This is a genomic window from Krasilnikovia sp. MM14-A1259 (assembly GCF_047159535.1).
Taxonomy (GTDB): domain Bacteria; phylum Actinomycetota; class Actinomycetes; order Mycobacteriales; family Micromonosporaceae; genus Actinoplanes.
The window spans coordinates 6,214,147-6,270,741 of sequence record NZ_BAAGAJ010000002.1 but is presented as its reverse complement, the minus strand read 5'-3'; the positions used below and the strand labels follow the sequence as shown (position 1 = coordinate 6,270,741).

The following is a 56,595-nucleotide window of genomic DNA, read 5'->3' as shown; positions in this document are numbered from 1 at the left end:
CGCGCGGTGCGATCATGCGTACATCCTTTGAGCCGCAATGGTCATCAGGCCGTCTAGCTGCGGCTTGTTGTGGACGTGTCCAGGTCGCGGCTCGATGCTCGCTAGTTTGCCGCTGATGGCCGCGGACCGTGGGGCCGATGCCTCGGGCGGTTGCGCCTGATCCGCGAAGATCGCAAACCATGCGGATGATGCGGATGCGGTGCGATTGATCTCTAGGCTGCACGGATGCGCACGCACACTCGACTCTGGTTGGCTCCCGCGATCGGTGCCGGGTTCGGCGCCGTCACCGCGGTGGTCGACAACATTCCCGGGATGCAGGGCGTGGTCGGCCAAGCGCATAGCGAGGACGGCGCGGTCACCTGGACGGCCGTCTACTTCAGCAAACACCTCGACACCGGCTGGTCGTGGGCCGCGTTGGGTTTCCTTCTGGGCTTGCTGTCGAGTGCTGGAGCCCGCCCAGCCCGGGCGGCAGCTCTGGGGGCGGTCGCGAGCGTGGTGGGGCTCGTCTTCGCCACCGTGGGGTTCTATGGGATGGAGCCGCTAGTCGGTACCAGTCATGACCGATTCTTCATCACGTACTGGTTGATGGGATCAGTGGTTTGCGGCTTCCGCTTGGCGTTCTCGGTGCCACGGCACGCCGTAGCAGTGTGCTCGGTTTGATCGCGGCCTTGACGATCCCCGTCGGCGCGGCGACGCAGATGGTGGTCTTCCCGTTGTGGCAGGGATTGCGGGGCGAGAGTTCCGCGGATGCCTGGGCGCAGGCGACGGTGTGGGTGGGCGCCATCGCGGGTGCAGTGCTCGTGGTCGTTCGATACGGCCGCCTGTTGCTGGCTCGAGGCCATCCAGCTCGCTACTCCGAGTTGTCCTCAGACCTTGTGACGCAGGGCCGCGCGGCCGGCGCAGAGCACGATCCCGCTCCGGTCGGGGTGGCGCCGACGACAACACCCGGATAACACGATCGTGGCCGGTCAGAAGCCCGCCGCGAGCGATGCATCGGCTACGTCAAGGACTGGTGCAGGAGTAGCGGGTGCCGGGTGCCGGGTGCCGGGTGCACCGAAGATTGGCCCTGTTTGGGTGCCTGTCGCTGGGCAGAATGCCGCCCCCTGTCGGGGCGTATCAATATCTATAGATCACGCAAGGATCACGCAAACGTCCACAAGGGACATGAAAAAGGCTCTGATCCGGCATAAAATGCCTGATCAGAGCCTTGATCAAATGTGCGCCGCGTAGGACTTGAACCTACAACCCGCGGATTAAGAGTCCGCTGCTCTGCCAGTTGAGCTAGCGGCGCTCGCTGACAACGTCGGAAACGATAGCACGGGCCGGAACCCCCACTCCAACGGGTATCCCCACATGATCGGCCCGGCCACGTCATCCACAACCGGCCCACACATCTTGCATGGATCAGGCAAGATGTCCGCGCAAGGTCGAGAACGGGGATGACATGGGTGGCAGGCGGCACTCGCTGGTGGCGGTCGGGGTCGTGGCGGTGTTCGCCCTGACCGCATGCACGGGCGGCGCGGAGGCCGCCCGCGACCCGAAGGCGTCGAGCGCGCCCCCGGCACCCGCGCCGAAGGACGTGGCGGCGACGACCCCGCTCGCGCTCACGGTCACCCCAGAGACCGGCAAGAAGGACCTTCCGGTCAGCACGGAGATCGGGCTCAAGCTCGCCGGCGGCACGGTCAAGACCGTCACGCTGCGCGACGCGAAGGGCGGCTCCGTCGCGGGCGAGCTGCGCGCGGACGGTTCGGCCTGGGTGCCCGCCAAGCCTCTCAAGCACAAGCAGCAGTACGCGGCGACCGTCACCGCCGCGGGCCCGGACGGCGCCACGACGACCGCGACGACCTCGTTCACCACGATGGCCGAGCCCGCCCGCCGCACGGGTACGGGACTGTACTTGTTCGACGACCACACCTACGGGGTGGCGATGCCGGTGGTGGCCGAGTTCAGCCCCGGCATCAAGAAGAAGGATCGGGCCACCGTACAGAAGCGGATGTTCGTGCGGACCGACCCGCCGCAGCCCGGCACCTGGTCGTGGACGTCGAGCGGCACCCAGGCCTACTACCGTGCGCCGAAGTACTGGCAGCCGGGCACCCGGCTCGACGTACGCATCGCGGTGGGTGGCCTGCCGACCGGCGGCGGACGATACGGCGACCAGGACCGCTCCGCGACCTCGAAGATCGGTCGCAGCTTCGTCATGAAGGTGGAGAACAAGACGAAGAAGATGACGGTGCTACAGGACGACAAGGTGGTCCGGACCATGCCGGTGAGCCTGGGCAAGCCGAGCACCCCGTCGTCGAGCGGCACGATGGTCGTGATGGACAAGCACACGTCGACGGTGTTCGACACGACGGACACCGACGGCGCGAACGGCTACAAGATGACCATCGACTACGCACAGCGACTGACCTGGAGCGGTCAGTACATTCACTCGGCCCCCTGGTCGGTCGGTGCCCAAGGTCACCGCAACGTTTCGCACGGCTGTGTCAACGTCTCTCCGTCGAACGCCCGGTGGCTGTTCGACCACACCCTGATCGGAGATCCGATCACTGTGCACGGCACGGGCGACAAGCTGGTCCAGGGCAACGGCTGGACCGCATGGGATCTGAGCTGGGAAAACTTCGCCAAGGGCAGTGCGCTCCCGGTTCCTTCGAATCTGGGGTGACCTGAACGGCTCCCGGTTGGGCACACATGTGCCACCGCGCGGCCGAATGGGAGTTCGGGGCAGGTTTGCACGGCTGTCCCGTTCGTCGCGGCACGAAACCGGGATTGGTGGCCTGGCATTCATGAGAGAGGATGGGCCCCGGACGACATCACGGTGGGGAGATCATGGGAACGAGTGGAGTTCGGTCGACGGGCTTGGATACAGCCCGCCCGGCCGCCCGCGCCGGCAGACGGCCGTGGCGGGTTGCAGCGGCCGCGTTGACGGCCGGCCTCGTCCTGCTGAGCGCAGGATGCAGCGACGACAAGTCGCCGTCCTGGCAGGGCGGCTCTCAGGGAGGCGGCGGCAACGCCCCGTCTCCGGCTCCGACCCAGAGCACCGTAGCAGTGACCTCGCCCGCGCCGGACGCCAAGGACGTCGAGGCGGTGGCGGACATCAAGTACACCAGCGAGGACCCGCAGAACACCAGCGTCGAGGTCAAGGCTGGCGACGGCAGCGTGATCAAGGGTGAGCTGGACAAGGACGCGAAGGTCTTCCACCCGGAGAAGGCGCTGAGCTACGGCACCACGTACACCGTGACCGTGACCGGCACCGCCAAAGAGGGCAAGGGCGGCACGACGTCGTCCACGTTCACGACGATGGCGAAGCCCTCGAAGCAGGTGCGGGTCTCCAGCTTCCTCGGCGACGGCCAGGTGGTCGGGGTGGGCATGCCGCTGATCGTGCGCTTCGGCCGGTCCGTACCGGAGAAGTACCGCGACGACGTCGAGAAGCGGATGACGGTCACGTCGAAGCCCGAGCAGGAGGGCACCTGGAGCTGGATCAGCCCCACCGAGATCCACTACCGGCCCAAGACGTACTGGAAGCCGTACAGCGAAGTCTCCTACCAGGTCCAGCTCACGGGCGTACCCATGGGTGACGGCTGGTATGGCCGCTCCGATATGGGCGTCAACGTGAAGATCGGCCGGGGGTTCGTGATGACGGTCGAGAACAAGACGAAGCAGATGACGGTCCGCCAGGACGGCAAGGTCATCAACACCATCCCGGTGAGCCTGGGCAAGCCGAGCACCCCGTCGTCGAGCGGCACGATGGTCGTCATGGAGAAGAAGGAACACACCGTCTTCGACACGATGGAGGAGCTCGGCCCGGAGAAGGGCTACCGCACCGACATCGACTTCGCGCAGCGGATCACGTGGAGCGGGCAGTTCATCCACGCGGCGAAGTGGTCCGAGGGCGTCCAGGGCAAGACCAACGTGTCGCACGGCTGTGTCAACGTCAGCGAGAAGATGGCCAAGTGGCTCTTCGACCGCACGATGATGGGCGACCCGGTCACGGTCAGCGGCACCGGCAGCCCGCTGAAGAACGGCAACGGCTGGACCGACTGGAACATGAGCTGGTCGCAGTACAAGCAGGGCAGTGCGTTGTCCTGACCCCTGACAGCATCGCGGGCCCCGGTCGTCACACGGCCGGGGCCCGCGCCGTTCCGGCCGGCCCACCCCGACGGCACCTACGCTGAGCTGATGCCGCGGTCACTCATCGCTGTCGTGCTCCTGGTTGCGCTGGCCGGATGCTCGGGTGGGCCCGCCACCCCGCCGGCCCCCACGACCGCATCACCCAGCGCCGGCACCGTCGCGGATGACCCGCCCGGAACGGTGACCTGCGGAAAGCTGACCCGGGCGATCGCGGATGGGACGCTCATGCAGCCGGGAGTCGTCGACGACATCGTCGCGGCCAGCGCGACCGCGGACGCCCCGGTCGCGGATGCGGCACGACGGCTGGGTGAGGCGTACGAGGCGGCCGTGGCGGTGCACGGGACCGACCGGGAGCCGGACGCGGTGGCTGCCGTCAGCGCGGCGGCCTCGGAGATGTCCAAGGTGTGCGAGGACTCAGGTCTGGAGACCGTCGGCTGAACCGGCGACCGCGCCCGCGTGCAGCCCAGGCCCGGACCGGCGCGCTGAAAATGAAAAGGCCCGGACCAGTGGCCCGACAAAGAACAGGCCCAGTCGGTGACCGGGCCTGTTCTGCCAATTACTGGCCATCTGGGGTGATCGAGGGGCTCGAACCCGCGACATCCGGTACCACAACCAAGGTCATTAGCAGTCAGGCGTCGGGCTCATCTGCATTTCGCCAGGTCAGCGACGTTACTCGGCACCCGATAACCACGCCTGACCTCCCCTGACCGCAGCTCCCGCTCCCCCGGCGCTCCCATCCTCGCTCCCAATGAGCAGGTCTCGTGCGTGGTTTTGTTCGCGAGTTTGGGCACCAGATGTCGCTGACTTTCGGCACCACCGAGATCTCACCTATTTTGATGTTCGCGAGTTTGGGCACCACCCCAAGCGGGACCCGCTCACGTGTCGTCGGCCGGGAACACCGTTCACGCACCGTGACGGGTGTCTGAAACAGGGCACGCCTTGTCTGCGGCTAGATGAGGATGCGTCCGGAGAGTTGCTGTCTGGGCGGCGCTGGCCGCTCATCGGCGGCGAAACACGTGACAGTCGAATAGACGCTCTCAGCAGTAGGACTGACTCACACGACCACCGCCGCATGCCTGCCGATTCCGTATACCCTGCTGGGAGACATTGATGGCTGAGAGGAACCATCTGTGAAGCTCTGGTTGGCCGCCGCTTTACTGGCTGCCATCGGTCTGCATATGGTGGCACGCCCCGCTGCTGTCGCCCGGCAGTCTAGGTGGAAGTTCCGCAACAGCGAGGGGCTCGAGCCGAGTCGGGTCTACGTGTGGCTGATCCGGCTCTGCGGAGTGGCGTTCGTCGCCGGGGCGATCGGCCTGGTGCTCGAGTCACGGGGCTGATCCCGGACGACCACCCTCGTCCAACTCGTGTGGGTGGCCGGAGCTCCCTGGATTGTGGAGAAATCTTTCCAGGCCGCGGAGGGCCAGGCCGGTCTCGACCAACACCACGTTCCTAACCTCGAGCCTCTCCGGAAGGCTCACCTTGCAGCTCGTCATCGCCTACGTGGCGATGACGATAACGACCATGGCCAGCTTCATTGCAAGCATGGTCGGCGCACTCTCACCGGCAGGTCCGCGCACCCACGGCTCAGAGGGGCTTCATGAGCGCCTGCACGCAGCGTGAGCGGGCTCCTGAGAGACCGTCGCCGCCACCGGGCGGTCAAGATCCGCGAGTGGTGCCGGTTCTCACGAACATTACGGCGAGCGGTGCTGGCAAAGTGGTGCCGAAAGTCGCGAACACTTGGTGCCCAAACTCGCGAACGAAGCCACGTGCGGGTGGCGGCGCAACGGCATCTATCTGACACACTCGCTGCTCAGTGACGAACACCCGGACACGCTGGCGACGATTGCCACGTTACGGGCATGGAAAGGCGAGGCCGAGCGGCTAAACCGAATCATGCTGACGTCCCTGCGGTGTAGTACTGGGGCACGCCCCAACGCCACACGACCCGCCAGCACCAGTCCTTTGATCTTGGGGGGACTGTGGATCCTCGCCTCCGGAGGGCGAGATCGTCACCGAAGTCCCATGCCCGTTGATCAGGTGTGGAGCGGAATCCTGGCCTAGCTGTCGGACGAGTTCGGTAAGCATCCGGTACAGGCGGTCCCGTCGCTGGCTGCAGGCCAAGGTCGGCGCACCGCTTGCCCGGCGCAGCCACGTCTGCACATCGGAGAATCCGTACCGAGCCGATCGTGGGTGCCGTGCAGTGGTTAGCGGCTCAGTCCCGCCTGCTGGGGTCGATGAACGCCGATCCAGGTCTCGACGTCCCCGGCCAGCCAGACTTTGCCCTGTTCCAGGTCGGCGACGGGCTTTGGAGGTCCGCACGACTGGTGATCTGATAAGGCCGCTGTCGGCTAACTCCGCCGAGCCTGACCCGGATTTCGTGGGCACCCATGAGGTGCAGTCGCGCGCCCACCATGCGGTATGACTATAGTCATGGGCCTATCCTCAGCCAAGGGTCACGTCTCGCTGGACGGCAATCCGGGTAGCCCCAAACCCCTGGACCGCCTGAGCGCCTGTCTCTGCAGGTTCCGCAGGTGGAGCACGGCTAGGTGATAGAGGTCGCGGCTGTCGTGCGGTGTTGCGTCACAGTTTAGTCATCCCCATCGGGTTAACGGCCGTACGGGCGATTGAGAGCCGAGCACCCGTACGGTCTTGGTATATGGGTGGCATCTTGAGTGGGTGTGCCGACAAAGGTCGAAGCCGTTGCACCTCCCGCGGCGCCCACCAGTCGCCGGGCGCCCTACTTCGGATCCTCCGGCTCTGAAGGGCTTTAGAACTTCTCCGCCTCTTTGAGCATGCCCTTCTGGTTAACGGCCCGCGGGCGGTTGACAACGGAGCACCCCGAACGGACTTTGTGGTGTCGGCGGAATCGCGCCGGCTATCGACTGGCCCGAGCTGTTGCGGCTGCTCGGCCAGGAATTCCGGGCGCGTCCGGCCGTGTTCCCGATGAGCCAGGAACCGTTACGATTCGGTCATTCTGATGTGCTGATCATGGCCGGTGCAGGCACCCGGCCAATTGCATCAATTCGGGCGCCATCGCTATTTGCCAATGTATCGGGTAACCGCGGCCGGTTGCCGGTCCTGTATGGTCGTCGCTCATCAAGTTCGGGACTCATCATGGGGGATGGAATGCAACTGACGAGACGCCTTGCACTTGTCTTCGCGGCGGCGGTCGCGGCAACTCCTTTGGCGGTACTGACCGGCGGTGTGGCGGCAGAAGCGGGGGCCACACCCGGTGCCACCGGCCTCGCGGCGGCTAAGTTCTCCAAATGCGTGGAAACGCAGGGAGCCTCGCGTGCACATAATGCCCAGGTACAGATCTTCAAATGCAGCTACAAAATCCACCAAAAGTGGGTCTTCGTGAAGCTTAGTGACGGAACGTACCACATCATCAACGACAAGAGCGACCTGTGCATGAACGTGAAGGGTGGCTCCAAGGCCAACAGTGCCAAGGTCGTTCAGTTCCCCTGCCAGGGCGTTGCGACCAGCGACCGTTGGCGAATGGTCAAGGGCCACTTCTACGAGAACGGGGTCAAGCACGAACGCGGCGACTTCCAGCTCGTCAACGTCGGTAGCGGGAAGTGCCTGAACGTTCAGGGCGGCTCGGGCCGTGACGGTACAGATCTGATTCAGTTCACGTGCAGCAAGATCCCCGATGTCGGTTACCCGAAGGACACGAACGACATGTTCGCCTTCTCGACCGGCCAAGGGCCCGTCCTGGCCTGACGGACGTCCGCAGCAGCGCCGACGGCCAGCACTCCCGGCCGACTTCAGCACCACACGGAAAGGGCTGCCGCGTGCGCGGCAGCCCTTTCCGTGCCAGGCGGACGGCCGCCCTACCCGGAACCGCCGGGGTCGTAAAACGCAGCGGTGGCGGGTCGCAGGGCCCTCTCACCTATCTACGGAGCCCGCCGATGGTGCGCGGCATGGCGAGCCAGTCCTGGGCCGCCTGACGGCATTCCCGCACCGCGATGACCTCACTCTCGTCGCCGTAGTCGACGGGCCGGCCGTCCACGATGCCCGACAGGTCGGCCCAGACCCGGTAGAGCTCACCGGCACCAGGAAGGTCATCGCGGTACGGCGGCTCGGTCAGCGCACCCATCAGCTCGCCCACCACGGCGATCGGGTTCTCGGCCGGGTCGAGGACCCGCCGCATGTAGCTCGCGGTCATCGTGACACTGGCGTTCACCGGCAGGCGATGGAGCGAGATCGTCGGGCTGTCGCCGACGTGCATCCGGGACGATGCAATCGACGTCCACTGGAAGCTGTACGAACTCAACGGGCGCTTCTACCGCGGTCGCCCCAAGGACGGATCCATGCGCACGGTGGTCGTCCCGCCGTTCCTGCCGGAGCTGCTGGCGACACACCTGTCATCGGGTTCACCGGTGCGCTGCAACTGCTCGGCTCGCACGGATGACGAGGCCATCGCTTGGTGCACGGGCGTCTCGTACGCGTTCCTGGGCTCGCGAGCCGGGCATTTTCGTAGATCCAACTACAGCGACCGGGCGTTCCGGCCGGCCGCCGACGGGTGGTATCCGCAGCGCTCCCCCGCCCGGCCGAGCATGCCGGTGCTGGTGGACCTGCAGCAGTCCTGGCCGGGACGGCCGTTGCCGTCGTGGCCGGCGGCGCGACCCGGCCAGCCGTACGTTCCGCCCCAGGGTCGTGGCCGTCCGAAGGTCTCGGACCAGCACCGGCTGGCCTGCTGGACGCCCATCCTGACCGGGCTCACGCCGCACGGGTTGCGCCACGGATACCAGACATGGATGGACGAGGCCGGCTATGTTCTGCAGTCGCACCAGATGGGGCATGAGGTGCCGGGGATGCGGGGGCGTCTACAGTCACGTGACGTCACGGATGCTCGACGATCTGCGAGCCGTGCTGCAGGAGCTGTGGGTGGGCGCGCTGCGGGAGCGGCGGCGCTGGCGCCCCGGTCGTCGGTGGGCCTGCTGGATGCCGCGCTGGCCCCGTTCAGAGGTGCCGAATCGGGCTCCGTCCGGAGCGCTGCTCCCAAATGGCTCCCAAAATCGGGCACCTGATGGCAGAAGGGCCGGGCCGGTTTCCCGGCGCGGCCCTTCTGACCTGCTATTTCTCTGGGGTGATCGACGGGGCTCGAACCCGCGACATCCGGGACCACAACCCGGTGCTCTACCAGCTGAGCTACGACCACCATGCCGCCGCGCAGCGGTGTTCACCGCGGCACGCGCCGGACAATCATAGCCACACGCGCCGCCCGCCCGTCGAGCGGGTTCCCCGTACGCGCGGGCGGGTTGTCCGGACGGGCTACAGCTCGGCCGCGATCGCCCGGGCGGCTTCCACGTCCGGCCCGGGCTGAGGTACGAAGACCGTCCGGCGGTAGTACTCGAGCTCGCGGATGCTCTCCCGGATGTCGGCGAGCGCCCGGTGGGCGAGCCCCTTGGCGGGCTGGCCGAAGTACACCCGCGGATACCAGCGCCGGCACAACTCCTTGATCGACGAGACGTCGATCATCCGATAGTGCAGGTAGGAGTCGAGCGTCGGCATGTCGCGGGCCAGGAAGCCCCGGTCCGTCGCGATCGAGTTGCCGCACAGGGGCGCGGTCCGCGGGGACCGCACGAACTCCCGCACGTACGTCAGAACGGCGTCCTCCGCCTCTGCCATGGTGATCGCGGAGCGACGGACTTCCTCGGTGAGGCCGGACTTCGCATGCATGTCCCGCACGACCTCGGGCATGGCGTCGAGGGCCGCGTCGTCGGCGTGGATGACCAGGTCGACGCCGTCGCCGAGGACGTTGAGATCGGGGTCGGTGACCAGCGCGGCCACCTCGATCAACGCGTCCTTGCCGAGGTCGAGACCCGTCATTTCACAATCGATCCACACCAGAAGATCCGCCACGCGGACAGCCTACGCGTCGGCCGGTCGACGCGCTGCGCCGTCGGCCATACCAGCCGGTCAGGGACGTTAAGTCTGTTATGCACAATTTATGGCCAGATCTTCCCGGCAGCCCCGAGTCAGGGCTAAACTGTGCTTAACGGACGAAACCCCCTTCGGTTACTCCGTTCCCCCGGTAAAGGGCCCTCCACGTCGGCAGCGCGGAGGGCCCTTTCGCGTAGGTGACCCGAACGGCGTAGGGCCGCCCGACGAGGCGGCCCTACGTTTCTTGCTCGACTACTCGCTACGAGGTTTTGCAACTCCCCGGCCGGTGGGCTTGGTGGGGGGCTGCTCGTCGGCAGCGGTGTCCCGCTTGCGCCGGGCGGGCGTTCCGGCCAGGAGCTTCGCTGCCTCCTCCTGATAGTTCGACAATTGCGACTGCTTGGCGGCCTTCTCCGTGGCGGCAACCGCAGGCCTGGCGGCCTTCTCCGTGGCGGCAACCGCGGGCTTGGCCGCGCCGGCTGCCTTCGCCTCCACGGCGCCGGGAGCTGCCGAGGCCGCGACGGGAGCGGTCGGGTTGGTCGCGCCGGACCGCTGTCCGCTCACCGGTTTCGGCGGAGCGGACGCCTCCTTGACCGGCGCCGTTGACACGCCGGCCGCACCACCGACCGCAGTGCCCGTGTTGGCACGCGACCCCGCGGCAGCGTGGGCGGATCGGGAACTGCCGTCCTTCACACCGGTGTCCGACGACACCGCAGCGGATCGACCGGCAAGGCCTTGCGGCGGTGTCGTCGGTTGCTCCGCGGTCCGGGCGCCACCCGAGGCAGGCCGGGGGGGCGCGGCCTTCGACATCGTCCGGGATGGGCGATCGGACGGCGGCACGGGCGCCGCGGTACCGGCCGCCTCCGGGGAAGCCTTGACACCGGAGCCGCTCGGGACAGCACTACCCGGGCTCGGGGCACCCGACACCGGCGCCACCTGGCTCGGTACGGACATCGCGGAGTCCGTTCCGGGCTTTGCTGCGGCGGCCGGATTCTTCGAGGTCGGGCGCTGGGTGGCCGCGGCACCGGCGGAAGTGCCGGTCGGGGCGGCGCCGGTCGCCTTGGGCCCGAGGCCACCGATCTTCGGCCGCGCCGTCGCCTTCTTCTGCTCCGCCCGCGCAGCACCGGCGTCGTCCGCGGCCGCGCGCGCGGTGCCCGACGTGCCGCCGCCGCGCACCTTCGCACCATCCACCTTGGCGGCAGTAGCCGTGCTCGGGGCCGGCCGAACCTCAGCGGGCGTCGTGGACCCGGCCGCACCGGTCATGGTCGGTGACGGCTTGGCGCGGTCCGCCGCTGCGCTCGTAACCGATCCGGGCTTTGCGCCATCCGCGACACCGGTGACGCTGACGCCCGCTGCCCGAACGTCGGCACCCCCCGCACCGGGTTGGCTTGGACTGCCCGGGCGGATGGTCGGCGCAGCCGTCGCGGAACCGGCCGCGGGCGGGCCCGAGGTCGCAGGCTTGGGTTCCTTGCCGCGGGGCGTGGCTGCCCCATCGTCTTTGGCGGGTACGGCGGACGGCCCCTTCTGGTCGCGAACGCCGGGGACCGCCGGGAGTCCTGCGACGGCGGGGACTGCGGCGGCCGGCTTCGCGGCGGAGGGCCCGTCAGCAACCTTGCGCTGGCCGTCCGAAGCGGACTCGGAACCGGCATCGGCACCCGCCGGACGCAGTCCATCAGCCGCCACAGCCGGACGGGCCTCGGCACCCACCGGTCGCTGAGCCTCAGCCGCCACAGCCGGACGGACCTCGGCACCCACCGGACGCTGACCCTCAGCCGCCGCGGCCAGGCGGGGCGTGCGCTCGCTGTTCGGCGCGGTGGCCGGACGGGTCGCAGCGCCGGGGGCCTGTGGTTCGGCGCGGTTCGAGCCGGTTCGGGTCAGGCCGGTGGCTGCCCAGTCCGTGGCCCGGGCGCCGGTGACATATCCCCGGGCTCCCGGAGCGTCCTTGGCCACGACCTGTGGGGCGGGCTTGGACGACGGCGCCTTCGAGTCCGCTGCGGACGAGTCTGCTCCGGGCGTAGCCGCGTCGGCTGGGGTGGTACTCGACGCGTCGGCACCGCGTGATGCTGCCGCGGCCAGCGCCGCCGCGGCGCGCGCCTCGGTCTCCTTGGCGCGGGCGGCCGCTGTTTCGGCCACCCAGGCGCCGACCGCGGACGCTTCGAAAGCGGGGGCGCCGTCCGCGGGCGTACCCCGGCGGCGGATGGATCGGTATCCGGGCCGGCCGAACGCCGGCTCGGGCGTGGCGGTTCCGGGGCCGGACGCCGCGCTGCCGATCAGGCCGATCGGCTGGCCGGGCGCGGGCGACTTGCGCTGCGGTCCGGTTTCGCCGTCACCGGCCGCGCGGGCACGCTGCGGCGAGGACCCTGCTGGGGCACCGGCGCCGGGGCCGGAACCGGTCGACTGCGCGGGAGACCCGGGCTGGCCGGCCGTCGAGACCGGCGGGGCGTCCGCGCGTCCGGCCACGCCGTCCGCGGAGACGGCATCCGAATGCCCCGCATCCGCAGGGACGGCATCCGCGGGCACGGCATCCACGGGCACGGCATCCACGGGGACGGCATCCACGGGGACGGCATCCACGGGGACGGCATCCACGGGGACGGCATCGGAAGGCCCGGCCGCGGCACCGGGCCGGGACCTCTGCAACGGACGCAGCGGCGGCCAGCTCAGCTGCGGCAGTGAACGGCCGCTCTTGGCCAGGGCGTCGGCGAGCGTACGGGGGCGGGTGGCCGCGGCGTGCCGGCCGCCACCGGAACGCGGCAAGGGCAGCGGGAGGCCGATCCTCTTCATCAGCTCGGGCATCTGGCTGGGTTCGACCACGTACACGAGGTCGCGTCGGCGTACCGGCCAGGCGAGCAGGATCATGCCGCCCAGGACCAGCATGCTGCCGAACACGAACAGCGCCCATGTGGTGGTGTTCAGCCAGCCGGGGCGTACCTCGGCGGTGGTCTGCAGGTGCAGGTCGGCCTGTGCTGCGCGGCTCATGATGACCAGGCTGTACGGGCCACCGCGCAGGTCGTGTTCGGCCCAGTCGAGGGACCCGCCGGCGGCTTTGGTCCAGATCGCCAGTTCGCCGGGGCGTTTGGTCGGCGCGCGCCGCCCGGTGACCTGCTGGATGCCGACGGGCAGGGCGCCGGTGGCGAGGTCGATCGACCGTACGGTGGCGTGCGGCACGCCGTCGAGGTACGCGGCGGCCTTGCGGGCGGGGGCGATGCCGATGAAGGCCGGGCCGTCGGCGGCCGCGGCAGTCAGCCGTAGGCGTGTCCCACCCGAACGGGTGAAGGGGGCGTCGCGGCGCAGCAGTGCGTCGAGGTCGTCGACGACCACGGCGTACCCGGGCGTCGTCATCTGCTGGATGTTGCCGCTGAACGCGCCGCCCGCGTCGCGGTGCTGCATCACGGTCCACAGCACTGCTCCCCCGAGCAGGGCCGGTAGCCCGATGGTCAACATCAGCATGCCGAGGATCGTGCGGATCACCCGCATCAGCTTGTCCCCCTTTCCGGTCATACTCCGCAGACCATACAGACCGAAACGGCCGGAAAAAGGGCAAACAGGTACTTAGGTCCCGGGATGCATGACAACGGCCCGGCCGGGCCCCTTCAGGGACATCACCAGCCGGGCCGTTGCGGGGACGAGCTAGGAGATCTTGGCGGTCATGGTCACCGTGGACTGGTCGATGTCGCTGGTCCGTACCGTGAACTTGAACGTCCAGTCCCCGGCCGCGGGCAGTCCGACGTCGCCGATCGCGTGGAAGTCCGTGATCCGCAGCAGCGGCACGTCGATCGGCTCGATGCCCTTGGCGGGCAGGGCGGCGGTGGCCGTCCACTCCACCACCGGCAGCGGCTTGTTGTCCGGCGTGTACGCGTACAGGTGCAGGGAGTTGTTGCCGACCGTCGCGGGGAAGATGTCCACCTGCAACGACATCGACGAGTTCCGCAGCGTCTGGCTCACCGTGGTGTTCTTCGTCGCGGCGATCTCGGCCGCCTCGGCCGTGCGCGGCGGGGCGATCTGCACCAGCGCCGCGGTGACCGCCAGCACCACCGCGGACACGCCCAGCTCCACACCGACCAGCCGGCGCAGCGGACGCGGGCTCTCCGCCACGCCGCCCTTGCGCACCACGTTGCGGGCCACCGCCGCCACCGCGATCACCACCGCGGCCAGGCCGGCCTTGACCAGGATGAGCCGCCCGTACGTGCTGTTCACCAGGCCGTCCAGCGAGGCCACCTCGATCAGGGCTTGAACCACGCCGGCCAGCAGCAGCGCGCTCACCGCGGTGGCCGCCCACCGTGACCAGATCGGCAGGATCGCGGTCAGCTCCCGCGCGTCCGCCTGGGGCAGCAGGAACACCAGCAACATGAACAGCCCGCCCAGCCACACCGCCATGGCCGCGAGATGGATCGCGTCCAGCACCACGGAAACCCCGGCGACCGGGGAGGCGGTCGGGTGCCCGCTCAGCGGCCACGTGGCCAGCGCTGCCACCCCGAGCGCCCCGAGCAGGGCAAGGTCCGCCTTGGACTCGCCGCCGCCGGTCCGCAGCAGGGGCCGCAGCAGCACCGTGGCCGCGCAGATCACCCCGAGGCGCACCAGCATGACCGCGCCGAACGTGCTGCCCAGCACGTCGCGCACGTCACCGAACCCGAAGTCGAACAAGGACCCGCCGGTCGCGTACGGCGCCTGCAGCCACAGGGCCAGCACGGTGCTGCCCAGCACCAGGCCGATCCCGGTGTACACCACCCGGGCCGGGCCGCGGCGCGACAGCCGGTGCGGCCACAGCAGCGCCAGCACCAGCACCGGGCCGATCAGCAGCACCAGGCCCGCGTACCCGAGGTATTTGCCGACCGAGATCAGCGTGCGCACCACCGGGTCGCTCGCCGCGGCGTCACCCGCCCCGGTCGGCGGTGTCGACGTCTCGCCGACCGAATAGCTGATGCTGCCGCCGATCGGATGGCTGTCGGCGGAGATGACCCGGAAGCTCACCACGTACGTCCCGCGGCCACCGCCGGACCGCAGCGGGACCGTCACCGTGGCCCCGGCTGCCTGCGGGTCGCCGGAGTCGGCGCGCTTGCCGTCCGGGCCGAGGACCTGGATGCGGCCCTCGACCGGTTGGACCGACTCGCTGAACGTCAGCGTGACCCGGTTGGGTGCGTCCGGCACGATCGTGCCGTTCTGCGGGTCGCTGGCCACCAGCACGGCGTGCGCGCTGGCCGGGGCGGCCGGGCCCAACAGCACGGCGAGCAGCCCGAACAGCAGGCCCGCAGCGGCCGTGAACGCCCGGCGCCGGCGGAAACGGTCCTGGATCATGAGCGTCGCTGCCGGTGCGGCGGGAACGGCTGAGTCATGATCGACCGCCCGGAGTCAAGGGCGAGAGTGCGCGGGTCATGACGGCCATGCTCCCCGATGGGGGCACGCCGGGCCCACCCGGTCGTCGTTCCGCACTCTGCCACGGGCGGATAGTCGTCGGCACGGCCCGGATGGTTCCGGACGGCACCGACATTTTCCGCCGCGTACCATTGCCGCTCGTGACGCCCCCCGACGACGCCACCGCTCTCGCCCTCGCCGCCCGCGCCGGAGATCCCGCGGCCCAGGCCGCGTTCGTCCGTGCCACCCAGGCGGAGGTGTGGCGCTTCGCGGCCGCCCTGGTCGACCCGGGGGCCGCCGACGACCTGACGCAGGAGACCTACCTGCGGGCATTCCGGGCGCTGCCCGCGTTCGAGGCGCGTTCCACCGCGCGTACGTGGCTGCTCGGGATCGCCCGGCGCACCTGCGCCGACCACCTGCGCGCGGTCGTGCGCCGGCGGCGGCTGGACGCGCGGCTCGCCGCGCAGGCCTGGACCGAGACCCCGCACCCGGACCCGGCGCTGCGCCTGGGCACGGCCGACCTGCTGCGCGCGCTGAGCGAGGAGCGCCGGACCGCGTTCGTGCTCACCCAGGTCCTCGGCCTTTCGTACGCGGAGGCCGCGGACGTCGAGGGTGTGCCGGTCGGCACGATCCGGTCCCGGGTCGCCCGGGCCCGCGAGGAACTGGTGACCGCGGTCACCGCCGCCCGGGCCAGCTGAGAGGACCAACGGCCCTGGCCGGGACCGGGTTCCCGGCGGTTTGCTCGTGCGCGGCGGGTGATCGGGACTGCCAGCCGATTCACAGCGGTTCGGGGGAACCGCGCGACCCGCCGCCACCGACCAATGAGGCGTGAACATGGACACGGGGGACACGAGCCCACCCGCCCGTACCGAAGCCGTCTGGCTGTGGATCTCCACGGTGGCCCGGTTCGGGCTCGCCCTGGTCTGGCTGGTCGCGGGCGCCACCAAGGTCGGTGACCTGGCCGGATCCGGGCGCGCGGTCAACGCGTACCGGCTGATGCCGTACGACGCGGCCAAGGTGGTCGGGGCGGCGCAGCCGTTCCTGGAGATCGCCCTCGGGTTGCTGCTGCTGATCGGGCTGGCGGTACGGCTCACCGCGGGCATCTCCGCGGTCCTGCTGGTGGTGTTCATCGCCGGGATCGTCTCGGCGTGGGCGCGTGGGCTGGCCATCGACTGCGGCTGCTTCAGCCGCGGCGGTGACCTGGCCGCCGGCATCGACCCCAGCTATCTCTGGGAGATCCTGCGCGACCTGGGCTTCCTGGTCCTGGCCGGGATCCTGCTGTGGCGGCCACGCACCCGATTCTCACTGGACGGCTACCTCCTCGGCGAACTGCCTGCCGGGGAGGACACGAGCACCCTGGACGACTCCGGGATGGGGGAACGATGAGCAAGGCGGGCAAGGACCGGAACAAGGCCAAGCGGATCGTCGAACAGCAGAAGGCCCGCGAGCGGCGCCGCAAGGTGACGCTGTGGACCAGCGTCGCCGTGGTCTTCCTCCTGGTCGCCGCCGGCCTGGTCGGGTGGGCGGTCTCCTCGAACCAGCAGAGCGCCGACGCGGGCAAGCTGGTCGTCCCCGGCGTCGCGGTCGACCACGGCACCGCGTTCCCGGTCGGCTCCGGGCCGGTCGTGGTCGACCTGTACGAGGACTTCATGTGCCCGGTCTGCCGCGCGTTCGAGTCCCAGTCGAGCGCCGCGCTGCGCGAGCTCGCCGCGAAGAACGAGATCACCCTGCGGTACCACCCGGTCGCGATCCTGGACCGCGCCTCGCAGGGCACCCAGTACTCCAGCCGCTCGGCCGGGGCGGCGGCCGCGGCAGCCCAGGGCGGCAAGTTCGTCGAGTACCACGACGTGCTGTACGCGAACCAGCCCGCCGAGGACACTCCCGGGCTGACCGACGACAAGCTGATCGAGCTGGGCCGCACGGTCGGGCTCACCGACGCGACGTTCACCGACGCGGTGAAGAAGAAGACGTACGTGCCGTGGGCGGGCAAGGCCACGGACACGTTCTCCGCCCGCGGGTACAGCGGCACGCCCACGGTCGTCGTCGCGGGCAAGCAGGTGACCGGCCCGAACAACGGGATGCCCAGCACCGCCGACGTGACCAAGGCGATCGAGGCAGCCAAGGGGTGAGACGGCTCACCCTGATCCTCGCGGTGGCCGGTGCGCTCGTCGTACCGGCCACGCCTGCGTTCGCGCACGGCGGGGACGCGCCCGACGCCACCGCGTACCGGGTGGCGGTGACCGCGGTGAGCCCGCCGCAGCCGGGACTCACGGTGCGGGCCGTCGAGGCGGGGGCGCGGCTGGAACTGGTCAACCACACCGGGCACCCGGTCGAGGTGCTCGGGTACTCCGGGGAGCCGTACCTGGAGGTGCGCCCGGACGGGGCGTACGAGAATCTGGCCTCCCCCACCACGTACCTGAACCGCACCCTGGCCGGGGACACGCCGGTGCCCGCGGGCGCCGACCCGGCCGCGGCTCCGCGGTGGAGCCGGATCTCCGCCGGGCCGAGCGTGCGCTGGCACGACCGGCGTACCCGATGGCTCGGCGACGGCCTGCCGCCCGCGGCGGCGGCCGACCCGGCGCACACCCACCGCCTCAGCGACTGGACCGTGCCGCTGCGCGCCGCGACCAGCACCTTCGAGGTGCGCGGCACCCTCGACTGGGTGCCCCCGCCGCGGGCCTGGGCATGGTGGCTGGGCGCCGCGCTGCTGGCGGTCGCGGTAGCGGCCGCGGGCCGGTGGCACCGCCGGGCCGCCGGGGCGCTCGCTGTGCTCGCGGGCACGATCGTCGTCGGGTACGCGGTGAGCCGGGCGCTCGCCGGCACTCCCGGCGTCCTGCCGGCCGTGGTGGCGGCCGCCCTCGCCGTCCTGGCGGGCGTCGTGGCCGTGACCCGCGCATCCCAGCGTCCACCGGGCGCCGCGTTTCCGCTGGCGGTCGGCGGGGCGGTGCTGGCCGTGTTCGCGGGGCTGGCCGAGGTGGGGGTCTGGCGGCAGGCGGTCGTCGATGCCCCGGGCCCCGCGTGGTGCGCCCGCGCCGCCGTGCTCGTGGCGCTCGGGGCGGGGCTGGGCACGGCCGTGACCGGTGTCGCGGGTCTGCGTCGCAGATCCGAGGCCCCCGATATGGTCGACGCATGACTGAGACCGCCCGCCTGGCGCCCGGTGACCCCGCGCCCGAGTTCACGCTGCCCACGGACACCGGCGACAACCTCTCCCTCAAGGACCTCCGCGGCCGCCGCGTCGTGCTGTACGCGTACCCCGCCGCGATGACCCCCGGCTGCACCACACAGGCGTGTGACTTCCGCGACTCGCTCGCATCGCTGCAGGCGCACGGCTACGAGGTCGTCGGCATCTCCCCGGACGGCCCGGGCAAGCTCGCCAAGTTCCGCGAGCGGGACGCCATCACGTTCCCGCTGGTCGGCGATGAGGACAAGAGCGTGCTGACCGCGTACGGCGCGTACGGTGAGAAGCAGTTGTACGGCAAAACGGTCACCGGGGTCATCCGCTCCACCTTCGTCATCGACGAGCAGGGCCGCATCGAACGGGCGCTGTACAACGTGAAGGCGACCGGCCACGTGGCGAAACTGCGGCGCGACCTGGGCATCGACTGACCACGATTCCTGTGAATTCCGCGGATTCCTGGCTCGGCGGTCGATAAAACGGTCAGCCAAATGCCGTCCGTCGGCGGCGGTCGCCGGGGTCCCCCTCGGTGGCCTCCGCCCCTGGTCAGGAGACCGCCCATGTCCGCTGCCGCCGAGCCGGGGCCCGCGAAGTCGCGGGGCGCCAAGTCGCGCAAGCCGCACGTCGCCAAGCGTCGTGCGCCGAAGCCGCGCCGCATGATCTTGACTGGCCTGCTGCGCAACCTCAGGGTGCGCCACAAGCTGTTCCTGAGCTTCGGGCTGCTCTGCCTGCTCGTCGTCGCGGTCGGTTTCATGGGCCTGTTCCAGCTGCGCAACGCCACCGCGCGGATGGAACAGATGTATTCCGCGCACCTGCAGGCCATCGAGCACCTGGGCGAGGTCCGGGCCGACATGCAGCAGGCGACGTCGCGGACCGGCGACCTGATCCTGCGTTCGCCGCTCGCCGACGTCAGCAACGTCCAGATGGCGATCCAGCGGCTCGACTCGGACATCGACGGCACCTGGAAGCTGTACGTCGTCAACAAGACCCCGGGCACCGAGAAGGACAAGGCCGCGTTCTCGTCCACGCTGCAGCAGTACCGCGACGTGCGGGACAAGCAGCTCGTGCCCGCGGCGCAGGCCAACAACTTCCAGCAGTACCTGACCGCCAAGAACAACTTCATCGACCCGCTGACCGCCAAGATCACGGTGTCGCTGGACAACCTGGCCAAGGTCGAGGACGCCGCGGCCCAGAAGCAGATGGCCGCCGCCCGCGACAGCGCCCAGCTGGCCCAGGTGGTCACGATCGTGCTCATCGTCGTCGCCGTACTGGTCACCATCGTGCTGGCGCTGACCCTGAGCCACGCCGTCGCCACCCCGCTCGGCCAGACCGTCACCGTGCTCGAAGGGCTCGCTGACGGGCGCCTCGACCAGCGACTCGGCTACACCGGACGGGACGAGTTCGGTGTGATGGGCCGGGCCGTGGACACCGCCCTGGAGCGGCTCACCGCCGCCCTGCGCGGCATCAACGAGAACGCGATCACGCTGGCCTCGTCCGCCGAGGAACTGACCGCCGTGGCCGGGCAGATGAACTCGTCGGCGGCGCACTCCGCCGACCGGGCGCACGCCGTGACGGCCGCCTCGGAGGAGATCACCGTCAACATCACCACGATCTCCGCGGGCGCCGAGGAGATCGGCAGCTCGATCCACGAGATCGCCCGCAGCACCTCCAGCGCGGCGGACGTGGCCACCGAGGCCGTACGGATCTCCACCGAGGCCGGGGCGATCCTGCAGCAGCTCGGCACGTCGTCCGCGGAGATCGTCTCCGTCATCAAGATCATCACGGGCATCGCGGAGCAGACGAACCTGCTCGCCCTCAACGCCACCATCGAAGCCGCCCGCGCCGGAGAGGCCGGCAAGGGCTTCGCCGTGGTGGCCGGGGAGGTCAAGGAACTCGCCCAGGAGACCGCCCGGGCCACCGAGGACATCCGCGCCCGGGTGGACGCCATCCAGAGCGACTCCTCCGCCGCGGTCAACGCGATCTCCGGCATCGGCAGCGTGATCGAGCAGATCAACGCAACCCAGTCCGCGATCGCCGCGGCGGTCGAGGAGCAGACCGCCACCACCAACGAGATGACGCGCAACGTCAGCGAGGTGGCCACCGGCTCCCACGAGATCTCCACCAACGTGGCCGCGGTCGCCCATGCGGCGGCCGAGACCACCAGCGCCGCGGCGAACACCGCCGCCGCGGCCGACGAGCTGGCGCGTGTGGCTCACGACCTGCAGCAGAGCTTGGCGCTGTTCCGGTACTGAGCCCCGGCTGGGGCTCCCCCCGGCCCGCCGACCCACGGCGGCCGTCATGCGGTTCCGACCCGCGTGGCGGCCGCCGTGCCGTACCCGGAAGTGTCGTACCCGGTCGATACGTTCCGGCCATGCCGTACGTGAGGTACACCCGGGACACGTTGGCGGCCGCCGTGGCGGCCTCGACATCCATGGCCGGCGTCCTGCGCCACCTGGGCATCCCGCCGAACGGCGGCGCCCATGCGCACGTGCGTCGGCGCATCGACCACTTCGGCATCGACAGGTCCCACTTCCTCGGGCAGGCCCACCGGCGTGGCCTGCCCAGTCCGTCACGGCGCCGTCCCGACGAGATCCTCGTGCTGCGCCCGGCGACAGCACGCAGGGCCGCGCCGTCGTCACTGACCGGGCGCTGCTCGCACAGGGACGCCCGCATCGCTGCGCGGGCTGCGGGATCGGCGACCGCTGGGCCGGGCGGCGGCTCACGCTGCACGTCGACCACGTGGACGGGCGCTTCTGGGACTGCCGGGCCGACAACCTGCGGTTTCTGTGCCCGAACTGCCACAGCCAGACCTCGACGTACGCCGGTCGCAACCGCCGCGGCGCCTACGCCCCACTGGTCCGCGTCGACGAACGCGGCGAGCCGGTACACGACCCGGCGCTGCCGCAGCGTCCGTCGGCGGACGCGGTCCTCGACCGCCTCGAACGGGCCGAGGTCACCGTGGCCGATGCGGCCCGGCTGCTCGCCTGTCACCGCAATCGCATCTATCGGCTGCGCCGACGACGGCTGGAGCGCGGATCGCTTGTCCCGGTCGTACCGCGTGGCCGACGTCAGGTGGTCGATCCCTCGATCGTCATCGCGTTCGCGCTGGCCCACCCGATGCTGGGTCCGCGGGCGCTGGCCGCGTGCCTGGCCGGCCGGCCAGCCGATCCGGTGGTGGTGTCACACGGGACGGTGTCGAACATCCTCACCGCGGTCGGTCTCAACACCCGTGCGGCCCGGGTTGCGGCGGCCTCGGTGCGATCCGAGCCGTAGCGGCACCGACTACACTGCTCACGACGATCGCCCCCGTGGCGACCGGCGGGAGTGGCGGAATAGGTAGACGCCCGGGTTTTAGGTACCCGTGCCTTAACAGGCGTGGGGGTTCGAGTCCCCCCTTCCGCACCATCACGCAGCGGCGCGCCCGTCAGCCGATTCCTTGTCAGCCGCATGACGGCGCGGCGGGCGCTGCCGCCAGCACCACCGGCGGGCCCTGCACGAGTCCGTCCGCGTTCCGGTCCGACCGGGGCGACACCGGCACGGACGACGCCGGCGTGGACGCCGAAGCCGAGGCCGACGGCGCGACGGGCGCCGACGACGCCCCCGGCTTCGACGTTGCCGGTTCGGCCTTCTTCGCCGGCGCGCCCGAGCCCTTGGCCGCAACGGCCTTGCCGGTGAACCGTACGGGGGTTGCCTGACGGCGCGTGGGCAGCAGCTTGACCCCGGTGGCGGTCGCGACGTGCCCGTAGCTGTCGGTCATCCGGATGGTGAACGGCCCGTTCCCGGTGTTCCTGTCGATGATCCAGTAGTTGTACGAGGCGTGCGTGGCGGTCATCCAGTCCCGGCCGGGTCCCTTGGCCTGGACGGAGACGATCGGGTTGGCGTGGTTGTCGATGAGGATCGCCCACCAGTACGGCGACGACCCTTCGGCGAACGTGATGCTCAGTGGCCCGGGGGCGGGCGCGTTCGGCACCGCGCGGTAGGTGATGGGCACGACGCCGGCGGACTCGTTCGCGATGCGCTTGAACGCGGTGCGGCTCAGGTCGAGGTGGCCGACCGCGCATTCCGGGCAGGAGTCGAACACTTTGACCTGGACGGTGCCCTTGGGGCCGGTGACGTCGAGGTAGCTGCCGCACGAGGTGGCGCCGGCGTACTGGGTGCGGCCGAGTGCGACGTACAGGTCGTCGGCGGGTGGGGCGAAGTTGCAGTTGCCGGTGCCGCCGGACAGGTCGTAGAAGGTCGCCTTGCCCTTCTGGGTGCTGGTGGCGGGCGGGGCGGCGCATGCGGCCCCGCCGTCGTGGAGCAGCAGCGCGACGCCGATGACGCCCGCGAGCAGGACGGCGCCGCCGGTGGCCAGCCAGCGGGGGGTCAACAGGCGATGAGCGGTCACGCTGAGGCATCCTGCGGTGCCGCCGGGCCACGGGCAACGGTTCTAAGAGAGAACTAAGGGAGCGGTCGGTGCAGGTCACCTGGATGAGTCGGCGCTCACCTCTGGTGTTTGAAAGATTTCATGCATACGCTGCGGGAGTGAATGACGGAGCTGTCAGGACGGCTGAGCGTGTGCTCGACCTGTTCCAGGGCGCGCGGCTGACGCCGACGCAGCGCCGCATCGCGCACAGCCTCGTCCAGCACGCCCCGTCGGCGGCGTACCTGTCAGCGGCCGAGGTGGCCGAGCTGGCCGGGGTGAGCCAGCCGTCCGTGACCCGCTTCGCGATGGCGCTGGGCTACAGCGGGTATCCGGCGCTGCGCCGGGAGCTGCGGGCGCTGGCCGGGCCTCGCCCCGCCGACGGCGGGCAGCAGCCCGGGGACAACCCCATGCAGCGGGCGGTCCGCGCGGAGGCTCAGCACCTGGGCCGGCTCGTCGAGCAATTGGACAATCTGGACGCGGTGCAGGAGGCAGCCAAGCTGCTGGTGGCCAGCCGGCCGCTGCCCGTGCTGGGGCTGCGGGCGGCGGCGCCGCTGGCGGCGTACTTCGGGTATTTCGCCGCGAAGGTCCACCCGGACGTGCGTGTACTGGACACCGGCGGCACCCACCTGCTGGACCGGCTCGACCAGGCCCGGGCGGCGGGCGGGGCGGCGCTGCTGGCGATCGTGCTGCCCCGATATCCCCGCGAGACCCTGGACACGCTGCGCGAGGCCCGGGCGGCGGGACTGACGGTCATCGCGGTCACCGACTCGGCGGTCAGCCCGGCCGCCGAGTGCGCGGACGTGGTGCTGCCCGCGGCGGTCGGCACCCACCTGGTCTTCGACCTGCACACCGGGCCGATGGCGATGGCAATGGTTCTGCTGCAGGCGATGTGCGACGCGGCGCCCGACGGCGTGCAGCACCGCCTGGAGCAGTTCGAGGCAACGGCCGCGCGGCGGCACATCTTCGAGGCATGAGAAGGACGGACGACATGATCGTGAGGGCGGCGCGCGGCACGCAGCGGCAGGCGTTGGGGTGGCCCCAGGAGGCCGCCAAACGGATGCTGATGAACAACCTGGACCCGGACGTGGCCGAACGCCCCGACGACCTGGTGGTGTACGGCGGCACCGGCAAGGCGGCCCGGGACTGGCCGTCGTTCCACGCGATCGTGCGGGAGCTGGACACGCTCGCCGACGACGAGACGCTGCTGGTGCAGTCGGGGCGGCCGGTCGGGGTGTTCCGCACCCACGAGTGGGCGCCGCGGGTGCTGCTGGCCAACTCCAACCTGGTCGGTGACTGGTCGACCTGGCCGGAGTTCCGCCGCCTGGAGAAGCTCGGCCTCACCATGTACGGCCAGATGACCGCCGGGTCGTGGATCTACATCGGCACCCAGGGCATCCTGCAGGGCACGTACGAGACGTTCGCGGCCGTGGCGGCCAAGCGGTACGGCGGCGACCTCGCGGGCACGCTGACGCTGACCGGCGGCTGCGGCGGCATGGGCGGCGCCCAGCCGCTGGCCGTCACGATGAACGGCGGGGTGTGCCTCATCGTCGACGTCGACGAGACCCGGCTGCGCCGCCGCGTCGACACCCGCTACCTGGACACGCTCGCCGCCGACCTGGACGACGCGATCGCGCAGGCCGAAGCCGCCAAGGCCGAGCGCCGGGCGGTCAGCATCGGGGTGGTCGGCAACGCCGCCGAGGTCTTCCCGGAGCTGCTGCGCCGCGGCGTGGCCATCGACATCGTCACCGACCAGACCAGCGCCCACGACCCGCTGTCGTACCTGCCGGTCGGGGTGGACGTGGCCGACTGGGCGGAGTACGCCCGCACCAAGCCGGAGGAGTTCACCGACCGGGCCCGGCTGAGCATGGCCCGGCACGTCGAGGCGATGGTCGGGTTCCTGGACGCGGGCGCCGAGGTGTTCGACTACGGCAACTCGATCCGGGGCGAGGCGCAGCTCGGCGGGTATGAGCGGGCGTTCGCGTTCCCCGGCTTCGTGCCCGCGTACATCCGGCCGCTGTTCTGCGAGGGCAAGGGCCCGTTCCGGTGGGCGGCGCTGTCCGGCGACCCGGCCGACATCGCGGCCACCGACCGGGCGATCCTCGACCTGTTCCCGGACAACGACCCCCTGGCCCGGTGGATCCGGATGGCCGGGGAACGCGTGGCGTTCCAAGGTTTGCCCGCGCGGATCTGCTGGCTGGGCTACGGCGAGCGGGACAAGGCCGGTGTCCGGTTCAACGACATGGTGGCGCGCGGGGAGGTGTCCGCCCCGATCGTCATCGGGCGTGACCACCTGGACTGCGGGTCGGTGGCGTCGCCGTACCGGGAGACCGAGGCGATGGCGGACGGCTCGGACGCCATCGCGGACTGGCCGCTGCTCAATGCGCTGGTCAACACCGCGTCCGGCGCGTCGTGGGTGTCCATCCACCACGGCGGCGGGGTCGGCATCGGCCGCTCGCTGCACGCCGGGCAGGTGTGCGTCGCCGACGGCACCGCGCTGGCCGGGCAGAAGATCGAGCGGGTGCTCACCAACGACCCCGGGATGGGCGTCATCCGGCACGTCGACGCGGGCTACGACCAGGCCACCGCGGTCGCCGACGCGACCGGCGTACACATCCCGATGCGGTCATGAGCGCGACGTTCGCCGCCCTGTGGGCCGAGATCGCGCCGATCGGCCGCACCGACGGCGGCGGCTATCTCCGGTACGCGTTCAGCGAGCCGGAACTGGCGCTGCGGGACTGGTTCCGGGCCCAGGCGGCCCGCCGGGAGCTCGCGGTCACCGACGACGGCAACGGGAACCTGTTCGCCTGGTGGGGCGCGCCGTGGGGGCCGGGCACGGTGCTGACCGGCTCACATTTCGACTCGGTGCCGCACGGCGGCGGGTACGACGGACCGCTCGGCATCGTCAGCGCGTTCCTGGCCGTGGACGAGATGCGGGCGCGGGGCGTGACGCCGGACCGGCCGCTGGCCGTGGCCGCGTTCGCCGAGGAGGAGGGTGGCCGGTTCGGCGTGCCCTGCCTGGGTTCCCGGCTGCTGACCGGGGCGATCACCCCGGAGAAGGCGGCCGCGTTGACGGACCGCGACGGGGTCACGTTCTCCGCGGCGCTGGGCGCCGTTCCGGCCGGGGCGCAGCCGGACCTGCTGGCCGGCGTCTCCGCGGTCGTGGAGCTGCACATCGAGCAGGGCAAGGCGCTGGTGGACGTGGACGCCCCGGTCGGGGTGGCGTCCGCGATCTGGCCGCACGGGCGGTGGCGGATGGACTTCACCGGCGACGGCGACCACGCGGGCACCACCCGGATGGCGGACCGGCACGACCCGATGCTGACGTTCGCGTACACCGTGCTGGCGGCCAACAAGGAGGCCCGCCTGTCCGGGGCGCATGCCACGGTCGGCCGGGTCGAGGCCGAACCGAACGCCACGAACGCGATCCCCTCACGGGTTCGGGGCTGGCTGGACGCCCGCGCCGCGGACAGCGCCACCCTGGACCGGCTCGTCGAGGCGGTCGTGAAACGGGCCGTGGAACGGGCCGGGCGCGACGGCACCCAGGTCAGCGTGGAGGCGGAGTCGGTGTCCCCGGAGGTGGCGTTCGATTCGACGCTGGCCGCCCGGCTCGCGAAGCTGCTGGGTGGGGTGCCGATCCTGCCGACCGGCGCGGGCCATGACGCGGGCGTGCTGTCCGGGCACGCTCCGACCGCGATGCTGTTCGTCCGCAACCCGACCGGGGTGTCGCACGCCCCCGCCGAACACGCCCCCGACGCCGACTGCGCCGCCGGCGTGACCGCACTCGCCACGGTGCTGGAGGAGCTGACGTGCCGCTGACCAGCCGATCCGAGTCTCCCCGACGGCCGTGGCGGCCGGCCGGGGCAGGCGGTGCGGCATGAGCGGGCCGACGTGGTACCACGCTGCGCGGGCCTGGGTCGGCGGGCAGGTGGCGACCGACGTACTCATCGAAGTCCACGAAGGACGGTTCGCGTCGGTGACCACGGGCGCCACAGCGCGTCCCGATGCCGCCACGCTGCCTGGGCTGGTGCTCCCGGGGCTGGCGAACGCGCACTCGCATGCGTTCCACCGGGCGCTGCGCGGGCGTACCCATGCCGGGCGGGGCAGCTTCTGGACGTGGCGCGAGCTCATGTACGACGTGGCCGGCACGCTCGACCCGGACACGTATTTCGCCCTGGCAAAGGCGGTCTACGCCGAGATGGCCCTGGCCGGGATCACCTGCGTGGGCGAGTTCCATTACCTGCACCACGCACCGGGCGGGACCCGATACGCGGAGCCGAACGCCATGGGTGAAGCGCTGATCGCCGCCGCCGCGGAAGCCGGCATCCGGATCACTCTGCTCGACGCGTTGTACCTCAGCTCCGCGGTGGACGGTGCTCCGCTGGAAGGGGTGCAACTGCGCTTCGGCGACGGCGACGTGGACGGCTGGGCCGAACGCGTCAGCGCACTGAGAGCGGACGGCCACGCCCGGATCGGCGCGGCCGTGCACAGCGTGCGCGCGGTGCCCGCGTCCGCACTGGCAACACTGCCGAAGCCGGCCGGGCCGCTGCATGTCCACCTGTCCGAGCAGCGCGCCGAGAACGAGCAGTGCCTGGCCGTGCACGGTTGCACCCCGACCGAACTGCTGCGCCGCCACGGCCTGCTGGGCACGAGCACGACCGCGGTGCATGCCACCCACCTGACCGACGGCGACATCGCCGCCCTGGCCGACGGCGACACGGGCGCCACCGGCGCCTGCTTCTGCCCCACCACGGAACGGGATCTGGCCGACGGGATCGGCCCGGCCCGGCGGCTCGCGGACGCGGGTGTGCCGCTCAGCCTGGGCAGCGACAGCCAGGCCGTGATCGACATGTTCGAGGAGGCACGCGGGCTGGAGATGGACGAGCGGCTCGCCACCGAGCAGCGCGGCCACTCCACCCCCGCCGAGCTGGTCGCCGCGGCGGCCAACCACACCGCGCTGGGCTGGACCGACGCCGGGGCGATCGCGGTCGGAAACCGCGCCGACCTGGTGGCGGTGTCGCTGGACACGGTCCGCACCGCGGGCGTCGACCCGACGGGCGCGGTGTTCGCGGCCACCGCGGCCGACGTCACCCACGTCGTCGTGGACGGCCGCCCGGTCGTGACCGGCGGCCGGCACACCGGCTTCGACGTGGCGGCGGCGCTGCGCAACGCGATCGCGGCGGTGCTCCCATGAGCAAGGGCCGCGAGCATTCGACCGGAAACGGCACCGCCGTGAGCCGGACCCTGCTGATCGACCGGATCGGTGAGCTGGTCACCAACGACCCGGCGGCCGGGGAAGGGCCACTGGGCATCGTCCGCGACGCCGCCGTGCTCGTCGACGGCGACCGGGTCGCCTGGGTGGGGCCCCGCTCGGCCGCACCCGCCGCCGACACCCGGCTGGACGCGGACGGCGCAGCCGTGCTGCCCGGGTTCGTCGACAGCCACGCGCATCTGATCTTCGCGGGCGACCGGGCCGCCGAGTTCGCGGCGCGGATGGCCGGGGAGCCGTACACGGGCGGCGGCATAGGTACCACGGTCGCCGCGACCCGCGCCGCCGGCGACGACGAGCTGCGCGCGTCCGCGCGGCGGCTGGTCGCGGAGGCGCTGCGGCAGGGCACCACCACGATCGAGATCAAGAGTGGGTACGGCCTGAGCGTCCCCGACGAGGCCCGCAGTCTGCGGATCGCCGCCGAACTCACCGACGAGACGACGTTCCTGGGCGCGCACGTGGTGCCCGCCGAGTACGCCGACCGCCCCGACGACTACGTGGACCTGGTCGCCGGCCCGATGCTGGCCGCGGCCGCGGGGCACGCCCGTTGGGTGGACGTGTTCTGCGAGCGGGGCGCGTTCGACGGCGACCAGGCGCGTGCCGTGCTCACCGCGGGTGCGAAGGCCGGGCTCGGTGTACGGGTGCACGCCAACCAGCTCACCGAAGGGCCGGGGGTGCGGCTGGCGGTCGAGCTGGGCGCGGCCAGCGCCGATCACTGCACCCATCTGAGCGATGCGGACGTGGACGCGCTCGCGGGCGGCGACACCGTGGCCACGCTGCTGCCGGGGGCGGAGTTCTCCACCCGTTCGCCGTACCCGGACGCGCGGCGGCTGCTCGACGCCGGGGCCACGGTCGCGCTGGCCACGGACTGCAATCCGGGCTCGTCGTACACGTCGTCGATGCCGCTGTGCATCGCGCTGGCCGTACGGGAAATGCGGATGACCCCGGCCGAGGCGCTGTGGGCGGCCACGGCCGGCGGCGCGCGGGCACTGCGCCGCGACGACGTCGGCGTGCTGCGGCCCGGCGCCCGCGCCGACCTGGTCGCCCTCGACGCCCCCTCCTACCTGCACCTGGCCTACCGGCCAGGCGTACCCCTCGTCAGAACCGTCCTGCATCACGGAGTCCACCCATGATTACCGTCATCGTCGAACCGACCGGCATCACCCCCGCCGACGTTCTCGCCGTGGCCCGGGGCCACGCCCGGGTCGAAATCGCCGCCGCGACCGTCGATGCGATGCGGACCAGCCGCGCCATCGTGGACGGCATCGAGGCCTCCGGCCGTCCCGTGTACGGCGTGTCCACCGGCTTCGGCGCGCTGGCCAACACCGCGATCGCCCCGGAGCGCCGGGCCGAGCTGCAGCACGCGCTGATCCGCTCGCATGCCGCGGGTATCGGCGCGCCGATGCCGCGTGAGGTGGTGCGGGCGATGATCCTGCTGCGGGTGCGGTCGCTGGCGCTGGGCCGCTCCGGGGTGCGGCCCGAGCTGGCGCACGGCCTGGTGGACCTGCTCAACCACGACATCACGCCGTGGGTGCCGGAGCACGGCTCGCTGGGTGCGTCCGGGGATCTGGCGCCGCTGGCGCACTGCGCGCTGGTGCTGCTCGGTGAGGGCTGGGTGCTCGGCAAGGACGGGATGCGGATCTCCGCCGCCGAGGCGCTGCACGCGGCCGGGCTGAGCCCGCTGGACCTGGCCGCCAAGGAGGGCCTGGCGCTGATCAACGGTACGGACGGCATGCTGGGCATGCTGCTGCTGGCGATCGACGACGCCGCTCACCTGTTCGCCATGGCGGACGTGACCGCGGCGCTGGCGATCGAGGCGATGCTCGGTTCGGAGCGGCCGTTCCTGCCGGAGCTGCACACGATCCGTCCGCACCCGGGGCAGGCCGCGTCCGCGGCGAACATCTACCGGCTGCTCCAGGACTCCGCGGTCATGGACTCGCACCGGGACGACCTGGCGCACGCGGTGCAGGACGCGTACTCGATGCGGTGTGCCCCGCAGGTGGCCGGCGCGGCCCGGGACACCCTGGAGTTCGTCACGACCGTGGCCGGGCGGGAACTGCTGTCCGTGGTGGACAACCCGGTGGTGCTGCCGGACGGCCGGGTCGAGTCGACGGGCAACTTCCACGGTGCCCCGCTGGGCTTCGCCGCGGACTTCCTGGCCATCGCAGCGGCCGAGGTCGGCGCGATCGCGGAACGCCGGGTGGACCGGCTGCTGGACGTGACCCGTTCCCGGGAGCTGCCGCCGTTCCTGTCCCCGGACGCGGGGGTGAACTCGGGTCTGATGATCGCGCAGTACACCGCGGCGGGGATCGTGGCGGAGAACCGGCGGCTGGCCGCACCGGCCTCGGTGGACTCGCTGCCCACCAGCGGCATGCAGGAGGACCACGTGTCGATGGGCTGGGCCGCGACGAAGAAGCTGCGTACCGTCCTGGACAACCTGACCAGTCTGCTCGCGGTCGAGCTGCTCAGCGCCGTACGCGGCCTGCAGTTGCGGGCTCCGCTGACGCCGTCCCCGGCGGGCCGGGCGGCGATCGCGACGGTCGGGGAGTTCGCGGGGGAGCCCGGCCCGGACGTGTTCCTCGCGCCGGTGCTGGAGCAGGCCCGCGCGGCGGTGTCCGGGCGGTCGCTGCGTGCCGAGATCGAGGAGAGCACCGGCCCGCTGCGCTGATGGCGCGCCCCGAGCTGCCCCGGATCAGCGGGGCAGCTCGCGGGCGATGACCTTGGCCAGTTCGCGGAACGCCTTGCCGCGGTGGCTGATCGCGTCCTTCTCGGCCGGGCTGAGCTCAGCGTTCGTCCGGTCCTGGCCGTCGCCGAGGAAGATCGGGTCGTACCCGAAACCGCCGTCGCCGCGGCGGGTCCGCAGGATTCGTCCGCGCTGGCGGCCCTCGACGAGGTGTTCGCGGCCGTTCGGCAGCACCAGGGCGGCGGCACACACGAACGCGCCGCCCCGGTGGGCGTCCGGCACGTCACCGATCTGCGCCAGCACCAGGTCCAGGTTGGCGGCGTCGTCGCCGTGCCGGCCGGACCAGCGGGCGCTGAACACCCCGGGCATGCCGCTGAGGGCGTCCACGGCCAGGCCGGAGTCGTCGGCGACCGTGGGCAGGCCGGTACGGGAGACGCCCTCGCGGGCCTTGATGAGCGCGTTCTCGCCGAACGTCAGCCCGGTCTCGGGCACCTCCGGGTAGTCCGGGACGTCGCCCAGCCCGACCAGTTCGACCTGATGCGTCCCGAGCGCCTGGTCGAGGATGCGCTGCAACTCGGTGAGCTTCTTCTTGTTACCGGTGGCCAGCAGCAGCCGGGTCACGAGGTGAGCGCCTTCTGCTGGGCGGCGGCCAGGTCGGCGCAGCCGCGTACGCCCAGGTCGAGCATGGCGTCGAGCTGGTCGCGGCGGAACACGCCCGCCTCGCCGGTGCCCTGGACCTCGACGAAGTCGCCGTCGCCGGTGCACACCACGTTCATGTCGACCTCGGCCGCGACGTCCTCGGCGTACATGAGGTCCAGCCGGGCCTCGCCCTCGACGATGCCGACGCTGACCGCCTGCACCGAGCGGTGCATGACCGCGGCCGGCTTGCCGGCCAGGGACTTGCGCTCGGCCAGCCAGGTCACCGCGTCGTGCAGCGCAACGTACGCGCCGGTGATCGCGGCCGTGCGGGTGCCGCCGTCGGCCTGCAACACGTCGCAGTCGAGCACGATGGAGTTCTCGCCGAGCGCCTTGAGGTCGATGCAGGCCCGCAGGCTGCGCCCGATCAGCCGGGAGATCTCGTGGGTCCGGCCGCCGATCTTGCCGCGGACGCTTTCCCGGTCGCCGCGGGTGTTCGTGGCGCGGGGCAGCATCGCGTACTCGGCGGTGACCCAGCCCAGGCCGGACCCCTTGCGCCAGCGGGGCACCCCCTCGGTGACGCTGGCGGTGCACAGGACGCGGGTGTTGCCGAACTCGACCAGCACGGAGCCCTCGGGGTGGATGCTCCACTGCCGGGTGAGGGTCACGGGTCGCAGGTGATCGGCCGCTCGGCCGTCGGGGCGTGCCATGCCGGTCACCTTATGCGTACCGGGCGCCGCGGGTGTCGTCCGCCCCGGCCAGTTCGGCGGCGTGCGCGGCCCAGGCCGGCCCGGCGGTGGGCGCGGCCCAGCCGGCTTCCGCGCCGTGCCCGGCCGGGGAGCGGGTCGCGGGCACGGCCGGGCGCAGCAGGGCGGGACGCGACGGGGCGGGCTCGGACAGCGGACGGGATGTGGCCGCGGCCGCCGCGGCGGGCACGGCGCCGTGTGCGCGCAGGAATCCGGCCACGGCGCGGGGCCAGCCGAACATCTCGGCGCGGGCCCGGGCGGCCGCCCGGCGCGCGAATTCCGGGCGTTGCAGGACCTGGCGTACGCCGTCCGCGAAGGCTTCCGCGGTGCCCGGCATGGCCAGCCCGGCGTCGCCGACCACCTCGGGCAGCGCGCTGGCCGCGTTGACCACGACGGGGGTGCCGCACGCCAGCGCTTCCAGTGCGGCCAGCCCGAACGTCTCCACCGGGCCGGGCGCCACCACCACGTCCGCGCTGGCCAGCAGCGCGGCGACCGCGGACCGCTCGGACAGGTGCCCGGCGAAGCGCACCGGGAGCCGGGCCGATCGGTACGCCAGCGCGGTGCGCCGAGCCCCGTCCCCGGCGACGACCAGCACCGCGGGGATCTTGTTCGCGCGCAGCGCGGCGATCGTGTCGACCGCCAGTTCGGGGCGCTTGTCCGCGGACAGGCGGCTGCAGTAGACGACCAGCAGCTCGTCGGGGCGGGCGTAGCGGGCCCGCACCGCGGGATCGGCGAGGCTCGGGTGGAACCCGGCGAGGTCGACGCCGAGCGGAACCTCGGCGAGGTTCGGCACGCCCAGGCGGCGAAACTCGGCGGCGGCGAACGCGGTCGTGCACACGATCTGGTCGTACGCCTGCGCGGTGCGCCGGTTGAGCCGGTCGGCCAGGGAGTCGCGGGCGGGCATCCCCCATACGCCGAGCAGCCCGGCCAGGCTCTCGTGGGAGACCATCATCGACCCGACGCCGCGCTGCCGGGCCCAGTGGCCGGTCCAGCGCAGGGTGCACCGGTCGGACACCTCGATGCGGTCGGGTGCCAGGTCGTCCAGCAGCCGGGTGAGTTCGCCACGGCCGGTCAGTACGCGGTACCCGCCGGTGCGCGGCAGCGGGGCGCCCGGCAGCGTGATCACCCGGCCCTGCTCGGTGACGGTGTCGGACGGCTCGTGGCCCGGCACGACGAGGACGGCCTCGTGGCCCGCCCGCTGGTAGCCCTCGCCGAGGTTGCGCAGCGCGGTACGCAGCCCACCCGACCGGGGCGTGACGAAGTTGGCGAGCCGGACGATGCGCATGCAGGGCACTCCCGTGGTCACCTCAGGAACTGACGATCTGGTGCCGTTCCCCCCGGCAGGCTCAGAGATCGTAGCGGGAACCGGGCCGTACCACATCGACCGGGCCAGCGAACGTGGCGCTCGCGGCTTCCACAGTGGATGCCTCGCTGCACCAGGCGGGGACGAGATGGGTCAGCAGGAGCCGCCCGACGTCCGCCTTGGTGGCGGCCTCACCCGCCTCGCCGCCGGTCAGGTGCAGGTCGGGCGGGTTGTCCACGCCGTCGAGGTAACTGGCCTCGCACAGGAACAGGTCGGCGCCCTGGGCCAGGCGCAGCAGGGCGTCGCACGGCGCGGTGTCCGACGAGTACGCGAGGACCCGGCCCTGGTGCTCGACGCGGACCCCGTACGTCTCGATGGGATGGTTGACCCGGTCCACGGTCACCGTGAACGGTCCGATCGGGAAGGTGCCCGGTTGCAGTCCGTAGAAGGTGTAGACGTCGTCGACCGGCTCCGCCTCCGAACTGTATGCGGCGGCGATGCGCTCGGCGGCGCCCATCGGCGCGTACACGGGCAGCGGCGGCAGCGGCCCGCCCGGGGTGTAGCGGCGCACCACGACGTACGTGCAGGCGTCCAGCATGTGATCGCAGTGCAGGTGGGTGAGCATGATGGCGTCGATGGCGTCGACGGCCGCGTAGCGTTGCAGCGCGGACAGCGAGCCCGAGCCGAAGTCGATCAGCAGCCGGAAGCCGTCGGCCTCCACGAGGTATGCGGAACAGGCCGACTCGGGGCCGGGGAAACTGCCGGCACACCCGAGGACGGTCAGTCGCATGCGGCTTCCTCTGGCTCACGCTCGGTCGTCCGCGACCCAGCCGACCGGCCGGTGGCTGAGTCGTCAGACCAGTCAATCACGGTGCGCAGCCTACGCCGGGACCAGCGCCACGGGTAAACGTCTGATCGACTTGTCGCTAAATCGACAACACATGTCACACAGGACGTGACGTGTGTCATTTCCAGGAGCGTCACGGGCCGTGAGCTGGACGCGTTGCACACCGTGAAAAACATCGTTGTGGGCTGCGGCCCCCTGCCCCCGGAGGCGTCGTGGCGACAGACGTGAATGAATCCGCGCCCCCGCACCCGCGCTCGGCTCTGTTTCGCTTCCCCGCCGAGGATGATCCGGCTCCCCGCACCCGGCGGCTGCTCGCCATGTCCGGTTACGCGTCGCTGCTCGGGCTCGTCGGGGTGGGCGTGGGGGTCCGCGGGCTCGTCTCGTCGATCCGCGGCGGCGTCCCGGACTGGTACGTGCCGGTGCTCGCGTTCTGCGGCATGCTCAGCGTGGCGCTGTCCGTGGCCGGGTTCCTGTCCATCCACCGGCGTCGGCCGCCGTGGCTGCTGCTGTTCGGCGCGGCGCTGCCACTGGTGACCGCGGTCGGGCTGGCCGTCGCCTATTGAGCCGGCCCCCGCCGGGCGGACGCCGGCAGGGCACGGCAAAGCTGTCCCCCGCATGGCGCCGCCGATCCGCTCAGGCCCAGAGCTGGCCCTCGAGGGCCTCTTCCGCGTCCGCCAGCGTGCCTCCGTACGCACCCGTGGACAGGTACTTCCAGCCGCCGTCGGCGACCACGAACGCCACGTCGGCGCGGCGGCCGGCCTTGACCGCCTCATGCGCCACGGCCAGTGCCGCGTGCAGGATCGCGCCGGTGGAGAAGCCCGCGAAGATCCCCTCCACCTCGACGAGCTGCCGGGTACGCAGCACCGCGTCCCGTGTGCCCACGGAGAACCGGCGGTTGAGGACCGTCGCGTCGTACAGCTCCGGCACGTAGCCCTCGTCGATGTTGCGCAGCCCGTAGACGAGCTCGCCGTACCGCGGCTCGGCGGCCACGATCTCGACGCCGGGAACCTTCTCCCGCAGGTACCGGCCGGTGCCCATCAGCGTGCCCGTGGTGCCCAGCCCGGCCACGAAGTGGGTGACCGTGGGCAGGTCGCGCAGCAGTTCCGGCCCGGTGGTCTCGTAGTGGGCACGGGCGTTGGCGGGGTTGCCGTACTGGAACAGCATCACCCAGTCCGGGTGCTCCGCCGAGATCTGCTTGGCCGTCGCGACCGCCTGGTTGGAGCCGCCCGCGGCCGGGGAGAAGATGATCTCCGCGCCGTACATGCGCAGCAACTGGACCCGCTCGGCGGAGACGTTCTCCGGCATGACGCAGACCAGCCGGTACCCGCGTAGTTTCGCCACCATGGCCAGCGAGATGCCGGTGTTGCCGCTGGTCGGCTCGAGGATGGTGTCGCCCGGGCGCAGCCGCCCGGACTCCTCCGCCTCGCGCACCATGAACAGCGCGGCGCGGTCCTTGATGCTGCCGGTCGGGTTACGGTCCTCGAGCTTGGCCCACAGCCGCACCGGCGGTGCCCCCTCGGGCACCGTCGGGGACAGGCGGGGCAGGCCGACCAGCGGCGTGCCCCCGCACGCGTCGAGCAGGCTCTCGTATCGAGCCATGACGGTTACCGCCCGAGCAGCGCCGCCGCTGCGGCGAAGCCGAGAGCGCCGCCCGCGACCGCCGGCAGCACCGTCACCGAGTCGCCGTCGGACAGCTTGGCGTCCAGCGCGCCGAGGAAGCGCACGTCCTCGTCGTTGACGTAGATGTTGACGAAGCGGTGCAGGCCGCCCTCGGCGGTGAGCAGGCGGCCCTTCAGGCCGGAGTGCCGGCCGTCCAGGTCGTCGATCAGGGCGCCCAGCGTGTCGCCGGCGCCCTCCACGACCTTGGCGCCGCCGGTGTAGCTGCGCAGGATGGTGGGAACGCGAACTTCGATAGCCATGACTGCAGGTGCTCCTTGGGAAGAAAGAAAGGTGTACGCGGGAAACGGGTCAGCGTGAGCGACAGTGCTCAGCGACACTCGTAGTCGACCGTCGTCGGGGTCTGCCCGAACATGTACGACTGGACGGCGTGGCCGTCCGCACTTCCCTTCACGCGTCCACCGTCGCATCCACGATGTTGACCTCTTCCTCGGTCACCACACCGTCCACGATACGGAACGAGCGAATCTCCTCCGAGTCCTGCTCACGGGTCGAGACGAGCAGGTAGTGGGCGCCCGGCTCCCCCGCGAACGAGATGTCGGTACGCGACGGGTACGCCTCCGTCGCGGTGTGCGAGTGGTAGATGACGACCGGCTCCTCGTCATGGTCGTCCATCTCGCGCCACACGCGCAGCTGCTCCATCGAGTCGAACTCGTAGAACGTCATCGACCGGGCCGCATTTTCCATCGCGATGTGGCGGGTCGGCAGGTCACTGCCGGCCGGACCGGCCACGACACCGCAGGCCTCGTCGGGGTGGTCCCGGCGGGCGTGGGCGACGATCGCGTCGAGGATCGCGCTGTCGATGGTCAGCACGGCTTCACACTACCGTGCCCGGGTCACGCGCCGAGCGTGGCCGTGCTCACGCACGCGCGATCAGCGGACGGCGACGAGCGCGTTGAGCAGGGACTCCTGCAGATACCCCAGGTACGCGTACACGGAGAGCTGGAAGACGCGGCTGGAGGCGGGGTCGGTGGCCACGGCGTCGTCCAGCTCCTCGCCGAGGTCGGTCTCGGCGCGGATCTCCAGCCGCACCCCCATGGCCAGGCGGGCGTCGTTGATGGCCCGCAGCCACGCCTCGGCCTCCTCGCCGTCCAGGCGGACCTCCCCGGGGCCGTCGTCGGGCAGCGCCGCGAGGATCGCGCCCGCCTGATCGATCTTGCCGGTCTTGAGGTCACCCTCGGTGTACAGACGGAACTCGGCGGAGTCGTCCGGCCGTTCCGGGTAGATGTCGGGGAAAAGACGCCCGACCACCGGATCGTCGTGGTCGAAGCCGTCCATGAGCAGGCCGACAATCTCGCCGGCGACCTTGCGCAGCACACGGACCTCGTCCACCGCGAAGATCGCCACACACTGGTTGCCGTGGCGTCGGAACATTCCTCAGACCACCCGCCCCATCACCGTCCGCCCGTCGTCGACCGGCCTGTCACACCTGGTCCACCGTCGCCCACAGACCGTATCCGTGCAGCCGGGAAGCGTCCAACTCCATCCGTTCGCGGACCCCGGCGGAGACCACGGCCTTGCCCTCGGTGTGGACCTCCATCATCAGCCGCTCGGCCCGGTCGTGGCTGTAGCCGAACAACTTCTGGAACACCCAGGTCACGTACGACATCAAATTGACCGGATCGTCCCAGACGATGGTGACCCACGGCCGGTCATCCGCCGGCACCTCCTCGATCTCCGGCGTCTCGACGGGTGCGACCTGAGGCAACGCCATGCCCCCCATCGTGCCACCGGATCCGCCCGGTTGTTGAACCGGAACGCCGGGGAAGATCCGGCGGACGCCCGGGTCCGCCCCGCCAGGCGGGCCCGGGCGCGTCTGGGCCGCACCCGGCGAAACGGTACGTTGCCGGGCCCTTCAGGCCGACCAGCCACGTTACTCAGCGTTTACCTCGTTGCTACTCATTTCCGCACACGACACGCGCAGTGACATCGGTGTGACGGATATCGATATGCTGTCGCGGTGAAGGACTGGGCGTTCGTCGGACGCGCCGGCGAGCTGGCCCGTCTCACCAGCACCGCCACGGACCAGCGCCGGTCCGGGCTGATCCTCAGCGGCGCCGCCGGGGTCGGCAAGAGCCGGCTGCTGCGCGAGGCGGTCACCGGCCTCGACCCGCACGCGTACGCGGTGCTCACCGCCGCCGCCAGCGTCGCCGGGTGCGGCCTGCCGTTCGGCGGGCTGGCCCAGATCCTGCCGCCCGACCCGCCCGCCGGGCTCTCCCAGGCCGGACTGCTGCGCTGGGCCCTCGACATCCTGCACGCCGAAGCCGGGGGCCGGCCCATCGTGCTCGCGGTCGACGACACCCATCTGCTGGACCCGCCGTCGGCCGCACTCGTGCACCTGCTCGTCCGGCACGGGGCGACCCTGCTGGCCACGCTGCGCAGCGCCGCGGCCGTACCGGCGCCGGTCAGCGCGCTGTGGACCGAGGGTCTGGTGAGGCACGCGGAGCTGGGCCCGCTGGACGCGGCCGGGTCCCAGGACCTGCTCGCGGCCATGCTCGGCGGGCCGGTGGAGACCGGGTCCGCGCAACGCCTCGTGGCGCTGGCCGGCGGCAACCCGCTCATGCTGCGCGAGCTCGTACAGGCCGCCCGCGGCGGCGGCGAGATGACCCGGGCGTACGGCATCTGGCGCTGGACCGGGCGGCTCGCCCTCGCGCCCAGCCTCGCCGACCTCGTCGACGCCCACATCGGCGGTCTGGCCCCCGCGGTCCGCGACGTCGTGGAGCTGGTGGCGTTCGGTGAGCCGATCGGGCTGCCGCTGCTGCTGGCGGTCGCCGACCCGGCCGCGGTCGAGGCCGCCGAGGAGCGCGAGCTCATCCGCGTGCACGGAGACGGCCGCCGCCGCCCCGCCCGCCTGGCCCACCCCCTGTACGGCGAGGTGGTGCGCCGCCAGTGCCCGGTGAGCCGTGCCCGCCGGCTGCTGGCCACGCTGGCCGACCTGGTCGAGGGCACCGGCGCCCGGCGCCGCGACGACCTGCTGCGCGTCGCCGTGTGGCGTCTGGACTCCGGCACCGCGCAGGACGGGGCGCGGCTGCTCGACGCGGCCGCGCTGGCGTTCGGGCGGCTGGACCTGACGCTCGCGCACCGCCTGGCGGCCGCCGCCTGGGACGCGGGAGCGGGACACCCGGCGACCGAGCTGCTGGCCACGGCGCTGCTGCTGTCCGGCCGCCCGCACGAGGCCCTGGCCGCCATCAACACTCCCGCCCCGGCCGCCGACGACATCCCGGCCCCCGCTGCCGGCGCCGGCGCGGAAGCGGTCCACCGCACGGAAGCGGCGGACAACGCGGGGGAAGCGGGCAGCGCGGGGGCGCTGGTCGCCCTACGGGCGACTGTGGCGTTCTGGGGACTCGGCCACGCCGGGGCCGCCGACGAGCTGGCCGCGTCCGCCGACGCCGTGACCGAACCAGGCCCGGCAGCGCGGCTCCGCGCCGTCGAGGCCCTGATGCGGCTGCAGCTCAACCAACTCGACCGGGCCCGCGAGCTGGCCGACGCGGTGCTGGCCGACGCGGAGCCAGCTGATGGGAGGCCGGCTGATGGGAGGCCGGCTGCACGAGCCGACGTGTCGGCCCGCAACCTGGCCCGCTGCGCCCAGGCGCTGCTCGCCGCGGCCGGCGGCGACCCGCAGCGCAGCGCCGACCTGGTCGCGCAGATCCAGGCGGACGCCCCGGCGTGGTGGCGCGACGCCCCCGCCCTGCATTTCCTGCTGCCCGTTGCGCTGGGCACCCGGGTCAGCGTCGCCCTCGACCTCGGCGCGCTCGACGAGATCCTCACGGCCGAGTTCGCGGACCTGGCGCAGACCGGCGGCTTCGGCTTCGGCGCCGGCTGGGTGGCGCTGCTGCAGGCGCACGCCGCACGGCTTCGCGGGCGTACCGGTGACGCGCTGCGCGGCGCCGAGCAGGCCTGCGTGACGCTGTCCGCGCACGGACGGTACGCGGCCCTCGCGCACACCGCCCGCGCGCTGGCGGCGGCGCTGCGCGGCGACCTGCCCGTCGCCACCGCGGCGATGGCGAGCGCCGAGACCGCCGACGGCACCTGCGAGCGGTTGTTCCACCCGTGGCACGAGACCGCGCGGGCGTGGACGGTCGCGTGCGCGGGCGACGTGGCCGGTGCGGTGCAGATCCTCACCGAGCTGGCCGGGCGGCTCCGCGCCGACGGCCTCGCCGGGCACGAGCTGCTGGCCTGGCACGACGTCGTCCGGCTGGGCCGCGCGGACCTGGCCGCCGACCGGATCGCCGGGCTGCTCGCCGAGATCCCCGGAGGCCCGGCCGCGCCCTTGCTGCTGCGGCACGCGCGAGCCGCCGCCGCGGACGATCCGGCGGCGCTGCTGGCGGTCGCCCGCGACTTCGCCGCCAGCGGCTACCGGGTGTTCGCGGCGGAGGCCGCCGCGACCGCGGCACCGCTGTTCCGCGCGGCCCGTGACCCACGCGCACTGGCGGCCCACACGCTGCTGGCGGACGTGCTGGCCGGGTGCGACACGCTGCGTACCCCGGCGCTGCGGTCGGTGCAGCCCGCGCTGACCAACCGGGAGCGCCAGGTCGCCGAGCTGGCCGCCGCCGGCGCCCGCAGCCGAGACATCGCCGACCGGCTGTACCTGTCCCCGCGGACCGTCGAGAACCACCTGCAACGGGTGTACGCGAAGCTCGGTGTCAGCGGGCGCACGGAACTCGCCCCCGCACTGCGTTCGCTGCCGCAATAGGGTGGGGAGCGTGACCGCGTATCCACCCGCCCTGCTGACCGACCAGTACGAGCTGACCATGGTCAGCGCCGCCCTCAAGGACGGCACCGCCGACCGCCGCTGCGTTTTCGAGGTCTTCGCCCGGCGGCTGCCCTCCGGGCGGCGCTACGGCGTCGTCGCCGGACCCGGCCGCCTCGGGGAGCTGATCCGCGACTTCCACTTCGCCGAGCCCGAAGTGGAGTTCCTGCTCCGCGCCGGCATCGTCGACGAGACCACCGCGCGATGGCTCTCCGCGTACCGATTCACCGGCGACATCGACGGGTACGCGGAGGGTGAGCTGTTCTTCCCCGGCTCGCCGATCCTGACGGTGTCCGGCACGTTCGCCGAGTGCGTGGTGCTGGAGACGATGCTGCTGTCCGTGCTCAACCACGACTGTGCGGTCGCCGCGGCGGCGGCCCGGATGGTCACCGCGGCCCGCGGCCGGCCGATCATCGAGATGGGCTCCCGGCGTACGCATGAGGCCGCCGCGGTGGCCGCGGCCCGCGCCTCCTACCTGGCCGGGTTCGCGTCCACGTCCAATCTGGCCGCGGGCGCCAAGTACGGCATCCCGACGACGGGCACCTCGGCGCACGCGTTCACGCTGCTGCACGACGACGAGTCGGCGGCGTTCGCGTCCCAGGTCGCGGCGCTGGGCAAGAACACCACGCTGCTGGTGGACACGTACGACATCGCGCAGGGCATCCGCAACGCGATCGCGGTGGCGGGGCCGGACCTGCGGGCCGTGCGCATCGACTCCGGCGACCTGTCCGTGCTGGCCCAGCACTCGCGGGAGCTGCTGGACTCGCTCGGCGCCACCGAGACCAAGATCATCGTTTCGGGCGACATGGACGAGTACTCGATCGCCACCCTGGCCGCCGAGCCGGTCGACATGTACGGCGCCGGCACCGCCGTGGTCTCCGGTTCCGGCGCACCCACCGCCGGCCTGGTGTACAAGCTGGTCGAGGTCGAGGGCCGCCCCGTGGTGAAGCGCTCGGAGAACAAGGCCACAGTGGGCGGCCGCAAGACCGCGATCCGGCGGCACAAGCCCACGGGTACGGCCACCGAGGAGATCGTGGTCTCCCAGGGAGTGCCCGACCACCGGCCCAACGACCGGCTGCTGCAGCGCTCGTACGTGGCAGGCGGGACGGTCATCGACGCCGCGCCGCTCGCCGAGGCGCGCGAGCACCTGCGGCAATGCCTCATCTCGATCCCGTGGGAGGGCCTCAAGCTCTCCGCCGGCGACCCGGCAATCCCCGTCACCGTCGTCCCGACCGCCTGATCGGAGGGCCCATGTCCCGCGCGCTCATCATCGTCGACGTGCAGAACGACTTCTGCGAGGGCGGTTCGCTCGCGGTCGCCGGGGGCGCCGCCGTGGCCGCCGGCATCTCCCGCGCGGTCGCCTCCGGGGATTGGGACTGGGACCACATCGTGGCGACCAAGGACTATCACGTCGACCCGGGGGCTCACTTCGGCAACCCGCCGGACTTCGTCGACTCCTGGCCGGTGCACTGCGTCGTCGGCACCGCGGGCGCGGATTTCCACCCGGCCCTGGTCACCGACCGGGTGGCGGCGGTGTTCCACAAGGGGGCGCACGCGGCGGCGTACTCCGGGTTCGAGGGCCGCACCGATGACGGGCAGGCCCTGGCGGACTGGCTGCGCGCCCGCGACGTGACCACGGTCGACGTCGTGGGCATCGCCACCGATCATTGCGTACGGGCAACCGCGCTGGACGCGGTCGCCGCCGGGTTCGCCACCACGGTGCTGCTGGACCTGACCGCGGGGGTGGCTCCGGCGACCACCGAGGCCGCCCTGGAGCAGTTCCGGGTCGCCTCGGTGGCCACAACCGGCACACCCGTGGTGAGTTCGGTCTAAATCCATTGGGGTTGTCGTACCCCGGGCGGAGACTGGCAGGTCGGAGGACAGGACCGACATGACACTCACGCCTTACCGGGAGACGCTCGCCCTGCGGGGGATGCGTTCGCTGCTCGCCGTCGCGACCCTCGCCCGCATCCCCGTCACCGCCGGCCCGGTGGTGCTGACCCTGCACGTCGTGCAGGAACTGGGCCGGGGGTACGGCGCAGCCGGGCTGACCGGCGCCGCATTCACCATCGGCGGCTCGCTGGGGGCGCCGCTGCTGGGCCGCACCATGGACCGGCGCGGCCTGCGGCCGGTGCTCGCGCTGACCACGATCGCCGAGGTGACGTTCTGGGCCACCGCGCAGGCCATGCCGTACTGGGCGCTGCTGCTCGCCGCGCTGATCGGTGGGTTCCTGATGATGCCGGTCTTCGCGGTCGCCCGGCAGTCGATCGCCGCGCTCACCCCGGAAACGCACCGGCTGCCCGCGTTCGCGCTCGACTCGATCACCACGGAGCTGTCGTTCATGGCGGGCCCGGCGCTCGGGGTATTCGTGTGCACGGCAGCCGGGCCTCGCCTGGGCATGCTGGCGGTCGGCGCCGGGATCCTGGTCTCCGGGCTCGGGCTGTACCTGCTCGATCCCGCGATCCGCAGCGCCGACGAGGCCCCGATCTCGGCGGGCCACCGGGTCCCCCGGCGGTCCTGGCTGGGCCCGCAGCTCGTGGCGGTCCTCGCGGTCACCTCCGCGGCCGCGCTCGTGCTCAGCGGCACCGACGTGGCGGTCGTGGCCGTGCTGCGCGACGCGGGCGAGCTGGAGTGGACCGGCGCGGTGCTGGGTTTGTGGGCCGCCTACTCGCTGCTCGGCGGCTTCGCGTACGGCACGGTGCGGCGTGGGCTTCCGCCGCTGGCGCTGTTCGCCCCGATGGCGTTGCTCACGATCCCGGTGGGCCTGGGCGGTGACCACTGGTGGCTGCTCGCGCTGATGCTCATCCCGGCGGGCGCGCTGTGCGCCCCCACGATCACCGCCACGGCCGATGTGGTGAGCCGCCTGGCTCCCGCCGCCGCGCGGGGCGAGGCGATGGGCCTGCACAATTCGTCGCTGACCGTCGGAATTGCGCTGGGGGCCCCGCTGGCCGGGGTGGCGATCGACAGGATCTCGCCGCCGTGGGGGTTCGCCGCGGTCGGGATCGTGGGGGTGCTCGTGGCGCTGCTCGCCCTGCCCGCACAGCTCCGGCAGCGCGCGGCCACCCGCGCATCCGACGACGCCACGACGCCGTCCGCTGACCCGGCGGTCGAGACGACAACCGCCGCGGTCTGACCCGGCCTCACTTACTCACCCGCCAGGCGGGCCCGGCGTCACTCACCCGCCAGGCGGGCTTTGTCGCGCCGCCTTCCCGAGCCTCACAGCCGCGGACCGAGGCCGGCTGCGCACCAGGGCCGGCTGGAAACGGCGACAGCCCGATGCCTCGGGCGGAACGGCGACGGCCGCCGCTCCCCGGACCTGGAAACGGCGACGGCCCGCTCCGCGGAACGCGGGGCGGGCCGTGCGGCGTTGCGATGGTTCCGGCAGGGCCCGGGCCTTGAGTGGCGGCGGTCAGCCCTTGGTGACGGCCTTCGCGCCACTCTGGGCCGGGGTCAGCTCGCCGTGCGCCAGCTCGGGGAACTTCGCGTCGAACGCGGGGCGTTCCGAGCGGATGCGGGGCATCCGGTCGAAGTTGCGCAGCGGCGGCGGGCAGCTCGTCGCCCATTCCAGCGAGTTGCCGTGGCCCCAGGGGTCGTCCACGGTCACGAGCTCTCCAACCTTGTACGACTTCCACACGTTGTAGATGAACGGCAGCGTGGAGAGGCCGAGGACGAACGAGCCGATGGTCGAGAACGTGTTCAGGAACGTGAACCCGTCGCTGGCCAGGTAGTCCGCGTACCGGCGGGGCATGCCCTCGGTGCCGAGCCAGTGCTGCACCAGGAACGTCCCGTGGAAGCCGAAGAACGTGAGCCAGAAGTGGACCTTGCCGAGCCGGTCGTCGAGCATCCGGCCGAACATCTTCGGGAACCAGAAGTAGATGCCCGAGAACACCGCGAACACGATCGTGCCGAACAGCACGTAGTGGAAGTGCGCGATGACGAAGTACGAGTCGGAGACGTGGAAGTCGATCGGCGGGGCGGCGAGCAGCACACCGGACAGGCCGCCGAACAGGAACGTCACGAGGAAGCCGATCGCGAACATCATCGGCGTCTCGAAGCTGATCTGGCCGCGCCACATCGTGCCGATCCACACGAAGAACTTCATGCCGGTCGGCACCGCGATGAGGAAGCTGAGAAAGCTGAAGAACGGCAGCAGCACCTGGCCGGTGACGAACATGTGGTGCGCCCAGACGCTCATCGACAGTGCCGCGATGAGCAGGGTCGCCGACACCAGGCCCTTGTAGCCGAACACCGGCTTGCGGCTGAACACCGGGATGACCTCGGTGATGATGCCGAAGAACGGCAGGGCGATGATGTACACCTCGGGGTGGCCGAAGAACCAGAAGAGGTGCTGCCAGAGCATCGGGCCGCCGGTGGCGACGTCGAACACGTGTGCGCCGAGGACCCGGTCGGCGGCCAGCGCGAACAGCGCGGCGGCCAGGAACGGGAACACCATGATCACCAGCAGGCTGGTGACCAGGATGTTCCAGGTCATGATCGGCATCCGGAACATCGTCATACCGGGGGCGCGCAGCGTCAGGATCGTGGTGATCATGTTCACGCCGCCGAGGATCGTGCCCAGACCGGACAGGGCCAGGCCGACCACCCACATGTTGCCGCCCACGCCGGGCGAGTGCAGGCCGTCACTGAGCGGCGTGTACGCGAACCAGCCGAAGTCGGCCGCGCCGCCGGGGGTGATGAACCCGGCGATCGTGATCGTCCCGCCGAACAGGTACAGCCAGTAGGCGAACGAGTTCAGCCGCGGGAACGCCACGTCGGGGGCGCCGATCTGGATCGGCACCACGAAGTTCGCGAACGCGAACACGATCGGGGTGGCGAAGAACAGCAGCATGATCGTGCCGTGCATCGTGAACAGCTGGTTGTACTGCTCCGGGGAGAGGAACTGCATCCCCGGGCGCGCCAGCTCGGCGCGCATCAGCAGCGCCATCAGGCCACCCAGCATGAAGAACACGAACGACGTGATCATGTACATGATCCCGATCTGCTTCGCGTCCGTCGTGCGCAGGATCCGCGCGATCGCCGAACCCTTGACCTGCCGTCGGACCGGATAGGGCCGGGTCACGATCGGCTTCGGCGCAACGGTCGTCACGGATAGCCTCCGGTGTCTCGTTCGTCCCACTCAGTACGCGCGTACGGAATGGCGTACCTCGCTGGCAGAATAGTCCCCCGCCCGGCCCTGGCGGGCGCGGGGTGACCAAGTGCCCAGGTGCGGGTCACACCGGCGCGGCCAGTTCCCGGAAGTGGTCCGCGAAGATCCGCCGTCCCCGCCTGCGCAGCATAGGGTCGCGCAGCGCCGGGGGTACGTCGCGGGTGCGGTCGCGCTCCCGCGTGCGGTCGCGCACGTTGCCGCAGCGCGGCCGGCGGCGGCGCTCGAACTCCGCCAGCGCGGCCGGGATGTCCTGCGGGCTCGCCCGCAGCACTTCGGCCAGCACCACCGCGTCCTCGAACGACATCGCCGCGCCCTGCGCCAAGGTCGGCGCGGTGGCGTGCGCGGCGTCACCGACCAGCAGCACCGGGCCGGCCGACCAGCGGTCCAGCACCACCTCGTCGGTGCGCGCCACCTGCACCGTCTCGATCGCCTCCAGCACCTCGGGCACCGGGCCGCCGTACCCGGCGAACAGCTCGCGCATACGGGCCCGCGCGTCCGCCGGGGCCGGCGTGTCCGGCGCGGCCGTCTCGTCGGCGCAGCAGTACAGCCGCCGCCCGCCCATCGGCATCACCGCGAAACTGGCTCGTCGCCCGAGCAGGGCCGTCCAGGCGCTGAGCGCCGGGCCGCCACTGACCACGCTGCGGTACACGACGTGGCCGGTCGGGGTCGCCGGGCCGCCCAGCCCGGCCCGCGCCCGGACCGTGGAACGGCGGCCATCGGCGCCGACCACCAGGTCGTACTCCGTGATCTCGCCGTCGCCGAACTCCACTTTGGCCGCCCCGTCGACGATCGTCACGTCGTGCACCACGGTGCCGTACCGGACTGCGCCGCCGACGCCGCTGAGCAGGACGCGTTGCAGCTCGCCGCGGGAGAGCGCCCGGCATTCCCCCACCCCGGCCCAGATCTCGGCCACGTCCAGTTCGAACAGTTCCCGGCCGCGGGCGTCCAGGAACTGCTGGCGGAAGATCAGATCGCCGAGCGGCCGCACCGGCGCGTCGAGCCCGAGCAGGCGCAGCGCGCGGGCGGCGTTGCCCGGCAGGAAGATGCCCGCGGCGGGCATCATGCCGGCCGGCTGTTCCTCCACGATGTCCGGCCGGAACCCGGCGACCCGCAGCGCCCGGGCCACGGCGAGGCCCGCGATGCCGGCGCCGACGATCAGGATGCGCAGTGTCATCGAGGCACGCCTCCGAGGGGATGGCCACGCGTCGGAGCCAAGAGATTACCCGTCGCCATCGGGGTGCGATAGCCACGCACGGGTGGACGGACGCGAGCGTCCGATTCATTCAAGACATCACGCCGCCGCCCGTCTTAGCCTCGGCGCCATGACACTCACCTTCGACGTCGTCGGCCTCGCCGTGGCCGACATGGCGGCCTCGCTGGCCTTCTACCGCCGTCTCGGCCTGGACATCCCGGCCGCCGCCGACACCGCACCGCATGTGGAGGCCGAGCTGGGCGGCGGCCTGCGGATCTGCTGGGACACCCACGACGTGATGCGCTCCTTCGACCCGGATTTCGCCCCGGCGCCGGGCAGCGGCCGGATCAGCCTCGCCTTCCGGTGCGCGGACACGGCCGAGGTGGACCGCACCTACGCGGCCCTGGTGGCGGCCGGGCACACCGGGCACAAGGAGCCGTGGGACGCGTTCTGGGGGCAGCGTTACGCCGTCGTGCTCGACCCCGACGGCAACTCCGTGGACCTGTTCGCCCCGCTGCCGGGCTGACACCTCAGGCCCGGGGCCCGGCAAACGCGCCCCGCCTCGGGCCGACACCTCAGGGGCGCGGACCGACGAGCTCGCCCAATGGCACGCCGGCGAGGGCCCGGACGTCGCGGGCCAGGTGCGCCTGGTCCGAGTACCCGGCGACCGCGGCCACCTCGGCGAACGCCCGGCCGCGGCGGGCCAGGGCCAGCGCCCGCTGCAGGCGCAGGATCCGGCCCAGCGCCTTCGGGCCGTACCCGAAGGCGGCCTGGCAGCGGCGCAGCAGCTGACGCGGGCTCAGGCCGAGCGTCTGCGCGAGGGCCGGGACCGGCCGCCCGGCGCGCGCCCCCGCGGCGAGCGCGACCAGCTCCGGGTCGGGGTCGCGCCACCGGCGCCGGACGGCCGCCTCCAGCGCGGCGGCCGGATCGTCGGCCCCGGCCACGCGGCGTACTTCGGCCGCCGGCCAGAACGCCTCCAGCGGCACCTCCCGGTCGGTCAGGGCGTCCGCGGGCACCCGCAGCAGCGGCGGGCCGGTCCCGGCGGCGAAACGCAGCGCCGCGAAATAGGTGCCCCCGGGTGCGGAGTGCAGCTGCGCCACCGTGTCCGGGCCGGCGACGACGACCGTGCCGTCGCGCCAGATCAGGTCGAGGCAGCCGTCCGGGAGCACGCGGACGGCCTGGCCGCCCGGCGGGATCACGCTGCGCCACGCGACGACGAGCGGGTGGATCGCGGACGGCCGTTGCGCGTACATGGCCCGAGGCTCGCACGGGGGTACGACAGGACGGAGAATACGGAGGTGAGCGATCGCCTCGACGAGTATCGCCGCAAGCGCGACCCCCGGCGCACCCCGGAGCCCGTCCCTCCCGAGCGCCCCCGCGCCGGCCCGGGCGGCCGGTACGTGATCCAGCAGCACCACGCGCGCAGCCTGCACTGGGACGTCCGGCTGGAACGCGACGGCGTGCTGGTGTCGTTCGCGGTGCCGCGCGGCCTGCCCCGCGACGGCGAGCGCAACCACCTCGCCAAGCACACCGAGGACCATCCACTGGAGTATCTCGACTTCGCCGGGGAGATCCCGGCCGGCGAGTACGGCGGCGGCCGGATGCTCATCCACGACCGCGGCACGTACACGACGGACAAGTGGCGGGCCGACGAGATCGGCGTGACGTTCCACGGCGAGCGCACCCACGGCCGGTACGTGTTCTTCCGCACCGGCGGCGACGACTGGATGGTGCGGCGGATGGACCCGCCGGAGCCGGGCTGGCAGCCGATGCCCGCCTCGGTGGCGCCGATGCTCGCCGCCCCCGCCGCCCGGCTGCCCGCCGACGACGCGGCCTGGGGGTTCGAGCTGAGCTGGGGCGGGCGCCGCACGATCGCGTACGTGTCGGGCGGGCGGGTGCGGCTGGGCTCGGCCACCGGGGACGACGTGACGTCGTGGTACCCGGAGCTGCGCGCGCTGGGCGCCGAGCTGGCGCCCGCCGAGGCTGTGCTGGACGGCGAGATCGTCGCGTTCGACGGGGCGGCACCGTCGGCGGAGCTGTTGCTGCGGCGTACCGCGCCCCGCGACTCCGCGGCCGCGCGGCGGGCCGCGGAGCGCACCCCGGTGCAGTTCCTCGCGTACGACCTGCTGTGGTTGGAAGGCCACGCCACCACGGAGTCGATCGGCTACGCCGAACGGCGTGAGCTGCTGGAGGGGCTCGCGGTGGCCGGGGAGCACTGGCAGACCCCGCCGTACTTCCCCGGGGGCGGGGAGTTCGCCCTGCAGACCGCCGCCGATCAGGGGCTCGACGGGGTGGTGGCGAAGCGGCTGGACTCGCCGTATCTGCCGGGGCGGCGTACCCGGCGGTGGCTTTCCGTGCCCCACGCCGCGGGAAGGGCCGGCGCCCGCGACAAACGCGCAGGCACCGGCCCGTGAGAAACTGCGGCGGGTCCGCCGAGGCGGGTCCGCCTTCGCGGGTCAGGCGACGAAGCGGTCGCGGCGGCGACGTGCGACCAGCACGCTCACCACACCGGCGCCGAGCATCAGCAGGCCTGCCCCGCCGATGATCCCGGCCGTGGGTCCGGTGATCGGCAGGCTGCTGCCGCCGCCGGCCGCCTGGCCACCAGAGGCAGTGCCGGCCGCCTGGCCGCCGGCCGGGTTGCCGCCCTTGCCGGCACCGGTAGCCACGCCACCGGCCGGGTTGCCGCCCTTGCCCGCGTCGGTGGACCCGCCGCCGGGCGCGTTGACGACGATCGGGGCGGTGTTGTTGTCGGGGTTCAGTTCCTGGATGCGACTGGTGCAGGCCGTGTCGTCAGATGTCCTGTAGTTCGGCACGTTGCAGGTCTTGTTGACCTCGACCGTTCCCGCGGAGCCGGGGATGACCTTGTCGATGCGCAACGTGAAGTCGAAGATGTTCGGACTCTCGGCGGTGCTCGAGGGGATCCGGGGACCCGCGGTGCAGCGGTAGTTCGAGAATCCGGGCTTGGGGTCAGGCAGGTAGCCACGCGCCATCGGCTTTGGCAACTTGCCGTCGACCAGCTCCCAGCACATGCGCGGCACGGACACCACGGTCGTCCCCGGCGGGACGGTCAGATCGACGGCAACACTCTCCTGCTCATGACTGCCGCCCCACATCCGGGCGCTGTTGGTGAAGTCCACCACCGCCGGCCCCCGGTCGGTCACCCCCACGGACGCGGTCACCACGTCGCCGACACCGCCCTTGACCTGCGCACCGACGGCCGCGATGTCAGGGTAGTTGGTACCGGTCGTGGTGACATCGACGTACGTGATGAGCGGCATGTCACGCTTGGCGGTGTCGACCGCTCCCTTGTGCGGCACCAGCTTCAACACGCCACCGATACCGGGCTTTCCGTGCCAGCGGTACTTCTTCATGAAGTCTGACGGGCGCCAGTCGAACCCGATGGAGGGAGTGAAGCCGGGAGCGTAGGTGTCCGTGCGCAGCCGCAACGGCATCGTGAAGTCGTACTGGGCCCCGGGCGCCAGCTCCTGGTCGAAGGTGCAGGACTCCAGGTGCCCGGCGACGTAGGTGCAGTTGGAGTACGTCGTTCCGGGCTCGATCGCGAAATCATCGCTGATCATGACGCCGGCACCCGCAAAGGGCACGTCACCGGCGTTGCGCACCGACGACCCGCCGACGAACGTTCCCCCGGGCCGGGCCTCGACCTTGAGGTCAGCACCGGCGGCCAGGAGATTCTCCTCGGCGTCGAGAACGCGGACCGCGGCGGTGGCGGTGATCGGCGCAACGCCCTTGGCGGAGAACGTGGCCATCAGCTTTCCGTAGGCGTCGGGCTTGGCGGTCGGTGCAGCCTTCACCACGATGGGCAGGTACTGCTCGACCATCTGCTGCCCGAGCGAAAGCCCTCGCGGGTCCGAGCAGACGATCCGGGTCGGCGACTCGCTGGTGCAAATTCCGCTGCCCGGGGCGACGACGAGCTGAAGTCCGGCAAGCCCGGTCACCTCGTAGGCGATCTTCACCTCGGTCAGGTCGAGTTTGGTCTTGGACCGCAGGTTCAGTCCTTGCGGCGAACCAGCCGCGGCGCCCGCCACCACATCGACAAAGGCGAGGTCAGCCGAGATGCCTTGTTCCCCAGTTTCGGCGTATGCCGGGGCGGCCAGGGTCGCGAGCAGAGCGCCGGCCACCGTCAGCGCGCCGGCCGTGCGCCGCGCGTACAGATGCTGCATCGAAAGGTGTCTCCCCCGGTAGTCGATCAAGCCGACGCAGCGTAATAGCGGAGATCAATCTTCCGTCAAGCCGATAGTCACAGGTCACATCGATAACCCCGCTCCGTCAGAAGATCACCACGGAACGCAGCACCCCGCCGGTGTGCATCTTGGCGAACGCCTCCTCCACCTGCTCCAGGCGGATCTCCTCGCTGACGAACGCGTCCAGGTCGAGACGGCCCTGCCGGTACAGCTCGGTGAGCATCGGGAAGTCGCGGGTGGGCAGGCAGTCGCCGTACCAGCTGGACTTCAGGGCGCCGCCGCGGCCGAACACGTCGAGCAGCGGCAGCTCGATGGTCATCTCGGGGGTGGGCACGCCGACCAGGACCAGCGTCCCGGCGAGGTCGCGGGCGTAGAACCCCTGCCGGTACGTCTCGGGCCGCCCGACCGCCTCGACCACGACGTCGGCGCCGTTGCCGCCGGTCAGCGCGCGCACCGCCTCGACCACGTCCGCGGAGCCGGCGTCGACCGTGTGCGTCGCGCCGAACCGGCGCGCCCATTCGAGCTTCCGTTCGTCCGTGTCGATCGCGATGATCGTGGTGGCCCCGGCCAGCGCCGCGCCCGCGATCGCGCCGTCGCCGACCCCGCCGCAGCCGATCACCGCGACGGAGTCCCCGCGGGTCACGCCACCGGTGTTGATCGCCGCGCCGATCCCGGCCATCACGCCGCAGCCGAGCAGCCCCACCGCCGCGGGCCGGGCCGCCGGGTCCACCTTGGTGCACTGTCCGGCGTGGACGAGGGTCTTCTCCACGAACGCCCCGATGCCCAGCGCCGGGGAGAGCACGGTGCCGTCGGTCAGGGTCATCTTCTGCGTGGCGTTGTGCGTGGCGAAGCAGTACCAGGGGCGGCCGCGACGGCAGGCGCGGCAGTCGCCGCAGACGGCCCGCCAGTTCAGAACGACGAAGTCGCCGGGGGCCACGTCGGTCACCCCGGCGCCGACCTGTTCGACGATCCCGGCGGCCTCGTGGCCGAGCAGGAACGGGAAGTCGTCGTTGATGCCGCCCTCGCGGTAGTGCAGGTCGGTGTGGCACACCCCGCACGCCTGGACCCGGACGACCGCCTCGCCCGGACCGGGGTCGGGGACGACGATCGTGGCGACCTCGACGGGGGCACCCTTGGCGCGGGCGATGACTCCGTTGACTCGCTGGCTCATCCGTCCACCTTGCCACCCGGCCACGGCGGGCGGCAGCGCCGCGCCGCCGGGTATCCGCGGCGATCGGCCACCCGGCCGCGGCTTCCCGGTCGGCGGCGCGGTTCAGCTCGTGGGTGGCTCGTCCCGGCCGGCCTCCTCCGCGGCGTCGGCCTCGTCCTTCGTCTTGTGCACCGCGCCGTCGGCGTGCTCGGGCGGTCCGTAGACGGTGTACAGCACCAACGGGTTCGGGCCGGCGTTGATGAAGTTGTGCTTCGTCCCGGCCGGTACGGCAACCAGGTCGCCCTGATTCACTGTCCGGGTGTGCCCGCCGACCTTGGCCTCGCCGACACCGCTGACGAACGTGAGGATCTGGTCCACCTCGTGGACCTCCTCGCCGATCTCGCCGTGCGGCGGGATGGTCATGACGACGAGTTGTGTGTGCTTTCCGGTCCACAGGACCCGGCGGAAGTCCGGGCTCTGCTCGGCGACGGTCGCGATCGTGAAGTGCTCCATGCCGGGCCGAATACCCGGATCAGCGCCTCTTTGAACGCCGTACCCGGGGCGGCGGCCGCAGCGCGTCAACCGGCTCGGGGCGGCCCACGAGGTAGCCCTGCACGTAGTCGACGCCGAACTCGCGCAGCATCCGCAGCGTCGGCTCGTCCTGGACGAACTCGGCCACGGTGTGGATCCCGTACGCCTGGCAGACCTGCACGAGCGCGCGTACCAGCACCTGGTCCTGTGGGTTGTCGACCAGGTTGACGATGTACTCGCCGTCGATCTTGACGAGGTCGATGGGGAGCAGCCGCAGGTACCGGAACGAGGCGTACCCGGAGCCGAAGTCGTCCAGGGCCAGCTCGCAGCCGAGGTCGCGGACCCGGTCGGCGAAGTGCCGGGCCTCACTGAGATTGCCGATCAGCGCGGTCTCGGTGATCTCGAACGTGAGCTGTTCCGGGTTCACGCCGTACCGTTTGATCAGCGTCTCGACCTCGGCCGTGAGCCGGGGGTCGCCGACCGAGCGGCCGGAGAGGTTGATCTGCAGGCAGAGGTCGTCGCGTTCGGCGGCGAGCTGCATCGCCCGCTCGACCACCCACAGGTCGATGTCGTAGACCGCGTCGAGGCGCTCGGCGGTGTCCAGGACCTGGATCGGCGACTGCGGGCCGCCGGTCTCGTCGAGCACCCGCAGCAGCAGTTCGTACCGGGCGACCGCGTTGGTCTGCAGCTCGACGATGGGCTGCGCGACCAGGCTGAACCGGTCCGTGCCGAGCGCGTCGGCCACCCGGTCGCGGTACGTGCCCTGCCGGTCGCGTGGCGGGACCGGATGCGGCACCGGGGTCAGCGGCCGGTCGGCCTCGCGCCCCTGCCGCCATGCGTGCTCGGCGTCGATGAGCAGGTCGTGGCTGCCGGCCTCGGCGCCGGGCTGGAAGCGGACCAGCCCCGCCCAGGCGCGGGCGCGCAGCCACGCATCCGGCAGCACGAACGGGTGGGCGCGCAGCGCTTCGACGAACAACTGCGCCTGGCGCCGGGCCAGCGTCCACGAGACCCCGGCCAGCAGGACCGCGATCTCGTGCGGGCCGACGCGGCCGAGCAGGTCCTCCGGCCGGACCAGGCCCTCCAGTACGCGGGCGGCACGGTGCAGCAGTTCGGCGTGGCGTTCGGGGGTGCCCACCTCACCGGCGGTGCCGTCGTGGCCGTCGGCCATGCGGCGCTGACCAGGCATGCCCTCGTGGCCCTCGCCGCGCTCGGCCATGCCGCGGTCGGGCTGGACGCGCATGACCAGCAGTGCTCCCCCGCCGCGGCGCAGGGCGCGGTCCACCTCGTCGGCGAAGCGGGCCCGGTTGAGCAGGCCGGTGGCCGGATCCCGTTCGATGACGGACGCGAGCACGGTCTCGCCGCGACGGCTGAGCCGATCGACCTCGCGCCGGGCCCGCTCGCGCGCGGAGACGTCGCGCAGCGTGCCGCGCACCCCGGTCACCCCACCGTCCGGGCCGGTGGTGGGTTCCAGCCGGCAATCCACGTCGAACCAGCCGCCGTCGGCGCGCATCAGCCGGACGGTGGTGCGCACGGACTCGCGGCCGGTCCAGGTGCGGGTGATCGCGGCGAGGGCCCGGGCGTGGTCGTCGCGGTGCACGTATCGGGCGAGGACCTGCTGGCTGATCTGGTTGCCGGCGGGCGGGCGCCCGAGCAGGACCCGCAGACCTTCCGACCAGACGATCGTGTCAGCGGCGACCGTGTACGTGAACCACACCGGTTCGTCCGTGGCCGGGTGCCGCTGGTCGGGCACCACGCCGTCATCGGCGGGGTGGGGGCGGCGGGCACGGCGGTCGCGCAGCGCGCGCGGGCGTGGCGCGCGCTCATCGGCTGCCGTCATGCGCCCCCCACCTCCCCGGCTCGGCTGACCCCTGGACTATTACGACCCGTCACTTGCCTTCTGTAACAGGGATCGCTGTGGCGAATGTTTTCGCAGGCCATCCAACAAATTGGTGGCCTGCCTCTTCTCCACTGATCAGAGTGTGAAAATAGCTGATCGGCCGACCGCCCGCAGCGTCGGATAGCCGTGACATCTGCAAACATCCATGACGGATAGTCACTGCGCGTGGCTATTGTGGAACCTTGCGCGACAGCGGCACCGGCAAGCGGCAGATATCGCACCGGACGCACTCGTACGCATGCGTACCGTAGTCGGCGCGGGGTTCGTCGAAATCGTTACAAACTCGGCTGCGACGGTCCCGGAACGCGCCGCGGCCCGGTCCCCGCAGCGGGAACCGGGCCGCCGGGCCGCACCCGGTCGTCAGGAGCGCACCGGCATCAGGGGAAGTGCATGCGGCGCGGCCGCGGGATGACCGGGGGCGGCAGGGGCAGGTCGGCGAGGTGACCCCAGTTCAGGGCGCCGTTGTCCGTCGACTTGATCTCACCGAGACAGGCGCGGAGCAGACCGAGGTTCGGCGCTCCCGCGTACCCGGCGATGACGACGTCCGGGCGCGGGTCGATACGCGAGATCGCCGCGCAGATCTTCGCCACCTCACGCTCGTCGACCGCGTCCAGGGGCAGCGGGGCCTCGTTCGGCGAACGCCGCCACGGCGGTCCGAAACGGCGCAGCAACTCGCGGACCAGCCGGCCGAAGGACCGGCCGACCTCGGCGTCGCCCATCGACACCCGGGCCGACTGGCCGTAGCACCAGGGCACGAGGACGTGTCCGTTGATCAGTACGAGTTGGTAGACGGATTTCGGCACACTGATGATCTCGGCGCCGGGCAGGGTGCCGAGGAAAAGCACCAGCTCTTCATACGGCAACGGCCAACGGGGGTTGGCGAGAACGCGTTCCGCGGCCTGTGCGGTGGCGGGGCGGGCATTGACCTCGCGCTCGATCGCGGTGCTCAATGCCTCGGGGACCCGGGTCCACAGTTCGCCGGCGACTTTGTCGCCGAACTGTTCGACCACCCACTCGCTCGGACCGACAAGAACGTCTGGACGCATACGGCACCACCACCGTCCGTGTCGCTGGCGCTACGTCTAGCTTGAGAGTTTCACCATCGGAGATCGACAGGAAGAGGATTCCGTCGGGATCTCAAAAACGTCGGTGAATGAAATCCCGGCAGCATCTGCAAACGCTTGCGGCCCCATTGGATCAGCAGGTCAGCACCCACGGACACGCAACTCGCACGGCGAACCGCTCGTGCAAGTTGCATGTCGGATCGTGGATGAGTCCTCTATGTGACAGTAGAGGCCGCCCGCATTTCGGGACGGTGACGGCGGTGCAAACTCCCGCTGCACGTCGCGCCCCGGACAATCGCTGCGCAGGCCGGTCAGCCGGGCGGGGCCGGGACGGTCACGGCGGCGAGGTGGGCCAGCATCGCCTGGTTCGCCTCCCACCCGTCCGGGAACTTCACCGGGACCCCGAGATGCACCGGTTCGGTGGACGGGTGCGCGTCCAGCAGTTCCGCGATCCCGGCCCGGGCGACCACCACACAGGCGTGCCGGTGGCGCGAGGTCAGCACGCACAGCCGCCCCGATTCGAGGTGGAACGCGG

The 56,595-nt window shown here is 71.7% G+C and carries 49 protein-coding genes, 3 tRNA genes and 2 pseudogenes (1 of these 54 only partly in view); 28 read left to right on the top strand and 26 right to left on the bottom strand.

Going from position 1 to position 56,595, the window contains the following annotated elements:
• The first annotated feature begins 225 nt into the window (after positions 1-225).
• Positions 226-660, top strand: coding sequence for a hypothetical protein (locus ACMCNK_RS28505; RefSeq protein WP_412739420.1), 435 nt, complete (start codon positions 226-228; stop codon positions 658-660).
• Positions 661-1,218: 558 nt separating this feature from the next.
• Here the strand turns inward: ACMCNK_RS28505 and ACMCNK_RS28500 are convergent.
• Positions 1,219-1,291 (bottom strand) — tRNA-Lys (locus ACMCNK_RS28500).
• A gap of 153 nt (positions 1,292-1,444) precedes the next feature.
• Between ACMCNK_RS28500 and ACMCNK_RS28495 the strand changes: the two genes are divergently transcribed.
• The 4 genes from ACMCNK_RS28495 (at position 1,445) to ACMCNK_RS28480 (ending at position 5,468) form a co-directional block, all read left to right on the top strand.
• Complete coding sequence (locus ACMCNK_RS28495) at positions 1,445-2,665, top strand: Ig-like domain-containing protein (RefSeq protein WP_412739419.1); 1,221 nt, start codon at positions 1,445-1,447, stop codon at positions 2,663-2,665.
• Positions 2,666-2,829: 164 nt separating this feature from the next.
• Positions 2,830-4,089: a L,D-transpeptidase gene (locus ACMCNK_RS28490; protein ID WP_412739418.1), complete on the top strand. Its 1,260-nt coding sequence runs from the start codon at positions 2,830-2,832 to the stop codon at positions 4,087-4,089.
• 90 nt (positions 4,090-4,179) lie between these two features.
• A complete protein-coding gene (locus tag ACMCNK_RS28485) occupies positions 4,180-4,569 on the top strand; it encodes a hypothetical protein (protein WP_412739417.1) in 390 nt (129 codons plus the stop codon).
• Positions 4,570-5,261: 692 nt separating this feature from the next.
• Positions 5,262-5,468 (top strand): DUF6199 family natural product biosynthesis protein, encoded by a 207-nt coding sequence (locus ACMCNK_RS28480; protein ID WP_412739416.1) that lies wholly within the window; start codon positions 5,262-5,264, stop codon positions 5,466-5,468.
• A gap of 867 nt (positions 5,469-6,335) precedes the next feature.
• On the opposite strand, the pseudogene ACMCNK_RS28475 reads toward ACMCNK_RS28480, so the two are convergent.
• Positions 6,336-6,520 (bottom strand): annotated as a pseudogene (locus tag ACMCNK_RS28475) (DNA-binding protein).
• Between the two features lie 506 nt (positions 6,521-7,026).
• Between ACMCNK_RS28475 and ACMCNK_RS28470 the strand changes: the two are divergent.
• On the top strand, positions 7,027-7,854 hold the full coding sequence (locus ACMCNK_RS28470) for an RICIN domain-containing protein (RefSeq protein ID WP_412739415.1): 828 nt from the start codon (positions 7,027-7,029) through the stop codon (positions 7,852-7,854).
• Between the two features lie 169 nt (positions 7,855-8,023).
• On the opposite strand, the gene ACMCNK_RS28465 is transcribed toward ACMCNK_RS28470, so the two are convergent.
• Positions 8,024-8,299 (bottom strand): hypothetical protein, encoded by a 276-nt coding sequence (locus ACMCNK_RS28465; protein WP_412739414.1) that lies wholly within the window; start codon positions 8,297-8,299, stop codon positions 8,024-8,026.
• A 1-nt stretch (position 8,300) separates the two neighbouring features.
• Here ACMCNK_RS28465 and ACMCNK_RS28460 point away from each other — a divergent pair, with 1 nt between their 5' ends.
• Entirely contained in the window at positions 8,301-9,164 is an 864-nt protein-coding gene (locus ACMCNK_RS28460; RefSeq protein ID WP_412739413.1) for a hypothetical protein, read from the top strand.
• Between the two features lie 55 nt (positions 9,165-9,219).
• Here ACMCNK_RS28460 and ACMCNK_RS28455 read toward each other — a convergent pair.
• The 4 genes from ACMCNK_RS28455 to ACMCNK_RS28440 form a co-directional block, all read right to left on the bottom strand.
• A tRNA-His gene (locus ACMCNK_RS28455) sits at positions 9,220-9,295 on the bottom strand.
• Between the two features lie 113 nt (positions 9,296-9,408).
• On the bottom strand, positions 9,409-9,999 hold the full coding sequence (gene orn, locus ACMCNK_RS28450; protein ID WP_412739412.1) for an oligoribonuclease: 591 nt from the start codon (positions 9,997-9,999) through the stop codon (positions 9,409-9,411).
• Between the two features lie 273 nt (positions 10,000-10,272).
• On the bottom strand, positions 10,273-13,518 hold the full coding sequence (locus ACMCNK_RS28445) for a hypothetical protein (RefSeq protein WP_412739411.1): 3,246 nt from the start codon (positions 13,516-13,518) through the stop codon (positions 10,273-10,275).
• A 129-nt stretch (positions 13,519-13,647) separates the two neighbouring features.
• The gene (locus ACMCNK_RS28440) at positions 13,648-15,312 is read right to left on the bottom strand and encodes a copper resistance CopC/CopD family protein (RefSeq protein WP_412739410.1); all 1,665 of its coding nucleotides are present in this window, start codon (positions 15,310-15,312) and stop codon (positions 13,648-13,650) included.
• Positions 15,313-15,530: 218 nt separating this feature from the next.
• On the opposite strand from ACMCNK_RS28440, the gene ACMCNK_RS28435 reads away from it, so the two are divergent.
• From ACMCNK_RS28435 to ACMCNK_RS28400, 8 genes are all read left to right on the top strand, one after another.
• Complete coding sequence (locus ACMCNK_RS28435) at positions 15,531-16,067, top strand: sigma-70 family RNA polymerase sigma factor (protein ID WP_412739409.1); 537 nt, start codon at positions 15,531-15,533, stop codon at positions 16,065-16,067.
• Positions 16,068-16,203: 136 nt separating this feature from the next.
• Positions 16,204-16,755: a MauE/DoxX family redox-associated membrane protein gene (locus ACMCNK_RS28430; protein ID WP_412739408.1), complete on the top strand. Its 552-nt coding sequence runs from the start codon at positions 16,204-16,206 to the stop codon at positions 16,753-16,755.
• The gene (locus ACMCNK_RS28425) at positions 16,752-17,498 is read left to right on the top strand and encodes a DsbA family protein (protein WP_412739407.1); all 747 of its coding nucleotides are present in this window, start codon (positions 16,752-16,754) and stop codon (positions 17,496-17,498) included. The genes ACMCNK_RS28430 and ACMCNK_RS28425 overlap by 4 nt, the downstream gene beginning before the upstream one ends.
• Positions 17,495-18,502: a hypothetical protein gene (locus tag ACMCNK_RS28420; protein ID WP_412739406.1), complete on the top strand. Its 1,008-nt coding sequence runs from the start codon at positions 17,495-17,497 to the stop codon at positions 18,500-18,502. The genes ACMCNK_RS28425 and ACMCNK_RS28420 overlap by 4 nt, the downstream gene beginning before the upstream one ends.
• The gene (gene bcp / locus ACMCNK_RS28415) at positions 18,499-18,975 is read left to right on the top strand and encodes a thioredoxin-dependent thiol peroxidase (RefSeq protein WP_412739405.1); all 477 of its coding nucleotides are present in this window, start codon (positions 18,499-18,501) and stop codon (positions 18,973-18,975) included. Before ACMCNK_RS28420 ends, bcp begins: the two co-directional genes overlap by 4 nt.
• Before the next feature lie 129 nt (positions 18,976-19,104).
• A complete protein-coding gene (locus ACMCNK_RS28410; RefSeq protein ID WP_412739404.1) occupies positions 19,105-20,796 on the top strand; it encodes a methyl-accepting chemotaxis protein in 1,692 nt (563 codons plus the stop codon).
• A 487-nt stretch (positions 20,797-21,283) separates the two neighbouring features.
• The gene (locus ACMCNK_RS28405) at positions 21,284-21,817 is read left to right on the top strand and encodes a helix-turn-helix domain-containing protein (protein WP_412739403.1); all 534 of its coding nucleotides are present in this window, start codon (positions 21,284-21,286) and stop codon (positions 21,815-21,817) included.
• Between the two features lie 45 nt (positions 21,818-21,862).
• Positions 21,863-21,949 (top strand) — tRNA-Leu (locus ACMCNK_RS28400).
• A 34-nt stretch (positions 21,950-21,983) separates the two neighbouring features.
• Here ACMCNK_RS28400 and ACMCNK_RS28395 read toward each other — a convergent pair.
• On the bottom strand, positions 21,984-22,931 hold the full coding sequence (locus tag ACMCNK_RS28395; protein ID WP_412739402.1) for an expansin EXLX1 family cellulose-binding protein: 948 nt from the start codon (positions 22,929-22,931) through the stop codon (positions 21,984-21,986).
• A gap of 137 nt (positions 22,932-23,068) precedes the next feature.
• Between ACMCNK_RS28395 and ACMCNK_RS28390 the strand changes: the two genes are divergently transcribed.
• The 6 genes from ACMCNK_RS28390 to hutH are packed head-to-tail and all read left to right on the top strand — an operon-like array spanning position 23,069 to position 30,883.
• Entirely contained in the window at positions 23,069-23,923 is an 855-nt protein-coding gene (locus tag ACMCNK_RS28390) for a MurR/RpiR family transcriptional regulator (protein ID WP_412739401.1), read from the top strand.
• 14 nt (positions 23,924-23,937) lie between these two features.
• On the top strand, positions 23,938-25,578 hold the full coding sequence (hutU, locus tag ACMCNK_RS28385) for a urocanate hydratase (protein ID WP_412739400.1): 1,641 nt from the start codon (positions 23,938-23,940) through the stop codon (positions 25,576-25,578).
• Complete coding sequence (locus tag ACMCNK_RS28380; protein WP_412739399.1) at positions 25,575-26,765, top strand: allantoate amidohydrolase; 1,191 nt, start codon at positions 25,575-25,577, stop codon at positions 26,763-26,765. The genes hutU and ACMCNK_RS28380 overlap by 4 nt, the downstream gene beginning before the upstream one ends.
• A 58-nt stretch (positions 26,766-26,823) precedes the next feature.
• Positions 26,824-28,140, top strand: a complete 1,317-nt coding sequence (locus ACMCNK_RS28375; protein WP_412739398.1) for a formimidoylglutamate deiminase — start codon at positions 26,824-26,826, stop codon at positions 28,138-28,140.
• The gene (gene hutI, locus ACMCNK_RS28370; RefSeq protein ID WP_412739397.1) at positions 28,137-29,348 is read left to right on the top strand and encodes an imidazolonepropionase; all 1,212 of its coding nucleotides are present in this window, start codon (positions 28,137-28,139) and stop codon (positions 29,346-29,348) included. The genes ACMCNK_RS28375 and hutI overlap by 4 nt, the downstream gene beginning before the upstream one ends.
• Positions 29,345-30,883, top strand: coding sequence for a histidine ammonia-lyase (hutH, locus tag ACMCNK_RS28365; protein ID WP_412739396.1), 1,539 nt, complete (start codon positions 29,345-29,347; stop codon positions 30,881-30,883). The genes hutI and hutH overlap by 4 nt, the downstream gene beginning before the upstream one ends.
• A 24-nt stretch (positions 30,884-30,907) precedes the next feature.
• On the opposite strand, the gene rdgB is transcribed toward hutH, so the two are convergent.
• From rdgB to ACMCNK_RS28345, 4 genes are all read right to left on the bottom strand, one after another.
• Positions 30,908-31,519, bottom strand: coding sequence for an RdgB/HAM1 family non-canonical purine NTP pyrophosphatase (gene rdgB, locus ACMCNK_RS28360; RefSeq protein ID WP_412739395.1), 612 nt, complete (start codon positions 31,517-31,519; stop codon positions 30,908-30,910).
• Positions 31,516-32,244, bottom strand: a complete 729-nt coding sequence (rph, locus tag ACMCNK_RS28355) for a ribonuclease PH (RefSeq protein ID WP_412739394.1) — start codon at positions 32,242-32,244, stop codon at positions 31,516-31,518. Before rph ends, rdgB begins: the two co-directional genes overlap by 4 nt.
• A gap of 10 nt (positions 32,245-32,254) precedes the next feature.
• A complete protein-coding gene (locus tag ACMCNK_RS28350) occupies positions 32,255-33,565 on the bottom strand; it encodes a glycosyltransferase (protein ID WP_412739393.1) in 1,311 nt (436 codons plus the stop codon).
• 61 nt (positions 33,566-33,626) lie between these two features.
• Entirely contained in the window at positions 33,627-34,373 is a 747-nt protein-coding gene (locus tag ACMCNK_RS28345; protein ID WP_412739392.1) for an MBL fold metallo-hydrolase, read from the bottom strand.
• A 269-nt stretch (positions 34,374-34,642) separates the two neighbouring features.
• Between ACMCNK_RS28345 and ACMCNK_RS28340 the strand changes: the two genes are divergently transcribed.
• A complete protein-coding gene (locus ACMCNK_RS28340) occupies positions 34,643-34,993 on the top strand; it encodes a hypothetical protein (RefSeq protein ID WP_412739391.1) in 351 nt (116 codons plus the stop codon).
• A gap of 70 nt (positions 34,994-35,063) precedes the next feature.
• On the opposite strand, the gene ACMCNK_RS28335 is transcribed toward ACMCNK_RS28340, so the two are convergent.
• From ACMCNK_RS28335 to clpS, 5 genes and pseudogenes are all read right to left on the bottom strand, one after another.
• Entirely contained in the window at positions 35,064-36,029 is a 966-nt protein-coding gene (locus tag ACMCNK_RS28335) for a PLP-dependent cysteine synthase family protein (protein WP_412739390.1), read from the bottom strand.
• A gap of 5 nt (positions 36,030-36,034) precedes the next feature.
• Positions 36,035-36,349, bottom strand: coding sequence for a MoaD/ThiS family protein (locus ACMCNK_RS28330; protein WP_412739389.1), 315 nt, complete (start codon positions 36,347-36,349; stop codon positions 36,035-36,037).
• A gap of 68 nt (positions 36,350-36,417) precedes the next feature.
• Positions 36,418-36,920 (bottom strand): annotated as a pseudogene (locus ACMCNK_RS28325) (Mov34/MPN/PAD-1 family protein).
• A 60-nt stretch (positions 36,921-36,980) separates the two neighbouring features.
• Positions 36,981-37,481: a DUF2017 domain-containing protein gene (locus ACMCNK_RS28320; protein WP_412739388.1), complete on the bottom strand. Its 501-nt coding sequence runs from the start codon at positions 37,479-37,481 to the stop codon at positions 36,981-36,983.
• Positions 37,482-37,530: 49 nt separating this feature from the next.
• A complete protein-coding gene (gene clpS / locus ACMCNK_RS28315; protein ID WP_412739387.1) occupies positions 37,531-37,821 on the bottom strand; it encodes an ATP-dependent Clp protease adapter ClpS in 291 nt (96 codons plus the stop codon).
• Between the two features lie 246 nt (positions 37,822-38,067).
• On the opposite strand from clpS, the gene ACMCNK_RS28310 reads away from it, so the two are divergent.
• The 4 genes from ACMCNK_RS28310 to ACMCNK_RS28295 are packed head-to-tail and all read left to right on the top strand — an operon-like array spanning position 38,068 to position 43,990.
• Positions 38,068-40,800, top strand: coding sequence for a LuxR C-terminal-related transcriptional regulator (locus tag ACMCNK_RS28310; protein ID WP_412739386.1), 2,733 nt, complete (start codon positions 38,068-38,070; stop codon positions 40,798-40,800).
• A gap of 10 nt (positions 40,801-40,810) precedes the next feature.
• Positions 40,811-42,097, top strand: a complete 1,287-nt coding sequence (locus ACMCNK_RS28305; protein ID WP_412739385.1) for a nicotinate phosphoribosyltransferase — start codon at positions 40,811-40,813, stop codon at positions 42,095-42,097.
• Between the two features lie 11 nt (positions 42,098-42,108).
• Positions 42,109-42,690, top strand: coding sequence for an isochorismatase family protein (locus ACMCNK_RS28300; RefSeq protein ID WP_412739384.1), 582 nt, complete (start codon positions 42,109-42,111; stop codon positions 42,688-42,690).
• Positions 42,691-42,748: 58 nt separating this feature from the next.
• The gene (locus ACMCNK_RS28295; protein ID WP_412739383.1) at positions 42,749-43,990 is read left to right on the top strand and encodes an MFS transporter; all 1,242 of its coding nucleotides are present in this window, start codon (positions 42,749-42,751) and stop codon (positions 43,988-43,990) included.
• A 276-nt stretch (positions 43,991-44,266) separates the two neighbouring features.
• Here ACMCNK_RS28295 and ctaD read toward each other — a convergent pair whose 3' ends face one another.
• Together ctaD and ACMCNK_RS28285 are read right to left on the bottom strand one after the other, a co-directional pair.
• On the bottom strand, positions 44,267-45,964 hold the full coding sequence (ctaD, locus tag ACMCNK_RS28290; protein WP_412739382.1) for a cytochrome c oxidase subunit I: 1,698 nt from the start codon (positions 45,962-45,964) through the stop codon (positions 44,267-44,269).
• Between the two features lie 124 nt (positions 45,965-46,088).
• The gene (locus ACMCNK_RS28285; RefSeq protein ID WP_412739381.1) at positions 46,089-47,198 is read right to left on the bottom strand and encodes an FAD-dependent monooxygenase; all 1,110 of its coding nucleotides are present in this window, start codon (positions 47,196-47,198) and stop codon (positions 46,089-46,091) included.
• Positions 47,199-47,346: 148 nt separating this feature from the next.
• On the opposite strand from ACMCNK_RS28285, the gene ACMCNK_RS28280 reads away from it, so the two are divergent.
• Positions 47,347-47,742: a VOC family protein gene (locus ACMCNK_RS28280; RefSeq protein WP_412739380.1), complete on the top strand. Its 396-nt coding sequence runs from the start codon at positions 47,347-47,349 to the stop codon at positions 47,740-47,742.
• Between the two features lie 49 nt (positions 47,743-47,791).
• On the opposite strand, the gene ACMCNK_RS28275 is transcribed toward ACMCNK_RS28280, so the two are convergent.
• On the bottom strand, positions 47,792-48,469 hold the full coding sequence (locus tag ACMCNK_RS28275) for a helix-turn-helix domain-containing protein (RefSeq protein WP_412739379.1): 678 nt from the start codon (positions 48,467-48,469) through the stop codon (positions 47,792-47,794).
• A gap of 45 nt (positions 48,470-48,514) precedes the next feature.
• On the opposite strand from ACMCNK_RS28275, the gene ACMCNK_RS28270 reads away from it, so the two are divergent.
• Positions 48,515-49,630: a DNA polymerase ligase N-terminal domain-containing protein gene (locus ACMCNK_RS28270; protein ID WP_412739378.1), complete on the top strand. Its 1,116-nt coding sequence runs from the start codon at positions 48,515-48,517 to the stop codon at positions 49,628-49,630.
• A 42-nt stretch (positions 49,631-49,672) separates the two neighbouring features.
• On the opposite strand, the gene ACMCNK_RS28265 is transcribed toward ACMCNK_RS28270, so the two are convergent.
• From ACMCNK_RS28265 to ACMCNK_RS28240, 6 genes are all read right to left on the bottom strand, one after another.
• A complete protein-coding gene (locus ACMCNK_RS28265) occupies positions 49,673-51,397 on the bottom strand; it encodes a hypothetical protein (RefSeq protein ID WP_412739377.1) in 1,725 nt (574 codons plus the stop codon).
• Between the two features lie 106 nt (positions 51,398-51,503).
• Positions 51,504-52,589, bottom strand: a complete 1,086-nt coding sequence (locus ACMCNK_RS28260) for an S-(hydroxymethyl)mycothiol dehydrogenase (RefSeq protein WP_412739376.1) — start codon at positions 52,587-52,589, stop codon at positions 51,504-51,506.
• Between the two features lie 102 nt (positions 52,590-52,691).
• Positions 52,692-53,081: a cupin domain-containing protein gene (locus tag ACMCNK_RS28255; RefSeq protein WP_412739375.1), complete on the bottom strand. Its 390-nt coding sequence runs from the start codon at positions 53,079-53,081 to the stop codon at positions 52,692-52,694.
• 19 nt (positions 53,082-53,100) lie between these two features.
• Positions 53,101-54,936, bottom strand: a complete 1,836-nt coding sequence (locus tag ACMCNK_RS28250; RefSeq protein ID WP_412739374.1) for an EAL domain-containing protein — start codon at positions 54,934-54,936, stop codon at positions 53,101-53,103.
• Positions 54,937-55,373: 437 nt separating this feature from the next.
• On the bottom strand, positions 55,374-56,042 hold the full coding sequence (locus tag ACMCNK_RS28245) for a hypothetical protein (protein ID WP_412739373.1): 669 nt from the start codon (positions 56,040-56,042) through the stop codon (positions 55,374-55,376).
• A 329-nt stretch (positions 56,043-56,371) separates the two neighbouring features.
• Positions 56,372-56,595 carry the 3' end of an AAA family ATPase gene (locus ACMCNK_RS28240; RefSeq protein WP_412739372.1) on the bottom strand. 1,105 nt of this gene lie beyond the right edge of the window, so the window shows 224 of its 1,329 coding nt (coding positions 1,106-1,329); the start codon falls outside the window, past its right edge; its stop codon occupies positions 56,372-56,374.

Excerpts from the sequence above, each read along its gene's own strand:
- ACMCNK_RS28330 (WP_412739389.1), bottom strand. The coding sequence starts at position 36,349 with ATGGCTATCGAAGTTCGCGTTCCCACCATCCTGCGCAGCTACACCGGC.
- ACMCNK_RS28430 (WP_412739408.1), top strand. The coding sequence starts at position 16,204 with ATGGACACGGGGGACACGAGCCCACCCGCCCGTACCGAAGCCGTCTGG.
- ACMCNK_RS28320 (WP_412739388.1), bottom strand. The coding sequence starts at position 37,481 with ATGTTCCGACGCCACGGCAACCAGTGTGTGGCGATCTTCGCGGTGGAC.
- ACMCNK_RS28495 (WP_412739419.1), top strand. The coding sequence starts at position 1,445 with ATGGGTGGCAGGCGGCACTCGCTGGTGGCGGTCGGGGTCGTGGCGGTG.
- hutI (WP_412739397.1), top strand. The coding sequence starts at position 28,137 with ATGAGCAAGGGCCGCGAGCATTCGACCGGAAACGGCACCGCCGTGAGC.
- ACMCNK_RS28490 (WP_412739418.1), top strand. The coding sequence starts at position 2,830 with ATGGGAACGAGTGGAGTTCGGTCGACGGGCTTGGATACAGCCCGCCCG.
- ACMCNK_RS28410 (WP_412739404.1), top strand. The coding sequence starts at position 19,105 with ATGTCCGCTGCCGCCGAGCCGGGGCCCGCGAAGTCGCGGGGCGCCAAG.
- ACMCNK_RS28265 (WP_412739377.1), bottom strand. The coding sequence starts at position 51,397 with ATGCAGCATCTGTACGCGCGGCGCACGGCCGGCGCGCTGACGGTGGCC.
- ACMCNK_RS28505 (WP_412739420.1), top strand. The coding sequence starts at position 226 with ATGCGCACGCACACTCGACTCTGGTTGGCTCCCGCGATCGGTGCCGGG.
- ACMCNK_RS28245 (WP_412739373.1), bottom strand. The coding sequence starts at position 56,042 with ATGCGTCCAGACGTTCTTGTCGGTCCGAGCGAGTGGGTGGTCGAACAG.
- clpS (WP_412739387.1), bottom strand. The coding sequence starts at position 37,821 with ATGGCGTTGCCTCAGGTCGCACCCGTCGAGACGCCGGAGATCGAGGAG.
- ACMCNK_RS28285 (WP_412739381.1), bottom strand. The coding sequence starts at position 47,198 with ATGACACTGCGCATCCTGATCGTCGGCGCCGGCATCGCGGGCCTCGCC.
- ACMCNK_RS28295 (WP_412739383.1), top strand. The coding sequence starts at position 42,749 with ATGACACTCACGCCTTACCGGGAGACGCTCGCCCTGCGGGGGATGCGT.
- ACMCNK_RS28255 (WP_412739375.1), bottom strand. The coding sequence starts at position 53,081 with ATGGAGCACTTCACGATCGCGACCGTCGCCGAGCAGAGCCCGGACTTC.
- ACMCNK_RS28260 (WP_412739376.1), bottom strand. The coding sequence starts at position 52,589 with ATGAGCCAGCGAGTCAACGGAGTCATCGCCCGCGCCAAGGGTGCCCCC.
- hutH (WP_412739396.1), top strand. The coding sequence starts at position 29,345 with ATGATTACCGTCATCGTCGAACCGACCGGCATCACCCCCGCCGACGTT.
- ACMCNK_RS28380 (WP_412739399.1), top strand. The coding sequence starts at position 25,575 with ATGAGCGCGACGTTCGCCGCCCTGTGGGCCGAGATCGCGCCGATCGGC.
- ACMCNK_RS28440 (WP_412739410.1), bottom strand. The coding sequence starts at position 15,312 with ATGATCCAGGACCGTTTCCGCCGGCGCCGGGCGTTCACGGCCGCTGCG.
- ACMCNK_RS28375 (WP_412739398.1), top strand. The coding sequence starts at position 26,824 with ATGAGCGGGCCGACGTGGTACCACGCTGCGCGGGCCTGGGTCGGCGGG.
- rph (WP_412739394.1), bottom strand. The coding sequence starts at position 32,244 with ATGGCACGCCCCGACGGCCGAGCGGCCGATCACCTGCGACCCGTGACC.
- hutU (WP_412739400.1), top strand. The coding sequence starts at position 23,938 with ATGATCGTGAGGGCGGCGCGCGGCACGCAGCGGCAGGCGTTGGGGTGG.
- bcp (WP_412739405.1), top strand. The coding sequence starts at position 18,499 with ATGACTGAGACCGCCCGCCTGGCGCCCGGTGACCCCGCGCCCGAGTTC.
- ACMCNK_RS28275 (WP_412739379.1), bottom strand. The coding sequence starts at position 48,469 with ATGTACGCGCAACGGCCGTCCGCGATCCACCCGCTCGTCGTCGCGTGG.
- ACMCNK_RS28250 (WP_412739374.1), bottom strand. The coding sequence starts at position 54,936 with ATGACGGCAGCCGATGAGCGCGCGCCACGCCCGCGCGCGCTGCGCGAC.
- ACMCNK_RS28300 (WP_412739384.1), top strand. The coding sequence starts at position 42,109 with ATGTCCCGCGCGCTCATCATCGTCGACGTGCAGAACGACTTCTGCGAG.
- ACMCNK_RS28485 (WP_412739417.1), top strand. The coding sequence starts at position 4,180 with ATGCCGCGGTCACTCATCGCTGTCGTGCTCCTGGTTGCGCTGGCCGGA.
- ACMCNK_RS28465 (WP_412739414.1), bottom strand. The coding sequence starts at position 8,299 with ATGACCGCGAGCTACATGCGGCGGGTCCTCGACCCGGCCGAGAACCCG.
- ACMCNK_RS28345 (WP_412739392.1), bottom strand. The coding sequence starts at position 34,373 with ATGCGACTGACCGTCCTCGGGTGTGCCGGCAGTTTCCCCGGCCCCGAG.
- ACMCNK_RS28425 (WP_412739407.1), top strand. The coding sequence starts at position 16,752 with ATGAGCAAGGCGGGCAAGGACCGGAACAAGGCCAAGCGGATCGTCGAA.
- ACMCNK_RS28280 (WP_412739380.1), top strand. The coding sequence starts at position 47,347 with ATGACACTCACCTTCGACGTCGTCGGCCTCGCCGTGGCCGACATGGCG.
- ACMCNK_RS28350 (WP_412739393.1), bottom strand. The coding sequence starts at position 33,565 with ATGCGCATCGTCCGGCTCGCCAACTTCGTCACGCCCCGGTCGGGTGGG.
- ACMCNK_RS28445 (WP_412739411.1), bottom strand. The coding sequence starts at position 13,518 with ATGACCGGAAAGGGGGACAAGCTGATGCGGGTGATCCGCACGATCCTC.
- ACMCNK_RS28335 (WP_412739390.1), bottom strand. The coding sequence starts at position 36,029 with ATGGCTCGATACGAGAGCCTGCTCGACGCGTGCGGGGGCACGCCGCTG.